31 protein-coding genes, 1 tRNA gene and 1 other RNA gene (1 of these 33 running past the window's edge) are annotated in these 42,652 nt (G+C 49.5%); 8 read left to right on the top strand and 25 right to left on the bottom strand.

Features of this window, described 5'->3' with window-relative positions; all coding sequences use genetic code 11:
- Nucleotides 1–451: 451 nt before the first annotated feature.
- The 7 genes from C7382_RS04845 to scpA all read left to right on the top strand — a co-directional run bounded on the left by C7382_RS04845 (nucleotide 452) and on the right by scpA (nucleotide 12,715).
- The gene (locus C7382_RS04845) at nucleotides 452–1,267 is read left to right on the top strand and encodes a glycogen/starch synthase (protein WP_116679182.1); all 816 of its coding nucleotides are present in this window, start codon (nucleotides 452–454) and stop codon (nucleotides 1,265–1,267) included.
- Nucleotides 1,268–1,362: 95 nt separating this feature from the next.
- Nucleotides 1,363–2,730: a DUF4270 domain-containing protein gene (locus C7382_RS04840; protein ID WP_116679181.1), complete on the top strand. Its 1,368-nt coding sequence runs from the start codon at nucleotides 1,363–1,365 to the stop codon at nucleotides 2,728–2,730.
- A 453-nt stretch (nucleotides 2,731–3,183) separates the two neighbouring features.
- Nucleotides 3,184–3,591: a transfer-messenger RNA gene (gene ssrA / locus C7382_RS04835) on the top strand.
- A 312-nt stretch (nucleotides 3,592–3,903) separates the two neighbouring features.
- On the top strand, nucleotides 3,904–6,195 hold the full coding sequence (locus C7382_RS04830; RefSeq protein ID WP_116679180.1) for a RelA/SpoT family protein: 2,292 nt from the start codon (nucleotides 3,904–3,906) through the stop codon (nucleotides 6,193–6,195).
- A gap of 23 nt (nucleotides 6,196–6,218) precedes the next feature.
- Nucleotides 6,219–8,123, top strand: coding sequence for a mechanosensitive ion channel family protein (locus tag C7382_RS04825; protein WP_116679179.1), 1,905 nt, complete (start codon nucleotides 6,219–6,221; stop codon nucleotides 8,121–8,123).
- 558 nt (nucleotides 8,124–8,681) lie between these two features.
- On the top strand, nucleotides 8,682–10,538 hold the full coding sequence (gene mutA, locus C7382_RS04815; RefSeq protein WP_116679177.1) for a methylmalonyl-CoA mutase small subunit: 1,857 nt from the start codon (nucleotides 8,682–8,684) through the stop codon (nucleotides 10,536–10,538).
- A gap of 29 nt (nucleotides 10,539–10,567) precedes the next feature.
- Nucleotides 10,568–12,715 carry a methylmalonyl-CoA mutase gene (scpA, locus tag C7382_RS04810; RefSeq protein WP_116679176.1) on the top strand — a complete coding sequence of 716 codons (2,148 nt, stop codon included), beginning with the start codon at nucleotides 10,568–10,570 and terminating at the stop codon, nucleotides 12,713–12,715.
- 326 nt (nucleotides 12,716–13,041) lie between these two features.
- On the opposite strand, the gene rplT is transcribed toward scpA, so the two are convergent.
- From rplT to C7382_RS04735, 15 genes are all read right to left on the bottom strand, one after another.
- Nucleotides 13,042–13,389, bottom strand: a complete 348-nt coding sequence (rplT, locus tag C7382_RS04805) for a 50S ribosomal protein L20 (RefSeq protein WP_012457918.1) — start codon at nucleotides 13,387–13,389, stop codon at nucleotides 13,042–13,044.
- Nucleotides 13,390–13,498: 109 nt separating this feature from the next.
- Nucleotides 13,499–13,696 carry a 50S ribosomal protein L35 gene (rpmI, locus tag C7382_RS04800; protein WP_116679175.1) on the bottom strand — a complete coding sequence of 66 codons (198 nt, stop codon included), beginning with the start codon at nucleotides 13,694–13,696 and terminating at the stop codon, nucleotides 13,499–13,501.
- A 96-nt stretch (nucleotides 13,697–13,792) separates the two neighbouring features.
- The gene (gene infC / locus C7382_RS04795) at nucleotides 13,793–14,398 is read right to left on the bottom strand and encodes a translation initiation factor IF-3 (protein ID WP_116679174.1); all 606 of its coding nucleotides are present in this window, start codon (nucleotides 14,396–14,398) and stop codon (nucleotides 13,793–13,795) included.
- A gap of 122 nt (nucleotides 14,399–14,520) precedes the next feature.
- Entirely contained in the window at nucleotides 14,521–16,482 is a 1,962-nt protein-coding gene (thrS, locus tag C7382_RS04790; RefSeq protein ID WP_116679173.1) for a threonine--tRNA ligase, read from the bottom strand.
- Between the two features lie 430 nt (nucleotides 16,483–16,912).
- Entirely contained in the window at nucleotides 16,913–17,248 is a 336-nt protein-coding gene (locus C7382_RS04785) for a flotillin family protein (RefSeq protein WP_116679191.1), read from the bottom strand.
- A gap of 102 nt (nucleotides 17,249–17,350) precedes the next feature.
- Nucleotides 17,351–17,785 (bottom strand): ribose 5-phosphate isomerase B, encoded by a 435-nt coding sequence (rpiB, locus tag C7382_RS04780; RefSeq protein ID WP_116679172.1) that lies wholly within the window; start codon nucleotides 17,783–17,785, stop codon nucleotides 17,351–17,353.
- Nucleotides 17,786–17,892: 107 nt separating this feature from the next.
- A complete protein-coding gene (locus C7382_RS04775) occupies nucleotides 17,893–19,920 on the bottom strand; it encodes a transketolase family protein (protein ID WP_116679171.1) in 2,028 nt (675 codons plus the stop codon).
- A gap of 415 nt (nucleotides 19,921–20,335) precedes the next feature.
- Nucleotides 20,336–20,407 (bottom strand) — tRNA-Arg (locus C7382_RS04770).
- Nucleotides 20,408–20,487: 80 nt separating this feature from the next.
- Nucleotides 20,488–22,146 (bottom strand): dipeptidase, encoded by a 1,659-nt coding sequence (locus C7382_RS04765; protein WP_116679170.1) that lies wholly within the window; start codon nucleotides 22,144–22,146, stop codon nucleotides 20,488–20,490.
- Nucleotides 22,147–22,279: 133 nt separating this feature from the next.
- Nucleotides 22,280–23,362: a chorismate synthase gene (gene aroC / locus C7382_RS04760; protein WP_116679169.1), complete on the bottom strand. Its 1,083-nt coding sequence runs from the start codon at nucleotides 23,360–23,362 to the stop codon at nucleotides 22,280–22,282.
- Between the two features lie 136 nt (nucleotides 23,363–23,498).
- Nucleotides 23,499–24,077, bottom strand: coding sequence for an FKBP-type peptidyl-prolyl cis-trans isomerase (locus tag C7382_RS04755; RefSeq protein WP_116679168.1), 579 nt, complete (start codon nucleotides 24,075–24,077; stop codon nucleotides 23,499–23,501).
- A 53-nt stretch (nucleotides 24,078–24,130) separates the two neighbouring features.
- Complete coding sequence (locus tag C7382_RS04750; protein WP_116679167.1) at nucleotides 24,131–24,598, bottom strand: hypothetical protein; 468 nt, start codon at nucleotides 24,596–24,598, stop codon at nucleotides 24,131–24,133.
- Nucleotides 24,599–24,634: 36 nt separating this feature from the next.
- The gene (locus tag C7382_RS04745; RefSeq protein WP_116679166.1) at nucleotides 24,635–25,045 is read right to left on the bottom strand and encodes a hypothetical protein; all 411 of its coding nucleotides are present in this window, start codon (nucleotides 25,043–25,045) and stop codon (nucleotides 24,635–24,637) included.
- Between the two features lie 47 nt (nucleotides 25,046–25,092).
- On the bottom strand, nucleotides 25,093–25,659 hold the full coding sequence (locus C7382_RS04740; RefSeq protein ID WP_116679190.1) for an RNA polymerase sigma factor: 567 nt from the start codon (nucleotides 25,657–25,659) through the stop codon (nucleotides 25,093–25,095).
- A gap of 466 nt (nucleotides 25,660–26,125) precedes the next feature.
- Nucleotides 26,126–28,861, bottom strand: a complete 2,736-nt coding sequence (locus tag C7382_RS04735) for a choice-of-anchor J domain-containing protein (RefSeq protein ID WP_116679165.1) — start codon at nucleotides 28,859–28,861, stop codon at nucleotides 26,126–26,128.
- 410 nt (nucleotides 28,862–29,271) lie between these two features.
- Here C7382_RS04735 and C7382_RS04730 point away from each other — a divergent pair, with 410 nt between their 5' ends.
- Complete coding sequence (locus tag C7382_RS04730; protein ID WP_116679164.1) at nucleotides 29,272–31,749, top strand: TonB-dependent receptor; 2,478 nt, start codon at nucleotides 29,272–29,274, stop codon at nucleotides 31,747–31,749.
- A gap of 157 nt (nucleotides 31,750–31,906) precedes the next feature.
- On the opposite strand, the gene C7382_RS04725 is transcribed toward C7382_RS04730, so the two are convergent.
- The 10 genes in view from C7382_RS04725 to C7382_RS04680 are tightly spaced (at most 45 nt apart) and all read right to left on the bottom strand, a layout consistent with a single transcriptional unit that may run on beyond the window.
- Nucleotides 31,907–32,356: a GatB/YqeY domain-containing protein gene (locus C7382_RS04725; RefSeq protein WP_116679163.1), complete on the bottom strand. Its 450-nt coding sequence runs from the start codon at nucleotides 32,354–32,356 to the stop codon at nucleotides 31,907–31,909.
- Between the two features lie 10 nt (nucleotides 32,357–32,366).
- A complete protein-coding gene (gene ftsZ / locus C7382_RS04720) occupies nucleotides 32,367–33,737 on the bottom strand; it encodes a cell division protein FtsZ (protein WP_116679162.1) in 1,371 nt (456 codons plus the stop codon).
- Between the two features lie 2 nt (nucleotides 33,738–33,739).
- The gene (locus C7382_RS04715; RefSeq protein ID WP_207772703.1) at nucleotides 33,740–35,185 is read right to left on the bottom strand and encodes a cell division protein FtsA; all 1,446 of its coding nucleotides are present in this window, start codon (nucleotides 35,183–35,185) and stop codon (nucleotides 33,740–33,742) included.
- Between the two features lie 45 nt (nucleotides 35,186–35,230).
- The gene (locus C7382_RS04710; RefSeq protein ID WP_116679161.1) at nucleotides 35,231–36,007 is read right to left on the bottom strand and encodes a cell division protein FtsQ; all 777 of its coding nucleotides are present in this window, start codon (nucleotides 36,005–36,007) and stop codon (nucleotides 35,231–35,233) included.
- Nucleotides 36,001–37,371 carry a UDP-N-acetylmuramate--L-alanine ligase gene (murC, locus tag C7382_RS04705; RefSeq protein WP_116679160.1) on the bottom strand — a complete coding sequence of 457 codons (1,371 nt, stop codon included), beginning with the start codon at nucleotides 37,369–37,371 and terminating at the stop codon, nucleotides 36,001–36,003. Before murC ends, C7382_RS04710 begins: the two co-directional genes overlap by 7 nt.
- A 4-nt stretch (nucleotides 37,372–37,375) precedes the next feature.
- Nucleotides 37,376–38,515, bottom strand: coding sequence for an undecaprenyldiphospho-muramoylpentapeptide beta-N-acetylglucosaminyltransferase (gene murG / locus C7382_RS04700; protein ID WP_116679159.1), 1,140 nt, complete (start codon nucleotides 38,513–38,515; stop codon nucleotides 37,376–37,378).
- Nucleotides 38,512–39,759 (bottom strand): FtsW/RodA/SpoVE family cell cycle protein, encoded by a 1,248-nt coding sequence (locus tag C7382_RS04695; RefSeq protein ID WP_116679158.1) that lies wholly within the window; start codon nucleotides 39,757–39,759, stop codon nucleotides 38,512–38,514. The genes murG and C7382_RS04695 overlap by 4 nt, the downstream gene beginning before the upstream one ends.
- Nucleotides 39,760–39,772: 13 nt before the next feature.
- Nucleotides 39,773–41,125 (bottom strand): UDP-N-acetylmuramoyl-L-alanine--D-glutamate ligase, encoded by a 1,353-nt coding sequence (murD, locus tag C7382_RS04690; RefSeq protein ID WP_116679157.1) that lies wholly within the window; start codon nucleotides 41,123–41,125, stop codon nucleotides 39,773–39,775.
- Nucleotides 41,126–41,149: 24 nt separating this feature from the next.
- The gene (gene mraY, locus C7382_RS04685; RefSeq protein ID WP_116679156.1) at nucleotides 41,150–42,409 is read right to left on the bottom strand and encodes a phospho-N-acetylmuramoyl-pentapeptide-transferase; all 1,260 of its coding nucleotides are present in this window, start codon (nucleotides 42,407–42,409) and stop codon (nucleotides 41,150–41,152) included.
- A gap of 15 nt (nucleotides 42,410–42,424) precedes the next feature.
- Nucleotides 42,425–42,652 carry the 3' portion of a UDP-N-acetylmuramoyl-L-alanyl-D-glutamate--2,6-diaminopimelate ligase gene (locus C7382_RS04680; protein WP_116679155.1) on the bottom strand. It continues 1,236 nt past the right edge of the window, so only the last 228 of its 1,464 coding nucleotides appear in the window; the start codon falls outside the window, past its right edge — the gene reads right to left on this strand; it ends in the stop codon at nucleotides 42,425–42,427.

Here is a 42,652-nt window from a genome sequence, read left to right as displayed (position 1 = left end):
ATGCAAAGTCGCGCCAAAGGGAAAAGAAAACGGCGCATCAATCATGGAGAAATGGCGCCAAAACGAAACACAAATCGCCCGACTTTTTGCTCAATCCCGAGGCGTAATTTTACTGATTTGTCGCCTGTTTTCCAGAGAATAGCTCTGATTATGTACTTTCAAAGCTCCAAAAGGACATCTGGTTTTAGACCTTGTTCTTGGAGATCCCCTTTCTGAAGATTCTTGTTTGAGAAATATCTTTTGGCTGTTTTTACCTATTAATTTTACTTGGTGAGGAGTGTTTGTTCATTAATAAGTAGGGGAATGGAGCCGAATTTGTGTAAAATATCGTCCTTGTATCTGTAATGTGGAGGTGTTTTTTGTGCAGAAAATGAGAGAGATATGAGGTGATTAAACTTATGGGGTGTATATTTTTCGTATCTTTGCATGAAACGTAGATGACAGAAAGAGAATGGATTCCAAAAAAATTCTTTACATATCTCAAGAGATTTTCCCCTATCTGCCGGAAACGGATATTTCGGTCTTGTCGCGCAACCTGCCTCAGTACATTCAGGAGCGTGGCAACGAGGTGCGCATATTTATGCCACGTTATGGTATCATCAATGAGCGTCGCAATCAGTTGCACGAAGTGATACGCCTTTCGGGGATCAATATGATCATTAACGATAATGATCATCCGCTTATCATCAAGGTGGCATCCATTCAATCGGCTCGTATGCAGGTTTATTTTATTGATAATGATGACTTTTTCAAGCGGAAGACCATGTATGATATCAAACCTAAGCAAGAGAATGACAATGACGAACGTGCCATTTTCTTTGTTCGCGGGGCTTTGGAGGCTATTAAGAAGCTACGGTGGATACCGGATGTGATCCATTGTCACGGATGGTTTACCACTTTGGCAGCATTGTATTTGAAGAAAATGTATGCTGATGACCCGTGTTTCCAGAAGGCTAAGGTGGTTTATTCCGTTTATAACGATGCCGGACAAGGAACTATGCCCGAAACGCTTTTTAGCAAACTTGAGTTTGATAAGATAAGTGGAGAAGATATAGCCGTAATGGGCAATGCTGTTGATTATCTGGCACTCAATCGTTTGGCAATTCATTATTCGGATGGAGTGGTTCAAGGTTCGGAGACTATAGCGCCGGAGCTCACCGAATGTATCTCATCTCTCAAGGACAAGCCTTTCCTGCCATACCAAGGTACAGAAAACTACGATGAAGCTTTCGATAACTTCTACAACACCCTCTTGGAAGCCCATTGAATTCAGGTGCCTACAATTCCTTCTTATAGAACAATAGGGAAGCCTGCATCTGCGTTAATAACCACATCGTAAAGCAAATCCAACGATACAACAATATGAAGAGATTGTTTCTTCTCATCCTTGCATTTACAGCCCTCTTCATGGTGGGCTGTAATGATGATTTGTCTCCGATCGGAGAAAGTATTCAGCCCGGTTCGGATCCTGTGTCAGCCAAGGTCGATACGCTAGAGTTTTCGGTCAAAACTATCGAAATGGGCGACATATATAACCGTACTAACTTCACCTTGTTGGGTGATATTACGGATCCCGAATATGGCGATCTGAAGGCAGACTATATCATGCAGCTCAAGAGCCCTCGGAACTTCAAGTTCAAATACCAACCGATCAACGGCCGTATAGATTCTGTTAAGTTGAGCATCAATTATGATGCATGGGTTGGCGATTCTACGGCTCTCATGAAAGTTTCGGTATACAAGATCAATAAGGCTATTCCCGAGTCTCATTATACGACACAGGAGCTTGCTTCACTTTTGGACGAGACACAGATCATTGCCTCTCAAGCATTTCGAGCCGGTAATGACTCCGCCTTCCATCGTGTTCGAGTCCCGTTGCCCAAAGATATCGGGCAGAAGATATACGATCTTTCTGTAAACAACCCGAGTGTGTTTGATACACAGGAGAGTTTTTACAATAATGTGTTCGGAGGTTTATACATCACCACCACAACGGGTACGGGAGTTGTCCTCAACGTATATAACACGCAGATGGCTGTTTATTATACCTATCGGGTGACGGCAGACTCTACTCAGACCGCAACTGAGACTTTTGTAAATACGAGTGAATCCTATCAGGTGAATCATGTCAAGAATTCGCAGATCGCACATCTTCTTGTGCCAAATGATTCGCTTGCTTGTGTGAAGAGTCCAGCCGGTGTGATGACGCAACTGACTATTAGCAAGGAGCAATTTACAGACGCCTATACATCCACTCTTTCTTCCAATTTGGCTTGGCAGATTGGTGAGGCTCAGTTCAATGTCACAGCAGAAAAACCTGCTGAGGGGCTTGTCCTCAGTCCTCCTCCCTATCTTTTGCTTTTGCCGCAAGACTCGGTGAAGAGCTTTTTTGAAGAAGAACAAACAGAGCTATCTCAGCCCAAGACAGCATTCTTGTCTTCAACTTATAACATTAGCTCGCGAGAGTATAAGTTTAGTAATATTAGTCGTCTGCTGATGGAGCACATTAAGAACAATACAGAGAAGGATGCTAATGGAAAGCCTTATATCAGCAAAGACCTTGTTTTGGTTCTTCTCCCTGTAAAGCGCCAGTTGGGAGGTTCTGGTAGTACGGCCTATACGATTCGGTTAAACAACTTCCTTTTCCCAGCAGGTGTGAAACTTAAGCTTGGTACCAAGGACAAGACGGCGCGGATCGGGGTTTATAGTATGACGTACACGGACAACTAAGTTGTAGCAACAAACAATAAAGAGGCCATATCGGAATGAAGGTTCCGGTATGGCCTCTTTATTGTTTCGGACAGGAGCTGAAAGATGGAGAGAGGCAGTGGACGGGTGCGATGGGTTGTTTTGCGAAACAATGAGCCAATAAAGGCGAAAATATGGAGCCAAAAACATATAGAAGATCGCGCCAAAAGTTTTCCGATTTGGCGCATAAATTTTTCTGAAATGGCGCCAAAAAGATTTTGAAATGGCGTGAGTTTTTTCGGCAACTACGCACGAGAAAGGTCTTAATACGTATGTGAGCTTTTTTATGCTAGCGTATTAGTCTCTTGAGATGGCGGGGACATGCTCGTTTTTTCGACAGATTGAGCAATGTTAATAGTACGTCGGGGAGGGAGACGAAGTGTAATATGTCCGCAATTTCTACTATTTTTGTCGCGGATACCGATCCACACAATCGGGGCTGACCGGCTTTGACAGCGTGATGAAGCGGTATGTAAGCATGTAGTGCGTAGGTGGCTTGCACTATAATCTCAGACATCAAAATTTTAATTGGCGAAAATAATTACGCTCTCGCTGCGTGATCGAAGTATAGTAGATCAACGCTTCATCGCCGCCAAAGTGGCAGCGACGAGACATCGCCCGAGTAGCTCTTGTTCCGAAGCAGCTCGATAGTGCGGTGCTAATAAATCGGGAATCGCCGCGGGATAGCTTCCTGTCTGCGGTTAAATCAAGCGGAAGATAAGGAGTGGGCATCGGGTCGTTTCAGCCTTCGCTCGCTCTCGAAAACCTTAAGTGAAACTAAACATGTAGAAAGCATATTGATTCCATGTTTGGACGAGGGTTCAATTCCCTCCAGCTCCACTGCGAAGGGTGCAAATCAAGTAAGTATTGGTTTGCACCTTTCTTCTATACTTGTGGGTGCTCTTTATTGAGTTGTCCGTAGCCATCCGATGAAGTGGAACCTCCGCACGCATACGATCCTTGTCATCGAAGGACGAACGGCTTTTTATCCTCGCGAGAGAGGATGCAGAATAGGCGATGGAGAGACTGAGTCCGTGACATGAACAACCTTTTCGCGGGGCCTGCGATAGTCCTTTGTCCGAGCCGAATGGCGTAGGGAGGAGAGCACATCTTACTTTTCTATATATTTGTATTTACAGACGATAATGAATAGAAATGAATACAAAAGAAGATCCCCATACAATTGCGCTTTCCGTTACACCTCAGGATCATACACCCTTAGATGATGAGGCGCTCATACAGCATGAGTACTCACTCCTGATACAAGACTATCTGAACTCCAACCACCGACGCAAGGTGGAGCGCATCGACAAGGCTTTCCGCCTTGCCAAGGATGCCCATGCCGGAGCCAAGCGTCGTAGCGGCGAGCCGTACATCATGCATCCTATTGCGGTGGCACGCATTGTGTGCTCAGAGATGGGACTTGGGTCCACATCCATTTGTTGCGCACTGCTCCATGATGTGGTGGAGGATACCGAGTATACAGTTGAGGATCTGCGCGATATGTTCGGCGACAAGGTCGCACAGATTGTTGACGGTCTGACAAAAATCTCGGGCGAAGTCTTCAGTACGGCTTCTGCTCAGGCGGAGAATTTCCGCAAGCTCATCCTCACGATGAACGACGATATACGCGTCATTCTCATCAAGATTGCCGACCGCCTGCACAATATGCGCACACTTGGCTCTATGCTTCCTGCCAAGCAGCTGAAGATAACCGGTGAGACACAGTACGTCTATGCCCCGTTGGCTCACCGTCTGGGGCTATTTGCCATCAAGACGGAGTTAGAGGACCTCAGTTTCAAGTACGAGCATCCGCAAGAATATGAGTCCATCAAGGAGAAAATACGCATTACCGAACAGCACAGACAGGAGCTATTCGATCACTTTACAGCTCCCCTTCGGGAGCGATTCGTGCCGATGGGGCTCTTGTACGAGATGAAGGCACGGGTGAAGTCTGTGTACTCTATTTGGAAAAAGATGGAGAAGAAGGGGGTTCCCTTCGAGGAAATATACGACCTCTTCGCCGTCCGCATTATTTTCGAATCCTCTCCCGAAGTGGCGGATAAGAATCGTTGTTGGGAGATATACTCGGCTATTACTGATATTTATCGCAATCGTCCCGACCGCATCCGCGACTGGGTGAGCAATCCCAAGAGCAACGGTTACCAAGCACTCCACTTGACAGTTATGGGGCCTGACGGAGAGTGGGTGGAGGTGCAGATACGCAGCAGGCGCATGGACGACATTGCCGAGAAAGGATTTGCCGCGCATTGGAAGTACAAGGGCGATACGGTGGAGGAGGATTCGGAGTTGGACAAGTGGCTCAGCACCATCCAAGAGATTTTGGAGAACCCCAATCCCAACGCGCTTGATTTCTTGGATATGATCAAGCTCAACCTCTTCTCCAATGAAGTGATGGTATTCACGCCCAAAGGGGAGATCAAGCGCTTGCCTCAAGGAGCCACAGCACTCGACTTTGCTTACTCGCTTCACTCGGATCTTGGCGACCGATGCATCGGAGCCAAGGTAAATCACAAGCTTGTTCCCCTGAGTTATGTGCTAGCCAGTGGCGATCAGGTGGAAGTGTTGTCGAGTAAAAATCAACAACCTGCCGAGGAGTGGCTACGTTACGTTACTACCGCCAAGGCTAAGTCCAAGATCGATTCATTCTTGCGTCGCAAGCGTCGCGAGCTGATCACCCAGGGAGAAGAACGAGTCCTAAGTATTATTCGCACATCCGAACCGATGGTCTCTGCGGAGCTTCTTGACAGGATAGCTGCCTACTTTGGCTTCCTTAATCGCGAATCTTTCTTCTATGCTGTGGGAACAGGTGCCGTCACGCTGCCCGAAAACTTCCGCAAACTCGTGCAAGGGGAGCACAGCGGTAACTTTTTGATGCGAGCCTTGCGATCTGCTTTGCGTCCGGGACGTAATAATAAAGCACCTGTGCAGCCGACCAAGATGCCCGGGGAGGGTGAAAAACGTACCTTCGATCTCAAGCAAACCTATGTGTTGGAAGAGAATGAACACTCCCGTAACTACCAGATAGCCGAGTGTTGCCAGCCTATTCCGGGGGACGATGCCTTCGGCTTTATCAACGATGATAACACGGTCGTGGTGCACAAGCGTTCGTGTCCCATTGCGATGCGTCTGAAGAGTAGCTTCGGTAATCGTATCCTTTCGACCAAATGGGGACATCACGGCAACACCTCATTCGAAGCCAAGTTGGCTCTCAAAGGGATTGATTCCACCGGTATTCTCACGGCTGTTTCCCAAGTGATAACGGAGGACTTCAACGTGGGTATCAAGCACATTCAGCTCACGGCCAAGGACGGTATATTCGACGGGCAAATTCATTTGCTCGTACACAATGCAGACGACCTGCTGAAGATCTGTCACCGACTGCGCCAGAACAAACATATCCAAAGCGTTGGTCGTATCTCCTAACAGCTCAAAAAAGCCCAAATCCTATGTCTCTTGTTAGAATTTTCCCGTTACTCCTTCTTGCCTTCTTTCTCTCGACGTCAAGCTACGCCCAGAAAGAAGCTGCATCGCAGCAGGAGATCGCAGCAGAAGAGGTCGCTATCAAACAAGATTCTGTCAACAGACAACTCCTCGCAGACTTCCAGCGTCGTCTCCACGAGACGGACTCTGTGCGGCGGGCCGATTCGATCAACCGCGAGGCTCTCATGCAGCAGTTGGCAACGCTCAAGACCACAGACAATCTAAAGAAGGAGGACATTCTTCGAGAGATCGAAGCTCTCAAACAAAAGGAGGAGCAGCGCAACCTCAAGCGTAAAGCCGAGATCGAATCCATGCGGAGCAAGGCAGTGGGTTGGCCAGTGCTGGGTGCCCTACAAGATACGGTCATGGTGATATACACTCGGATCGGTTCTTATATGCCTCGTGAACGAGCTGAGGCTGTGTCCGAACGGATTGCTAAGTTGTATGAGGATGATTTCATGAATCCTGACTCGTTGTCCGTCTATCATCATGACACTTTCTCGGACATCATGTATGGCGATTTCGTTGTCATGAGCATACGTGAGGACGATGCGCTGTGGGATAATACCTCCGTGCAAAAGCTTGCCGAAGACTATAGAGGTCGCATAGCTGAGTCGATACGTCATGCCCGTCAGGAAAATAGCTTCTCTCGTATGCTCTTACGCATCGGCCTGATGATATTGGTTATCGTAGTTATCTCATTCATGATTTTCGGCATCAGGCGACTGTTCCGTCGCATATCCACGCATATCAATGAGAAGAAACAACATTGGTTCCGGAGCTTCCACTACAAAGACTATACCTTCATCAATGCCGAACAGGCCGGTATGCTCTTGGTCCGTGCGCTCAACATCCTGCGGTGGCTCATGATTATCCTCCTGCTTTTCCTCGTGGTTCCCATCATCTTCAGCATCTTTCCTTTCACTCGTGGTTGGTCAGAAGCCATTTTCGACCTGTTCCTTACTCCGCTCAAAAAGATCTCCAGTTCATTCTGGCAATACCTGCCCAAGTTGGCAACGGTCATCGTCATTTGCCTTGTGATACGTTACCTCTTGCGCGCTATTCGATACATTTTCACGGAAATTGAACAGGGAAAATTGAAGATCAACGGCTTTCATGCCGACTGGGCACACCCGACTTTCGCTATTCTGCGGACGCTGATCTATGCTTTCGGTCTGATCATTATCTTTCCCTATCTGCCAGGATCGGAGTCGGAGGTGTTCAAGGGAGTCTCAGTTTTCCTCGGTATTCTCGTTTCCTTCGGCTCGTCTTCTGCGATCTCTAATATCGTTGCCGGATTGGTGATCACCTACATGCGCCCATTTAAGATAGGTGATCGGATCAAGATCGGGGATATTTCGGGCGACGTCATCGAAAAAACTCTCCTCGTGACACGTCTTAAAACCGTGACGAACGAAGAAATTACTATTCCCAATTCGTCCATACTCTCTAACAATACGGTGAACTACAGCACCTTCTCACACGATCCCGGACTTATCCTGACCCTGCCCGTGACCATCGGTTACGATGTGCCTTGGCAGAAAGTGGAGGCGGCTCTCATCGAGGCTGCCCAACGCAGCAGTCGGGTACAGCAGACTCCCAAGCCATTCGTTTGGCAGAAGTCGCTGGGAGACTTCTCCGTGGAGTATCACCTTTGCGTTTACACCCATGAGGCCAATGCCCAAGCCGGCGTTTACTCCGAGGTGTATGCCAATATGCAGGATGTGTGTAGCGCTCACGGTATAGAGATCATGTCTCCCCACTACTTTGCTCATCGCGACGGTAACCATGTGACGCTTCACCCCGAAGATATCCCTGCAGGCTATCGTCCCGAGGGCATCAAGGTGGAGCGCACCACGCCCGAATCATAGCCATCAGCTCTTACGCTCCTGACATTACTGCCTCGTCGAAGATATGCTTCGGCGGGGCAGTGTCTTTTATCCGTCCGAATAGTCTGACCGCTCCATTGTGTCTCTGACTGCTCTGACCTCCCCTCTCACTTTATTTCTTGCGCTGAAAGCGAAGAAGCTATGGCGCCAAATCTTATCCCAAACTCGCACCAAAAATTTTTCGATTTGGCGCATAAATTTTTCTGAAATGACGCCAAAACGAAATGAAAATGGCGCGAGTTTTCACTTGAATACGGGGCATATTTCTGCCGGTTTGTGGCGCGTTTCCGGAAGAAAAGACAGCCATCTTTCCCTTTGTGCAAGCTCCTTGTGCCAAACTCCCACCGCGGTACTTTTGGGGGATGAGGGTGATGTCACATGAATAAAAATAGGAGTTTATCCAAGCAATGTCCTGCACTCGAAAGTGGAATCTGTGCCATTGTTTGTACAACATACAGGTAAAATAGCTTACTTTTGTTAGTTACGACAAGGAAGACAGTCGGTACAAAATAGAATCACAATATTCACTCTTTCAAAATTATGGCAAAAGAAAAACAAAAGCTCTTCTCGGAGTTTCCGCCCATATCGGCAGAAGCCTGGGTAGAAAAGATCACGGCCGACCTCAAAGGCGCCTCATTCGAGAAGCGGCTTATTTGGCGAACGAACGAAGGTTTCGACGTCAATCCGTTCTATCGCAGAGAGGACATTCAGGAGCTGAAGACGACTACGTCTCTGCCCAACGAATATCCTTATGTGCGTTCGACCCGAATGAACAATGAGTGGCTTGTGCGCCAAGACATTGTAGTCGGTGAGAACGTGGCAGAAGCCAACGAAAAAGCTCTTGACCTGCTCAACAAGGGTGTTGATTCGTTGGGTTTCTCTTTGAAGAAAATTCACATCAACGCTGAGGCTTTGGCTGCTCTGCTCAAGGGGATAGAGCCTACGGCTGTGGAACTGAACTTTAGCTGCTGCATCACACGAGCAGCCGAATTGCTCCCTCTCATCGCCGCTTATTTCAATAGTGTGGGTGCCGATGTGACCAAGTGTCGAGGCTCTGTGAGCTACGACCCCTTCAAGAAGCAGCTCGTGCGCGGTGTGTCCCACCCTGACTGGGTGAAGATGGCTGCTGAGGTTATGGAAGCTGCCAAAGGATTGCCGGCTTTCCGTGTGCTCAATGTCAATGCTTGTAATCTCTCCGACGCGGGAGCATTCATCACGCAGGAGCTGGGTTATGCCCTCGCCTGGGGTGCTGAATTCCTTGACAAGATGACCGATGCAGGTTATAAGCCGGAAGAAATCGCCTCGCGTATCAAATTCAACTTTGGCATCGGCTCCAACTATTTCATGGAGATTGCCAAATTCCGTGCTGCCCGCTGGCTGTGGGCTGAGATTGTAGGCTCCTATGGAGACCAATACAAGAACGAAACGGCCAAGATTCACCAGCATGCTACGACTTCTTTCTGGAACAAGTCCATATTCGATGCTCACGTGAACCTGCTTCGTACACAGACCGAAGCTATGTCTGCTGCCATCGGTGGCGTGGACTCTATCACGGTGCAGCCCTTCGATGTTACTTACCAACATAGCGATGACTTCTCGGAGCGTATCGCCCGCAATCAGCAGCTTCTCCTCAAAGAAGAATGCCACTTCGACAAGGTTATCGACCCCTCTGCGGGTTCTTACTACATCGAGACGCTGACTGACTCCATCGCCGCCGAAGCATGGAAGCTCTTCCTCTCTGTCGAAGAGGCCGGAGGCTTCACACAGGCTGCCGAAGCCGGTATGGTTCAGGCTGCCGTCAATGCGAGCAACAAGAAGCGTCACCAGTCTGTGGCTACACGTCGCGAGATTTTCCTCGGCACCAATCAGTTCCCCAACTTTACGGAAGTGGCCGGCAGCAAGATCACGCTCGACGGCGGCGAACATGAATGTGGTTGCGTCAAGTCCATTGAGCCGCTCGACTTCAGTCGCGGTGCATCGGAATTTGAGGCATTGCGTCTCTCCACAGAGAAGAGTGGCAAGACGCCTGTAGTCTTCATGCTCACCATCGGCAATCTGGCCATGCGCCTGGCTCGCTCACAGTTCTCCTGCAATTTCTTTGCCTGCGCAGGATATAAACTCATTGACAACTTGGGCTTCAAGACCGTAGAGGAAGGCGTGGACGCGGCCCTTGCTGCCAAAGCCGACATCGTGGTGCTCTGCTCCAGCGACGACGAGTATGCCGAGTATGCTCCTGCAGCATTCGAGTATCTCGCTGGTCGCGCTGAGTTTGTGGTGGCAGGTGCTCCCGCTTGTACACCGGAGCTCGAAGCCAAGGGTATCAAGAACTACATACACGTGAAATCGAACGTGCTGGAAACTCTCCGCGCGTTCAATGATAAGTTTGGCATCCGCTAATATCCATCCACAAGCAACAGAATCAAAAGATGAAACCTAATTATAAAGACATCAATATCAAGTCTGCCGGTTTTGTGGCTCAGGATGCCACAAGCTGGGCAGCAGAGCAAGGCATTGCAGCCGATTGGCGTACACCGGAGCAAATCATGGTGAAACCCGTCTATACCAAGGATGACCTCGAAGGTATGGAGCACCTCGACTATGTGTCCGGTTTGCCTCCTTTCCTCAGAGGACCCTATAGCGGTATGTATCCCATGCGTCCGTGGACTATCCGTCAGTATGCCGGGTTTTCTACGGCCGAAGAGTCCAATGCTTTCTACCGTCGCAACTTGGCTTCCGGCCAAAAGGGTCTGTCGGTAGCTTTCGACTTGGCTACTCACCGCGGCTACGATGCCGACCACTCTCGTGTGGTGGGCGACGTGGGTAAGGCCGGCGTATCCATCTGCTCATTGGAGGACATGAAGGTTCTCTTCGACGGTATTCCTCTGAACAAAATGTCCGTGTCCATGACGATGAACGGTGCCGTTCTTCCCGTATTGGCTTTCTACATCAATGCAGGTTTGGAGCAAGGTGCCAAGCTCGAAGAGATGGCAGGGACCATCCAGAACGACATCCTCAAGGAGTTCATGGTACGTAACACTTATATCTATCCGCCCGAATTCTCCATGCGGATTATTGCCGACATCTTCGAGTACACCTCGCAGAATATGCCCAAGTTCAACTCGATATCTATCTCCGGCTACCATATGCAGGAGGCAGGTGCTACCGCCGACATCGAGATGGCTTACACGTTGGCGGACGGTATGCAGTACCTCAAGGCCGGTATCGATGCTGGCATTGACGTAGATGCATTCGCCCCCCGTCTTTCTTTCTTCTGGGCTATCGGCGTGAACCACTTCATGGAGATTGCCAAGATGCGTGCTGCACGTCTCCTTTGGGCCAAAATCGTCAAGAGCTTCGGCGCGAAGAATCCCAAGTCGTTGGCTCTGCGTACGCACTGCCAGACCTCTGGTTGGTCGTTGACAGAGCAAGATCCGTTCAACAACGTGGGACGTACCTGTATCGAAGCTATGGCCGCTGCATTGGGACATACGCAGTCTCTGCACACCAATGCTTTGGACGAAGCTATTGCTTTGCCCACCGACTTCTCGGCTCGTATTGCTCGTAATACGCAGATTTATATCCAGGAAGAGACGCTCGTGTGCAAGGAGATCGATCCTTGGGGAGGCTCATACTATGTAGAAAGCTTGACCAACGAACTCGTGCACAAGGCTTGGACGCTGATCCAAGAAGTTCAGGAGATGGGTGGAATGGCTAAGGCCATTGAGACCGGTCTTCCCAAACTGCGTATCGAAGAAGCTGCAGCACGTACGCAGGCTCGTATCGACTCGCATCAGCAGGTTATCGTAGGTGTGAACAAGTATCGTTTGCCGAAGGAAGATCCCATTGATATTTTAGAGATTGACAATACAGCCGTGCGCAATCAGCAGATCGAGCGTCTCGGAGAACTGCGTGCTCACCGCGACGAATCTGCCGTGAAGGAAGCGTTGGCAGCTATCACCAAGTGTGTGGAGACAGGAGAGGGTAACCTCCTTGACCTCGCCGTGAAAGCGGCCGGACTACGTGCATCATTGGGAGAAATCTCCGATGCGTGCGAAACGATTGTAGGAAGATATAAAGCAGTAATCAGAACTATTTCAGGCGTGTACTCATCAGAATCAGGAGAAGACAAAGACTTCACTCATGCCAAGGAATTGGCCGAACAGTTTGCGAAGAAAGAAGGTCGTCAGCCACGTATCATGATAGCCAAAATGGGTCAGGACGGACATGATCGCGGAGCCAAGGTGGTAGCTACAGGCTATGCCGACTGTGGCTTCGATGTGGATATGGGTCCTTTGTTCCAGACTCCGGAAGAGGCAGCTCGCCAAGCTGTCGAAAACGACGTGCATGTCATGGGCGTTTCCTCTCTGGCGGCAGGTCATAAGACCTTGATTCCTCAGGTTATTGCTGAACTAGAAAAGCTCGGCCGCCCCGACATCCTCGTGACAGCCGGTGGCGTTATCCCTGCGCAGGACTACGAGTTCCTCTATAATGCAGGTGTAGCAGCCATCTTTGGTCCTGGTACTCCGGTCGCTTATTCGGCAGCCAAGGTGCTGGAAATCCTCTTGGAAGAATAGTCTATTCCCTTATTCGGAACCCTCTTTGCAATGGTCGCTCATACGATTCCCCTCCGTGGGATAGTATGAGCGGCCATTTTTTGTCTGCAAACAAGTAATGCCCCTGTGTCCAATCTCAAAAATGGATGTGGAGTTTAACGCGAATGGCACTCCTTCTCGTAGTCCAATTCGTCCAGACCTTTGTCTAACCAGACCAGTCCTTCACGTCAAATCCTCCTGTTCCCCTCGATCAGTATATCAGATATAAAAGGAGGCCGCACCATAATTCTCATACGGCGCGGCCTCCTTATCGTTAGTTATCCTGATTTCGGATAACGAGAAGAGTCTTAGTTCTTTACTTTAGCTACTATAGCTCTGAAAGCTTCGGGATGGTTCATCGCTAAGTCAGCGAGAACTTTGCGGTTGATTTCGATACCGTTTGCATGGAGTGCTCCCATCAGACGAGAGTAAGACATTCCTTCCAGACGAGCAGCAGCGTTGATACGCTGAATCCATAGGGCGCGGAAGTTGCGTTTTTTGTTCTTACGGTCGCGGTAGGCATAGGTCAAACCTTTCTCCCACGTATTCTTAGCAACCGTCCATACATTCTTACGAGCACCAAAATACCCGCGTGTGAGCTTCAGAATTCTTTTGCGTTTAGCTCGTGAAGCAACGTGATTGACTGATCTTGGCATAATACTAATTGTTTTTTTGATTGGCAGCGGCTTCGGCTTTGTGGCGTCAGCACTTGACTATGAGCGTGCCTCTCTGTAAAAAAAATCGTTGTTAGTTCGCTTTGAGTTCTTATCTGAGACAAAGGAGTTGCTTTACGGCGTTTTCATCTACCTTGTTCACCGTAGTGAAGTTGGTGAGGTTACGCTTTTGTTTCTTCGTTTTCTTTGTCAAGATGTGGCTCTTGAAAGCGTGCTTACGCTTGATTTTACCTGTTCCGGTAAGGGCGAACCTCTTTTTGGCACCGGAGTTAGTCTTCAATTTAGGCATTTTCCAACACTGTTATTATTAAACACTTTGATTATACACCCATCTCTATGGCCATACACATACTGCATGGCTCGGAGGCCGGTGATTCTTTTTTTATTATTCTGCTTCGTTATCTTCTTCCGCGACTGCAGCCTTGGGAGCTTCAGCCTGCGATTTGGGAGGAGTCTGTCCTTTTTTTGTCGTCGATTTGGGGGCGAGCATGATAGTCATGCGCTTGCCTTCCAAAATGGGCATCTGTTCTACTCGTGCGTAGTCCTCCAAATCGTTGGCAAAACGGAGGAGCAATACCTCGCCTTGTTCTTTGAAAAGGATGGAGCGACCACGGAAGAATACATAGGACTTCACCTTGGATCCTTCTTGCAAGAACTCCTTGGCGTGCTTCAGCTTGAAGTTGTAGTCGTGATCGTCTGTTTGAGGGCCGAACCGGATCTCCTTAACAACGATCTTAACTGACTTGGCCTTCTGTTCTTTGGCCTTTTTCTTCAGCTGATAAACAAACTTCTGATAGTCGGTAACGCGACATACGGGAGGATCAGCATTAGGGGAAATCTCTACCAGGTCTAAGCCTTGGTTCTCTGCAATGCGTCGCGCTTCCTGTATGTTGTACACTCCCTGCTCCACATTATCCCCTACGAGGCGTACCTCTTTCACTCGGATCGCTTCGTTGATCCTGTGTTGATTCTTCGTTTTGTCAATTGCCATTCAAGATGTCTCAATGGGGGAGGAGCCGTATCCTTTTATAATAGGTCTCCCCCTCTTTATGCTTGTTTGAATCGTTTATTACCTTGTTTCTTACAGAAGTTGTTAGCTTATTGAGGAGAGCTTTAGTTTTGATAGTCTTTGCGCCAAGCATTGACCATATCGCCCACTTCTTTCTCTATAAGCTCGGCAAAGGTAGTAATTTTCATAATACCCATATCTCCTTCACCTTGTTTGCGCACTGATACTTCTTCTTTTGCGCTTTCGTTCTCGCCCACGATCAGCATATAGGGGATACGCTTCAGTTCGTTGTCACGTATTTTCCTGCCTACCTTCTCGTTGCGGTCATCCACTTGTACGCGAATGTCGCGACGGTTCAGTTCCTTGGCCACACGGTGAGCATACTCATTGTAGCGTTCACTTACAGGTAATACTACTACTTGGTCGGGAGTAAGCCAAAGCGGGAATTTGCCGGCAGTGTGCTCGATGAGTACGGCCACGAATCGTTCCATAGAGCCGAACGGTGCACGGTGGATCATAACCGGACGATGCTTCTTATTGTCCTCACCGGTGTATTCGAGGTCGAATCGTTCGGGCAGGTTGTAGTCCACCTGAATGGTACCCAACTGCCAACGGCGTCCGAGAGCATCTTTCACCATGAAGTCGAGCTTGGGGCCATAGAATGCAGCTTCGCCATATTCGATGACCGCGGGCAGACCCTTCTCTTCGCAGGCTTCGATGATGGCACGTTCGGCACGCTCCCAATTCTCCTCGCTACCGATATACTTCTCGCGGTTCTCCTTGTCACGGAGAGAGATCTGAGCTTCGAAGTTGGCAAAGTCCAGCGCTTTGAAAATGATGAAGATGATATCCATCACCTTGCAAAACTCTTCTTTGAGCTGATCGGGACGGCAGAACAGATGGGCATCGTCCTGCGTGAAACCTCTGACGCGAGTCAGTCCGTGGAGCTCGCCACTCTGTTCGTAGCGGTACACCGTGCCGAATTCGGCCAAGCGTACTGGCAAGTCACGGTAAGAGTGAGGTGTCACCTTGAATATCTCGCAGTGGTGTGGGCAGTTCATCGGCTTAAGCATAAACTCCTCGCCTTCCTGTGGCGTAGTGATGGGGCGGAAAGAGTCTTGCCCGTACTTCGCATAGTGCCCTGAAGTGATGTAGAGGTTCTTATTGCCAATATGCGGTGTGATTACTTGCTGATAGCCGAAGTGCTTTTGGATCTGCTTCAGGAAGTCTTCCAGTCGCAGTCTCAACTGCGTGCCACGGGGCAGCCACAGGGGGAGACCGGCGCCTACATTCTGAGAGAAAGCGAAGAGTTCCAACTCCTTGCCTATCTTACGGTGGTCGCGCTTCTTGGCCTCTTCCAGCAACTCCAGATACTCGTCGAGCATCTTCTTCTTCGGGAAAGTGATACCATATATACGAGTCAGCTGTTTTCTCTTTTCGTCACCGCGCCAGTAGGCTCCTGCCACGCTCAGCAGCTTGACGGCTTTGATGTAGCCCGTGTTGGGGAGGTGAGGGCCGCGACAGAGGTCGGTGAAGTTGCCCTGCGTATAGGTTGTGATGGTACCATCGGCCAATTCGCTGATGAGTTCCACCTTGTATTGGTCATTCTTGTCGCCGAACATGCGAAGTGCATCATCCTTGGTGATGTCACGGCGAACGATCGTCTCTTTGCGAGCGATCAATTCCTGCATCTTTTTCTCTATCGTCGGCAGGTCGGCATCTTTGATGGAGACACCTTCTCCCGGATCTACGTCGTAGTAGAATCCGTTCTCAATGGCTGGTCCGATACCGAACTTGATGCCCGGATACAGCTCTTCCAAAGCTTCTGCCATCAAGTGAGCACTGGAATGCCAATAGGCATGCTTGCCTTCGGAATCGTCCCATTTGTATAGCTTCACTTCTGCATCTTCATGGATGGGACGATGCAAATCCCACGTTTGTCCGTTTACGCCGGCTGCCAAAACGTCTTGTTGGAGACGAGAACTGATGCTACCGGCAATGTCCCAACCGGTAACTCCCGCTTCGTATTCGCGGATACTGCCGTCGGGAAAGGTAATCTTGATCATATCGCTATTTGTCTATTTTCTCTACTTGCAAGAGGATACAATCATCCTCTATGTATATGTATAGCTGCAAAAGTACTATAATATCTCCATACGATTGTGCATTATTCAGTGTTGCACATTCCACCAGTAAATGCATCCTAAGCAATCGTCTCGTATTAAATCTAACGCCCGTTCTTCTTTCGCGCAGGAATTGAATAAATGGTGGCGCTAAATTCCATTACAAAGTCGCGCCAAAAGTTTTTTGAAATGGCGCATAAATCTTTTCAAAATGGTGCCAAAACAGAATGAAAATGGGGCGAGTTTTTACTCAATTACGGGGCGCCTTTTGCCGGCGTTGAGTATAGCACAGAGGAGGTCTGGTGTATGTATATAAAAGAGGCGGCACAACCATGAGGATGCGCCGCCCGAGGGGTCTGAAAAACCAGAACAGTTAGTATAGAGGGGCTTTGTTGCCGATGCGACCTGCTTCCAACAGGGGGAGATTGGTCTCCGTAGGTACGTAGATTACTGTCTTATCGTTCAGATTGTTCTGCTGACGCACCCAGAGGTACTGGATGTAGGTGGGAGTGATACTGTTGTTCTCGATGCGGATGGCTTCGGCAGCGCCCTTGGCTCTTTCTATTTCAGCTTGGGCGTTGAGCTTTTCGGCTTCGAGATTGGCTTTGGCTTCTTCGATTTTGATTCTTCTGTTTTGTTCGGCCTTGGAAAACTCGGCCTTACCGGCCTGCTCGGCACGCCATACATTGTACTTGGGCAGGCCGAACATGAGTCCTACGATAGCAATTAGAATCACGATTACGGCTGTCACTACGGCTTTGCCGGAGATAGTGGTGCTATTCTGTGTCATGTTTTTTGTCGTTGGGGATGATTAACGGATGGGGATTTTGTCGATGCGAGTCTGATGGCGACCTCCTTCAAAGGGGGTATCCAAATAGGCTGCGAGAATGGCCTGTGCCTGCTCTTCGGTGAGGAAGCGAGCAGGGAGGGAGAGGACGTTGGCATTGTTGTGCTGACGAGCCAGCTGTGCAATCTCGACGTTCCAGCAGAGGGCTGCACGAACGGCCGGATATTTGTTCATCACCATAGATATGCCATTGCCGGAGCCACAGATGGAGATACCGCGGCTCAGTTGGCCACTTTGGATGGCTGTCCCTAGCGGGTGAGCATAGTCCGGATAGTCCACGCTGTCGGTGGAGTGGCAGCCGAAGTCTTCCACTGCGATACCACGTTCTGCGAGCCAGCCTTTGACTTGCTCTTTGAGGCCGAAGCCGGCGTGGTCGCAGCAAATGCCGATTGTTTCCATTATTGTTGGGTCGATGTGTGAGTGGATATAGAATCGTTGCCCGACAAGAAGACTTTCGCCACAGGAAGGGAAAGGTTTCTTTGTGGGCAACGAGTGTTTATTGTGGTTTAGTGGAGTATGCTCAGTACTTGCTCATACACGTTCTCTGCGGTGAATCCGAGTTTCTCGTCAAGGACTTTATAGGGAGCCGAGAAGCCAAAGGAGTTCAGTCCCCATACGGCACCGCTTTCTCCTACGAGGCCTTCCAGATTGACAGGCAGTCCGGCTGTGAGACCGAAACGTCTGATGCCCGTGGGCAATACTTCTTCCTGATATTCGGCGCTCTGTGAACGGAAGAGACCTTCGGACGGAACGGATACGATGCGCAACTTGACACCTCGCTGGCGCAAGAGAGCGGCTCCTTCGACCAATGTGGATACTTCAGAACCACTGGCCAAGAGAACTACTTCAATATTCTCATCTGTATTGACTATGTAGGCTCCTTTTTCTGCTTGCATGGCTTCTTGGTATCGGCTGTGAGCAGCGGGCAGATCCGTGATGTTCTGACGAGAGAGAATAAGGGCAGTAGGCGTGTGGGTATTCTCCATAGCCATCTTCCATGCGACCGTAGTCTCTTGTACATCGGCGGGACGGAGTACGAGCATGGAGCGTCGGCCGTTGTGGTTGTGCACTTTTTCCATCAGGCGTATTTGTGCTTCCTGCTCTACGGGCTCGTGTGTGGGACCGTCTTCGCCCACGCGGAATGCATCGTGTGTCCAGATGAATTTGACGGGTAGTTCCATCAGGGCAGCCATGCGGACAGCGGGCTTCATATAATCGGAGAATACAAAGAAGGTGCCACAAGCCGGTATCACTCCTCCGTGGAGGGCCATTCCGATACAGAGGCAGGCCATCGTGAGTTCCGATACTCCCACCTGGAGGAAGGCTCCGCTGAAGTCGCCTTTCTTCATGGCATGGGTTTTCTTGAGGAAGCCGTCGGTTTTGTCTGAGTTGGAGAGGTCGGCGGAGGTGACGATCATATTCTCAACCTCACCGGCCAACTTGCCCAGAATAGTGGCCGATGCGGAGCGGGTGGCTTGGTTGGGCTTCTGTTCGATGCTGCTCCAGTCGATGGAAGGGATTTCACCTGCGAACCATGCGTGATATTTGCTAGCCAGATCGGGATGGCTTTTGAACCATTTCTCTTCTTCTTCGTGACGCTCGGCAGTGATCTGCTCCAATGCAGCCAGACGGGCGGCGTACATCTCTTGGACATCGGGGTAGATGGCAAATGGTTCTTCGGGGTTGCCTCCCAAATGCTTCACTGTCTCTGCGAACGATGCTCCTGCGGCAGAAAGGGGTTGGCCATGTGTGCTTACCTTATTCTCATACGAGCTGCCGTCGGCACCTATTGCTCCTTTGCCCATGAGGGTATGCCCGATGATGAGGGTGGGGCGTTCGGCTTCGGCTTTAGCTTCTGAGAGGGCTTGGCGTATTTGGTCGGCGTCGTTGCCGTCTATCTCGATTACTTTCCATCCCCAAGCCTTGTATTTCATGGCCACGTCTTCGCTGGCTACTTCGCGGACTGTGGTAGAGAGTTGGACGTCGTTCGAGTCATAGAACATGATCAGATTGTTTAGTCCCAAATGACCGGCGATGCGTCCTGCTCCTTGTGAAATCTCTTCTTGAATGCCACCATCGGATATGTAGGCATAAATGGTCTGGCTCATCATCCATCCGAAACGGTGTGCCAAGAACTTGGCTGCAATGGCTGCTCCGACAGCGTAGGTGTGTCCTTGCCCGAGGGGGCCGGATGTGTTCTCTACTCCGTGCAGAACATCAACTTCGGGGTGGCCGGGTGTGATGCTGCCCCATTGGCGAAATGCACGGAGGTCGTCCATCGTGTATTTGTCCACCATGGCGAGCTGTGCATACAGCATCGGGGACATGTGTCCGGGATCCAAGAAGAAGCGGTCGCGTCCTGCCCATTGCGGGTTCTTGGGGTCGAAGATGAGGTATTCGGAATAGAGTACATTTACGAAGTCTGCTCCGCCCATGGCTCCGCCAGGGTGACCACTTTTGGCTTTTTCCACCATCGCAGCGGCCAATACTCGTATATTGTCCGCAGCCCTGTTCATCAGCTTTTTGTCGTTCATTCCTTCTTAAATATGTTGAGATGTTAATATGCCTTTTTTCGGCGTTTCGGAGCCTCGGGCTCGACGTCTTTCCCTGCAAAGGTAAGAAGTTCTGTCGGAGCGCGTTGGCTGAGTACGACTGTATCGTCCCGATTGTCGTGAGCAAAGATAGGAATAAGCACCATCTTGGCGCCTCTTCGGTGCTCATGTCTGTCGGATATAATAGGGTGTATTATGGCTTGTTGTAGAAGTGCCTGCCGATACAAGTATTAGATCTTGACTAAACTAATACTAGTTTAGTTAGTTTCTACTAGTGGAATCTGCAAGAAGCACTAGTGATTTCTTTTCGGACTAATGGTAGATGCGACAGGAAAGTGCGGGCTGACAAGAAAAAAGCCCAAGCACGCAGATCGCGCACTTGGGCATTCGTTCGGAGTAGCTCCGTCGGGAATCGAACCCGAATCTATGGTTTAGGAAACCACTATTCTATCCGTTGAACTACAGAGCCTCTTTTGGTTAGAGAGGAGCGTGTCCGGCTTGTGGCCTGCACGCCCTCTCTGTTTTGCGCTGCAAAGATAGGGAATAAACTTAGTGTTGTTCCTTCTCCTTCTTTTCCAATCGCTCGGCTGCTTCCGAAGTGGCTATCTGACGATAGTATTCTTGGCTGTAGCCTGGGAAGTCGGGCATGGCGCTGAAGCCGTAACCATTGGTCTTGAATCGGCGGTTTTCTTCCTTCTTGCGGTTACCGTCCATGTACTTCACCATCAGATATTCGCCGAGGCGTTTCCAGCGAGCTGTTGCTTGTTCGGCCGTTTCGTTGCTGAAGTTGGACAGGAAAGCAATGGCTTTGGCCGGATCTTGGGCATACAAGGCTTGTGCTTCCTTGTCAATGATGGCGACCATGCGTTCTGCATTGCCTTCCAGCTCGCGCTGCACGGGGCGGATGTCGGCTATCATCTGGTCGTAGCGATGGTAGGCCATGTTGGCTACCCAGTTATGAATCCAGAATGCCGAAGTCCACGAGAAGTTCATCATGTCTCCATTGCCCTGACGGAAGCACTCGGGGACGTAGGTTGTGGAGCAATAAATGGGACTCATCACTGACATGTCGGCATCGTCCACGCCGAACCAGTTGATGCCGCCGATGGCATCGGGCAGCCAGCTGCGCAATTGTGCCACAAAGACGAATCCTGTCTGCTGAGTGGCGATGGCACGTTCGTTTACATACTCCTTGCCGTCCACCTCAAAGCTCATCGGACGCCAGCGGTAAGGCACTTTGTAAGGACCTGCACCCGGGTCGTTGGTCATGCAGAGCGATGTGCCTTCGTAGTGGTCGCGCATCATGTCGCGTACGTCGGCCACTGAGAGCTTGCGATCGGGGATGATGTAGAGAGGCATCTTGTCCTTGCTCTGATTGCGGATGAAGGCTTCGTACTTGCCCATCTGCGAATTGAACTTGTTGAAGAACGCCCACACACGTGCTTCACAGCCGCGCAATCCGCCTTCGGTGTACGGGTTATAAGCTTCTTGGAAGCTGAAGTCCTTGTCGGCTCCATTGAAGTAACCCATCTCTCGGGCAAACGAAATAACATCGGGGGCATAGAGATAATCCTTGCTCTTGAAGTCGATCTGTTGGATACGAGCTTGATTGGCATGTGCACTGATGGCATTGTCGGGGATGCGCACAGCTACCCATACGGCTCCTTTGCGACCTTTTCCCTTGCCGATCATTTCCAAGATCCACACCTCGTTCTTGTCGGCGATGCTGAAGCTCTCGCCACTGCTGTGGTAGCCATACTCCTTTACCAAGTTGGTCATCACGTCGATGGCTTCGCGAGCCGTCTTTGAACGCTGCAGCGCTACATAGATCAGACTGCCATAGTCCATGATGCCGTCGCTTTCGGCCAGTTCAGAGCGTCCGCCCCAGGTCGTCTCGGCAATGGCTACTTGGTGTTCGTTCACATTGCCTACTACATTATATGTATGTGCTACTTCGGGGATGTGGCCCAATGGTTTGTTCGTGTCCCATTCGATGATGGGGCGCATCGTGCCTGCAGCCCAGTCGCGAGCAGCCCAGTGATAGAGTTCGCCATAGAGCGTGTGAGAGTCTGCCGAATAGCTGACGATGACAGAGCCATCGGTTGAGGCCCCTTTGGCTACGATCAGATTGGTGCACGCCTCAGCTTTGGGCATAGCGATGACCGCTCCCAGGAGTGCTGCCAAGAAAATACCGAGTTTTCTTTTCATAAGGATTACTATTAGTTTTATTGTGATTATTGATTGTCTTGTCGGACTCGATGCTGCTTTCTGCTCTTTCCGATGATAACTCTATTTCGGAGAAACCTTCCAAAAGTAAGACTTTCGGGCGAAATGCCGACTGCTATTCGATACGGTCAGTGCGTGAAGCCAGAAAGGCATCAGCCAATGTGAGCCAAGCCATGGCTTCGACTACGGGAACGGCACGCGGGACTACGCATGGGTCGTGTCTGCCTTTCGCAGCGAGCAGCACTACTTCTCCGTTCTCATTGATCGTCTGTTGTTCCTGTCCGATGGTCGGTGTAGGCTTGAAAGCTATGCGCAGATGTATGTCCTGCCCCGTGCTGATGCCCCCGCTTATCCCACCTGCATGGTTGGAGCAGAAGGTGATATTGTCGGCATCGTCTGTCGTCATCTGGTCGTTGGCTTCGGACCCGCGCATGGATGCCAAAGCAAATCCCTCGCCGATCTCTACTCCTTTGGCCGCATTGATACTCAGCATGGCCGCGCCGAGAGCTGCATGGAGTTTGTCATAGATCGGTTCTCCCCAGCCGGCAGGTACACCGCCGATGTGGCAATTGATGATCCCTCCCACGCTGTCACAGGCGCTTTGTGCGGCAGCTATCTCGGCCTCCATTTGTGCCGAAATGCTCGGGTCGGGACAGCGCACCGGAGAGGCTTCCACCATCTCTCTGCTATATCGTGCCGAGAGATCCTTGGGCAGTTGTACGCATCCTATCTGCGAAGTATATGCCCGACAGTCAATGCCCAGAGGAGCGAGTAATTGTTTGGCCACTGCTCCTCCCACGACGCGGACCGCCGTCTCCCGAGCGGAGGAGCGTCCTCCGCCACGGGGATCGCGAAAGCCATATTTGCAGAAGTACGTATAGTCAGCATGTCCGGGTCTGAACACCCTGCTCAGATGGTCGTAGTCCTCCGAGTGCACATCTCTATTTTCTATGATAAAGGCGATAGGAGCCCCTGTAGTCACCCCCTGAAACAGACCAGAGAGGAAGCGTACGCTATCCTTCTCGTTCCGTGGTGAGGTATAAGTGGATTGGCCCGGACGGCGACGTTGCACGTCGTGCTCTACAGCTTCCATATCAATGCTGAGGCCGGCGGGACAACCATCTATCACACCTCCGACAGCCTCGCCATGCGATTCTCCGAAGGTCGTCAGCCGGAATAGTCTTCCTGTTGTATTCATACACCTATTATATATTACTGCCGAGATGAGTAAAAAACAAAACGGATAGCAAGCAGCTTGAGTCAGTCTGCACGCTATCCGTCGTCATGCTATGGAGCAATCCTATGCGAAAGTAGGATCTCTGTCTAATACAAGATTAACAGCTACAACCGCTGCCGCAGCCACAGCCGCCACCTTCACCCTCGCTACCGCAGCCACAATCGCTACCACAGCCACAGCCGGACTGACCGCCGAAGAACTGCTCGATCTCCTCTGCCGTCGCTTCGTGCTCGTCAATGATCGTGCCTTCAAAGTGGAGAGTCTCTCCAGCCAAAGGATGGTTGAAGTCCATGACTACAACATCTTCGCGCACCTCCAGTACTGAGCCGTGGAGGGTGTTGCCTTCTGTATCGCGCATGGGCACGGTATTGCCTTCATAAACGATGGAGGAGTCGAACACTCCCTCTTCGTTCTTGAATATGTCTTTGGGCAATTCCAATACGGCATCGTCCTGACGCTGACCGTAGGCTTGCTCGCTGGTGAGTACGAAGTCGAACTTGTCTCCGATCGCAAGACCGTAGAGATTCTTCTCGAACTCGGGCAACATCATGCCCATACCATGTATATAACGAAGAGGAGTCTCGGCCGTAGCCTGCTCCATCAGTTCTCTTTCATCTTCTGAGCCTACGTATAGGTCGTAGCTGCAGGTTACAAACTTATTTGCTGAAATACTCATTGCTAAAAATTATTGTGTCGAAAAACCTACCAAAGGTAGTGTAAAAAGGCGGATCAGTCGTAACTACTCTTGATGAATAGTCGTGCGAACTTCCTTTCCGCAGCTCTCAGTGCCATCACTTTTTGCATCGGCAGCACCTTCTTGAACTTATAGTAGTATTCTTTCTCCAGTCTGGCTTCGGCTATCTTATTGTCCAAGCTCTTGTTGATGATCATCTCCATGTCGCTGTCTGTCAGTTCGGCCTTACGTTCCAAAAGAGCTCGTTTGTGTCGGATGTCCCGCCATAGTTCGAAGCGCTTGGTGTCCAACTCGTTGTATAGCGGGAGGAAAGCCTTGGCTTCGTCTTGTGTCAGTTCCAGCTCCATCACGAAGAAAGTGTTACGTTGATTTCTGATTTCTGACCTTCTGTTCTGCTGTTCAGGGGCTTGATAACTCACCTCGGCAGCCAAAGGAGGTATTGCAGCAGTGGCGATGGTAGGCATCGTGACTGCCAGTATGATGAGAAAGAGAATTTGCTTCATGCCGTTAGGAAGGGTTGTATCGTGTGTGTAGCCCGATTATTCGCTAAAGTTCGTTAGCACCAATTCGTCCGCAGCAGTCTCCACGCTGTTCTCGTGGAGGAAGTCGCTGTAGTCGCTGTCCTCGCTCCATCTGCTGTCGCCGTAGTCCGAAGCCACAAGTGAGGCGGAGGTCGGAAGTGCTATATTGTTATCAGCTCCGGTGTCAAAGAGATTGAAAGCTTGGTACACCCCCAGCATCAACAGGAACGATGCTGCTACATAGAGCACCGGACGCAGTCTGTGCCATAGCGGTCTCCTCAAGGGAGCCTGCTCCTCTTGCACCTCCTCGGTGGGGATCTGTGCCATGAGCTTGTCCGTGAAGGATGCGAAGTAGTCGTCCGGCACAGAGTAGTGTCGGGAGCTGTCTTCTTTAGTGCGGATGTTCATATCGGAGTCGAGCTGTTTCATGCAAGTTTTGTTAGTTACGATTATAGAGATCGGTTGTCATTAGAAGTTTAATCATCGGGCGACAAAAAGCGTTCGAGTTTCTTGACGGCATGGTGATAGGATGCTTTCAGTGCTCCCTCAGAGGTGCCGGTGAGCTCGGCCATCTGCTCGTAGGGCATTTCGTCGTAGTAACGCAGGTTGAAGACGAGTCGTTGCTTGTCGGGCAGCTCCAGAATGGCCTTCTGGAAAGCAGTCTCGGCTTCGTCCCCATCGAAATAGGGGTCGCCCATGAGATTGTCGAGCAGGTAGGAATTCTCGTCCGTGATAGAAATGTGCAGATCATCCTCGGCTTTTTTCTTTTTGAGGAAGTTGAGCGATTCGTACATGGCTATCCTGTAGAGCCAAGTCGATAGCTTGGCTTCTCCGCGGAATCCGTCCAATGCGGTCCATGCCTTCATGAAGGTGTTCTGGAGCAGGTCGTCCGTATCGTCGTGGCTGAGCACCATGCGGCGTATTTGCCAGTATAGCTTACGGTTGTAGAGGCGTACTACCTTCTCAAAGGCCGCACGCCGCCGTGCCGGATCTCGCAATTCTTCCAGCAGCTCTTCTTCCGTAATCAATAGCTTATTAGCCATAACGATGCGGTAAAGATAGTAAAAGAGTGCGTAGCCCGCTCCCTGTACCGTTGTTTTTCGGCCTTCGGCGGCCCTCTTTTTGTCGTGCGTGTTGCACCTGAGCAATTACTCTTTGGGGAGCTTCTCACCTGCTCTCTTCTTTTTTCGCGCCGAAAAAGAAGAGATTATTGACGCCAAATTCAGATGCAAAGTCGCGCCAAATCTTTTTTGAAATGGCGCATATTTATTTTATAAATGGCACCAAAATAAAATGAAAAAGGCGCGATTTTTCACTTGATTCTGGTGCATATTTTTCGTGATTTTAGGCACGTATTGGCGAAGATTCAGTTCCATATACCCATTATAGAAGAGACTGCGTCGCAAGCATTATCGCGACGCAGTCTCAACAAACGAGAGTGAAGGAAGCAAATGCTAATGGACTTATGCTCCTTCTCTAAGGTATATCTTGACTATCAAAGGATGAGGCCTATTTGATCAATACTTTCTCCACATAGACTTGCCCATCCACGACGATGCGGACTGCATAGAAGCCCGTTTGTGCTGTGTAGGCCGTCATGCCGTTTTCAACCTTCAGACGACGACCTTTTATATCGAAGAACGATACTTCACCTTGGCAGTTCACTGCGATCGTGTTGCCGTTTACAGTCATGGTATAGGGCTTCTCTGCCGTTATATCGGCTAAGCCGGTTATAATTAAGTCGGTAGTTACGATGGGAGATTCTCCATCGGGATAAACCACTTTTACGCCGAAGGTATAGCTCCCGATGCTCAGATCTTTATCGCGGTAAGTCGTGCTTGATAGGCCCGATGCGATTTGTTCTCCGTTGCGATAGACCGTGTATGTATAGGTGGTGAGACCTTCGGCTGCCATGTCCGAGGCCGGAGATACAGTCTGAGGAGCAACGGGAGCAGTCCAGTTCAGCACGGCATCCATGCTGCCATCGGCTTGTGTCGCTGTCAAATTCTCAACAGGAGCATACGTAGCCGTCTCATTGACGACAGCCTCCTTGCACACCTTGGGCGAGACGCCGGTGGGGTATTTGACTTCTACACAATAATTATATGTGCCGTTAGGTCTTTCTTCCTCGAAAGTTGTGGAGGTGAGTCCTTCGGCTATCAGTGCGTTGTCACGATAGACATTGTATGTGATCTCGGGTCCCACAGTTACGTCATCGAGGTAAAGGCGGAAGATACCAGAGCTTTCGTAGTGACGGAAAGCAAGATAAACCTCCTGTCCGACATAGGCACTTAGGTCTATTGTCCGCTGTTTCCACTCTGCAGGAGGGCGATGTCCTGCCACTTTTTGATCTATGGGAGATTTGGAGGGTTTGTTTCCGCCCAATGTCTCGTCGAAGAGTTTGGTGGTGAAGTCTGTGGTTTCGCTACCCGTGGTAGAGAGAAATACGCCGTAGTGTTCATTCTGCCACTGGTCTTGAGAGGAGATCCAGTACACCAGCGCTCCACCCTCTGGTACTGTGAACTGAGGAGTGATGAGGTAGTTGTCGGGATGGAGGTCGGGTTTGGCTTGACCAACCCATGAGCGGCTAAACATGGCTCCTTTGCCCGAGTGTGTACCTGTATTGTGTACATCGATGGTCGACTCCCAAGCGAAGCCGTCGTTATCTCCGTCGATCAGCTTCCATCCCGCCGGCAATGTCTCTGTGTCAAAGCTCTCATGCAGAACCAAAGACGCAGGTGCCTCCCACGAGAGACTCACTTTCTTCTTGTCTATGGAGACTGTCAGATTCTGTACGGGGGCTAATGGATTGTCAGAGATTTCGACCTCCTTACATACTTTTGGAGAGGTTCCGTTCGTATACTTCACCTCCACACAGTAGTTGTGTGAGCCGGTCTCCACCCCTTCGTCCACATAGGTGGTTTCGGATAGGGCTTCCTTGATCACCGTGTTGTCACGATAGATTGTATATGTATAGCTCTGTGTCGTTTCTTCGCCTGATACGACCACGTCGTCCAAATACATGCGGAAGAGGTCTGTGCAATCAAAGTGACGGAAAGCCAGATAGACCTCTTGTCCGGCGTAGGCCGAGAGATCTACTTCCCTTAGCTGCCAAGACGTATTGGGGCGTCCTGCAATTTCCTCTTTGGACATGTTCGAGTCGGTCTCTTCCTCACTGCCGAGCGTCTCCTCGAATAGCTTGGTCGTGAAGTCGCTTTCCTCATTTCCAGTCGATGAAAGGAATACTCCGTAGTGCTCGGCAGGATGGGTGTCTTGTGATGACACCCAATAGCTGAGTTTTGCGTTGGTCGGTATTGTGATGTGGGGTGTTACAAGATAATTGTTTGGCTCCAGAGCAGGCTTGCCTGACCAGCCCGAAATCCACGAATCACTACAGAAAGCACCTTCTCCGCTATGGTAGTGAACCATGAAAATGTCCTTGGCCGAACGCCAATTGTGTCCGTCTCCATCGGCATCAATCAGCTTCCATCCATCGGGGAGTTCTGCTGATTCGAAGCTTTCATTCAGCACCTCTACTGCCTTTTTCTGTGCAGGAGCTTCCCATGAGAGCGTTACGTTATGTCCTTGGGCCAGCGTAGTCAGATTCTGTATGGGGTTTAGATTGATGGGGGACATACCGTTCGAGAATTCTATATCATCCAATTGGAAGAAGTTCTGATCCGTACAGTTGTAGTGGCGGATGGCTACATACTTGGTGTCGCTCGGTAGGTTTATGGTACGCTCCACCCAAGGCCCTTGTGGGCGCATCCCATCTTTCGGACTGATGCCGTCGTAGCGTAAGCCTTGTCCGTAGGCAGAGCCTCTGGCTGTCTCCTCAAAGACGACAGAGAAGTCCTCCATATCCATCCCTGTGGAGGAGGCCATGATAGCGTAGTGCTCGCCCGGGTGGGTAACATTGACGGTGTAGAAGTACCGCACTTGTGTGGCTCCGGATACATCGGGAGATATGAGCCAATTGTCTGGCTCCAACGGCCATCCGCCGAAAAAAGAATAGGATATTAACATGCCATTACCTGAATGTGATTCCCAACCCGGAGATGATTTGAAGAATCCCCACTTTTCTCCATCTCCATCTTTGTCGAGGACTGTCCAAGTGTCGGGGACATTTTCGTCGAAGCTCTCCAAATAGGGGAGCGATACCCGCGCTTGTGCTGAGGTCTTGTGCGCTGAACCGAAGAGTGCGAGCACAATGGTTAGCGAGCATAAAAGGTTAGATTTTCTCATGTTTTTGTTTTTAGAAAAGAATTACGGTTAGAGTTTTGTCGATAGCAATTTCGCTATCGGCGGCAAAGGTACTCCCTTAGAGACTTTGCAAAGGCCGATTTTAGGTGGGTAAAGGGGCACAAGACTTGAAAATACCTAAAGCAGGCGATCTTTCATGCGCTCGGAATCGGCTGCTTGAATCCGTACAGTCACGATCTAAAATGGTGAGTAGAAAGGAGTTCGGAGGGGAATTACCTGTGTGTGGAATTCAAAATCGGAAAACGCTAAAATACCGAACTTAACCACCAAAAATGCGAACCACGGTTTTAGAAATGAGGGATCGGCATTATCTTTGTTCCATATTGGGGTGAGATTTGCCTGTACACATGATACAGACAAACGAATCGGACTCCTTCATACGTTATCATATAATGATGCAAGTATTTCTCTGTAAGAATATGATGCCGAGCGTACTATACCGATGCTCTCTCATCCTATTCCTCATGCTCTTGTGCTCTGCTGCGATGGTGGCTCAGACTGTGAGGATATCGGGCTATGTGCTCGATCGTGAGGACAAGCCCATCCCCTTTGCAGGGGTTAAAGTCCGTGGAACTGGGACAGGAGCGACGACCAATCTGAAAGGATACTACGAATTTCGGATGCAGTCCACGACGGACAGTGTTACCATCGAGTTTAGCTCGATGGGCTATACGGGGGTGAGTCGCAGCATGCCTTCCCTTACTCAAGATGTGCGCCTCAATGTGCGTCTCGCCGATGCCGATATAGAGCTGGAGAGCGTGACGGTGCAGGCATCTCGCCGCAGGCTCAATACGATGGAGCGTGTGAGCACGAAGGACATTCGCGTCAATGCAGGACCTACGGGCGGTGTGGAGTCGCTCATCAGCACCTATGCGGGCGTAACGCAGAACAATGAGCTCAGTAGCCAGTACTCGGTGCGCGGGGGGAGCTACGATGAGAATATGGTCTATGTGAACGGTATAGAGGTGTATCGTCCGTTGCTTGTACGCTCGGCACAGCAGGAGGGATTGAGCTTTGTGAATCCCGACCTCACCCAGTCGGTACAGTTCTCGGCAGGAGGTTTCACGGCGGACTATGGGGACAAGATGTCGTCGGTGCTGGACATTCGCTACAAACAGCCTCAAGAGAAAGAGGGAGCCATCCTTCTCGGTATGCTGCAGTCGAGCTTGTACTACGGGAGCAGTGCAGGACGCTTCAGCCAGATCACGGGGTTGCGTTACAAGAGCGCCAAGTCTCTGCTCGGTTCTACCGATACGGAGGCGGAGTACGACCCTGTGTATGTAGACGGCCAAACTTTCATGACCTACAGCTTTAGTCCCAACTTCTCGGTGAACTTCCTTGGCAATATCTCCCGCACACGCTATACATTTATTCCCCAGACGAGAGAGACAAGCTTTGGGACGCTGAGTGATACGAAAAAGCTGAAGATCTACTTCGACGGACAGGAGCAAGACCTCTTCCTGACTACCTTCGGTGCATTGAGCCTGAACCTCGTGCCGGACGAGAAGCAACGGCATTCGCTTACCCTCTCGGCCTTCAATAGCAACGAGCGTGAGACCTATGACATCCGCGGCGAGTACTTCCTTAACGACGTACAATTGGATGCCGGTGGCAGCAGCTCGTCGTCTTCATCCTCCGACTCCCCCAATGCACTGGGCATAGGGCGCAATCATGAGCACGCTCGCAACCGCCTGAACTACCGCGTGGTGAACGTGGGCTATAGGGGCGAGCTCAAGCTCAACGACAAGCACCGCTTGCAGGCGGGACTCTCTGCCCAGATGGAGAAGATAACCGACCACATAAGCGAATGGGAACGGAGGGACTCCGTGGGTTACAACCTGCCGCATTCGGAGGCTGTGCTCCTGATGTACAGCAACCTCTTTGCCGATACCGAGATGACAGGTACACGAGTGTCGGCATTCGTGCAGGACAGGTTCAATTTCAGCACAGGGGGCGGCACCTTCTCGCTCATCCCGGGTATCAGAGCTTCGTGGTGGAGTTTCAACCAGGAATTGCTCATCAGTCCACGCATCAGCATGAGGTATTCGCCGGAGAACCGTCCCAATCTGGTGATCCGTGCCGCTGCCGGTCTCTACTATCAAGCTCCTTTCTATAAGGAGTTGCGGCAGACGCATCAGGATGCCGACGGCAATAATATCGTAGTTCTCAACGACAAGATTCGTTCGCAGGGTGCTTTCCATCTCTTGGGAGGGCTGGACTATACCTTCGAAATGGGCGGTCGCAATTATAAATTCACGGCAGAGGCTTATTACAAGAGCCTCTTCAATATCAATCCGTACATTATTGAGAATGTGAAGATCCGCTACTTGGGAGAAAACATCGGTACAGGATATGCCACGGGTATAGATTTGAAGCTCTTCGGCGAACTAGTGCCGGGTGTGGACTCGTGGATCACGGCCTCGATCATGAAGTCTCGACAGAATTTGGACGGATACGGTTCGTTGCCGCTGATGAACGCACCGACTTATAACTTCTCCTTCTTCTTGCAGGAATATGTGCCGGGCAATAAACGCATCACCGCCACGCTTCGCGCTGCACTGAGCGGCGGTTTGCCTCAGCTCAATCCGAGCAAGGGCTTGAGCCAGCCGGCTTTCTCCTCTACGGCGTATAAGCGTGTGGACTTGGGTATGATGTACAAATGGCTGGATGCCGACGATGCCTTTGTGCGACGGAGCAAACTATTTTCTCAGATGAAGGCTGCCTATATCGGTGCAGACCTCTTCAATCTTTTCGATATGACCAACGTCAATTCCTATTACTGGGTGTCGGATGCCTATCAACAGCAGTATGCCGTGCCGAACTATCTGACGCGTCGTCAATTCAATCTCCGTCTCTTGGTGGAGTTTTGAGGACACCTATATAACAGGTATGCTCCTGTAATGGGATCAGTACGATCACACTTACTCATTTTCGCAGAGTACAAAAAAACAGACAGCAGCGTAATAGAGGATTACGCTGCTGTCTGCTTTTTATTCTTGTTGTCGCGTGTTGCTTGTGACTTTTATCCTATCCGAGTAGGTCCTTTACCACTGCGCTGATGACTCCGCCCTCGGCACGACCCGCAAGTTCTTTGGAGGCTACGCCCATTACCTTACCCATCATCTTGGCATCGGTTACGCCCAAGCGTTCGATGATTTCTTTGAGAATGGGGATGAGTTCTTCGCGTGAAAGTTGCTTAGGCAGATAGTTTTCTATTACAGTTGCCTCTGCCAGTTCCGGCTCGGCGAGCTCGGGTCTCCCGTTTTCGACGAATATGGCTGCGCTTTCGCGGCGTTGCTTGACCATCTTTTGCATAATTCGCTGCGCAGTCTCGGCTGTGAGCTGTCCGTCACTTCCCTTGGCTGTCTTGGCTTCGAGGAACTCTTTCTTCACTCCGCGCAGCGCTTCGAGACGAACTTTGTCACGAGCAAGCATGGCGGCCTTGATATCGTTGCTGATAATTTCTAAGTAATCCATGTGAGTTGCTTTAGTTAAAAGAAATAGTCGTTGTCCCCGGTCTGTCGTTTTCCGGTTCGGGGTGTTCTGCCTCTGCGGGCTGAGGAGCTTCTCTCCTAAGTCGGCCTGCTGCCTCGGCTATGCGCATACGGATGTTGTCTATGCGCGAAAGAAGGGCACCCGTGCGGTTGTAGGCCGGCTTTTCTTCGAGAGCCATGATCAGTTCGTCGTTGTCCAATTCGTCCAGATTGAGAATGACGGGTTTGAAATCTACGACCTTCACCTTCTCCAACTCATCCGGACGATAATAACGATTGATGAGATCGTTGTCTCGTTCGTTCTGTGTCTCTATTTCACGCGAGGATATGGGGTCGGTGATGCCTCCGCTGAGATTGTCTCCCAGACGGATGCTCTCGCGGGTAGTGTCCAAGTCGAATCCGGACGCAAGGATCGTGATTTTGACCTTCTTGCCGAGCTCCGGATCGGTGGTGTAACCCCAGATGGTGTCGAAACCTGTCTCTATCTTGGCCGTAAGCTCGTTGATAGCTGAGAGTTCGTCCGTGCCCAGAGGATCTTCGGCTCCTTGATAGATATTGAAGAGTACACGTCGAGCCTTGAAAATATCGTTGTTGTTGAGCAACGGCGAGGTGAGGGCCTCATTGATGGCTTGCTGCATACGATCCGGCCCTTCACCGTAGCCCGTGCTGATAATGGCGATACCACCGTCCTTGAGTGTCGTGTGCACATCGGCAAAGTCGAGGTTGATGGTTCCCTCTTTCATAATCATCTCGGCAATACCATTAGCGGCATTGGTGAGCGTCTCGTCTGCCTTGGCAAAAGCATTGTCCAGTTTTAGATCTTTATAGATGATACGGAGGCGTTCGTTATTGACAACAAGGAGGGCATCAACATTCTTACGCATTTCTTCCACACCCTCGAGAGCTTGGATAATCTTCCGCTTACCTTCGAAGACAAAAGGAATGGTTACGATACCGACTGTGAGTATGTTCAATTCGCGTGCAATGCGTCCGATGACAGGTGCTGCACCCGTACCCGTACCACCTCCCATACCGGCAGTGACAAAGACCATGCGTGTGTGGCCGTCATCTAACAGCTTGCGAATGTCGGCTTCACTGGCTTCGGCTGCACGGCGTGCCACCTCGGGGCGGCTGCCGGCTCCTAATCCGTTGGTCACTTCACGCCCGAGGACGAGACGATCCGGCACCTCACTTCTGTCGAGCGCCTGTAGGTCGGTATTACAGAGCAGGAAAGAAACGTCACGTACACGGCCGTGGTACATATTCTTGACAGCATTGCCGCCGCCGCCACCTACTCCGATTACTTTGATAATGACAGGTAGGCCGGAATCTGTATAGTTGAAAGTGAGCAGTTCGTCTTCCATATCTATCTATTTTCATTATCGGGGTTAGTATCTTCGTCGAATAGGTTGCCAACCCTTGTGAACAAAGATTGAAAACGATCCTTGAAAGAGGGACCGGTCTTTTCCTTCTTTCTGGGTTCTGTTTTTAGCTCCGACGAGGGAGAAGGAGTACTTGACCGGAATGAGGTGGTGTCGCCTCTTTCCATCTGTATGTTGTCCTGTGGGAATAATTCGCTCTGATGTTTGTGCTCGGTCGGTTCCGTATTTTCTTCCACGTTGTCTATGAGTTCATCAAGATTGGTGGTAATGTAGTCCGTGCTTGGCTGTGTAGCTCTATAGACCAGGCCGATGGTAGAAGTGTGGCTTTCGTCAAAAGAGATGGCATTGTCAGTGTCAACACGATCCATACGGATGCGCGCTGTGGCTACATCGCCGAGGATGGATTTTATTGCAGTCGTGTAATTGTGGATCTTTGCTCCGCCACCGTTAAGGACTATTCCGGCTCCGAGGTCTTCCAACAGACCGGAGAGACGAATGATGTTGAGATAATTGGCTGTAATCTCGTCCATACGGGCTTTCGCCAATCGATTGACTTCGGACGAACGAAACTCTCTTTCGGAGTATTTGTCGGGGAATGTCATCCGGAATGATCCGTTGGATGCAGTGTCGTTCGCCATAGAAACATGGTTGAGCTTCATATTTTCGGCTTCCGGTTCAGTGAGTCGGAGACTGGTGAGGTCGCGAGTAACATTGTATCCACCCATGGGAAGGACACGCAACATAGCAAGCAAGCGATTCTTATAGATAGATACAGAAGTGCAGCCGGCACCAATATTAACGTAGCAACATCCAAGTGTGAGTTCGTCATCGGATAGCAACACTTGTGCTTCGCACAGCGGAGTTACCAGCACGCCTGCAAGACGGAGTCCGAGTCGTTCCTCTACTGCTATGCGTATGTTCTGTTTCACGGATCTACGGGCTGTAATCAGTTGGAATCGTGCTTCTAGTTCGCGACAGAATACGCCCTTGGCTTGGATTTCCTGCTTGCCATCCACATAATATAATGGCTCGGTCACATCCAGAACTTCCTTGTCGGGGAAGGAGGCTCCACGCATTTCTGCCCAAAGAGACTCAATGTGCTCAGCACGTACCACTTCACCTTCGGGGGCCATTATTTTGCGTACAATGAACTCTTGCGAAGCGACCGACTGGCCTCCAACACCTACGTATAGCGACGTAATATGAGTATTGTCTTCGACAGATTCATTGAGTTGGCTGACGAGCCGTCTGATGATGGCTGCGGCATCGTCTATATTGTGTACGCACCCATGACGTATGCAATTATTGGCAGGCTCTTCGTGAAAAGCGATAGGTGAGACACGCCCATCCTCTAACTTGCGAGCTACCATACCTCGGATAGTCCAACTACCAAGATCGATGACAGCAAAGGTTTTATTCATATTGCTCATTATAAATAATGTTGAGACCTGTCCACTAGTATCGTCTTTTCCAGACTACTGCATCGGCACAAGTGCTGCAGCAGGATATAGAGGAGAAGATGTAAAAGGTGTGGCAATGACCTGGTCTTTGAACTCCAAATTTAATGTTTTAAATGTGTCCCATCCATATTTTGGAATAGCTTTATCCATAAAAAGACGAAGGTTGGATAATTTTTCTTCCCAATTGGGGGTGCTTCCGATGATTATCTCAGTTTTTCCTACGCGTGGCACCAATATGATCTGACCATTGTCCGGAACATATACTTGGGCAAAAAAATTAGTCCAAAAAGGGTCATCACTGATCAGTGTGATAAGGTCGAAGAGTGAACCCGTGGCCAGTGATAGGGGAATTTGTCCCGAAGCCAATAGTACTGGAGCTGCATACTGTAGATTGGGAATGATGACACTTCTGTCAGAGGAGACATAGAAAGATGTGTCGGAGCGTATAACCATAAAGAGCGGATCCTTCTGCTCAACAGTCAGATACAAACGTCCTGATGGTGATACATAGAGCTCTGCTCCGCGAAAAAGAGTGTTGGCGCGCAGTTTATTTTCCATTTGATGGAGATTGACAGAGTCTAATGGCTTGCCATTTGGTGTGAAACCCAAACGTTTGAGGTCACGCTCCACGTCGGACTGCTGCATGAAAGCATGTTTAGTTTTTCCTGCCACACGTACTTCCAATCCGGAACAACGTACGCCATCGCTGTAATCAGAGAAGTGGATGACAGTTGCGACGAGGTAACTCAAGACGAGAAAGAAACCGAGTATGTAGAGGACCTTCTTCAGCATAGAGATTGGAAAAATTGTTTGACTGGAGAGACTAAACGATCAATGTCGCCTGCACCCAGAATAAGAACTACGTCCGGAATCGTATGATGTTGTAGGTAGGGTAAGAGCTCCTCCTTCGTTACCAAGGCTTTCTGGGAATGCTCAATCAAGTCCAGAATGATGCGACTCGTAATCCCGGGTATGGGAAGTTCCCTTGCCGGATAAATATCTAATAGAATCACATCGTCCAACAACGAGAGACTACGAGCAAAGTCTTGGTAGAAATCGGCCGTTCTACTATACAGGTGTGGTTGGAAAACTCCCATGATACGCTTGCCTGCATACAACTCTCTCACGGAGTTGATAGCAGCATCCAGCTCCACAGGATGATGTGCATAGTCGTCAATGAGGGTAACACGCTCTGTCTCTAAAACCTTTTCAAACCGACGATGCGATCCTCTGAAAGAAGCTATTCCTACGCGTAGCTCATTAAGAGTGATTCCATTGAGGTGTGCAATGGCCATAGCTGCAACGGCATTCTCTACGTTGATGCGAACAGGCACACCGAGTTCTACATCCCTGAGACAACCTTCAGGATAGTGCCATGAGAAAAACATACGTCCTTCTCGAATACTAATGTCCGATGCATAATAGTCTGCCCGTATATCGTCGCAAGAATATGTAAACAGACGTACTCCTTCTGCTAGTCGTGGAGCTACTGGTGCTCCGGCTTTGAGCAATAGTACTCCATTAGGTTGTATGAGTGAAGTGAAGTGTTCGAAGCTTTCGCGATAGTTTGCTGCGGTTCCATATATGTCTAAGTGATCAGGATCTGCAGAAGTAATGATGGCCATGTAAGGCGTTAGTTTGTGAAAAGATCGGTCGAATTCATCAGCTTCTACAACGGCCAAATCACTCTTGTCTGACAGCAAAAGATTGGAGTGGTAGTTGTTGGATATTCCTCCGAGGAAAGCATTGCAATCGACATGGCTCTGTCGAAGTAAATGTGCTAGCAGAGTAGATGTTGTGGTTTTGCCATGTGTACCTGCGACACATAGGGCTCTCTCCATCCGAGTTATCTCTCCGAGTATCTCGGCTCGCTTGATGACGCGATAGCCGTTGGCTACAAAGAAGGATAACTCTATATGCTCGGCAGGTATGGCTGGTGTGTAGACTATCAGCGTATCAGCAGGAGAAAAGAACTCCTGGGGTATCTTATTCAGATCTTCAGAGAAGTGTACGTCAATACCTTCCTTGATTAGTTGATCCGTTATAGGGCTTGGAGTCAGATCATATCCGCATACTCCGAACCCTTTTGCATCGAAATAGCGTGCGACAGCACTCATCCCAATACCTCCAATGCCGATGAAATAGACCCGTTTCATGCTCCTATGCTTTTCGCTTTTGAACTAATTTCACAATCTCATCTACAATGCGATCAGCTGCCTGTGGCTTGGCAAGTGTTCGTATCTGCTCGCTGAGCGATCTCAATTCTTCGGGGTTGCGCACTAATGACAATGCCGTATTAACCAACAGTTCACCTGCTTTTGCATCAGGTATCATTACAGCAGCATCACGAGTGGATAGGGCTAATGCGTTCTTCGTTTGGTGATCTTCTGCCACATTGGGAGAGGGAACAAGGATAGTTGGTTTGCCCAAAAGACAAAGCTCAGATATGGAACATGCACCGGCTCGCGAAACAACCAAATCTGCAGCGCTGTATGCATAGTCCATTCTGGTAATGAAGTCATTGACATAACACTTGAGGCTTGGATACTTTTCGACAGCTTTTTTTGCAGTCTCAATGTAGTTCTTGCCCGTTTGCCAGATGAGGCGTACTCCACTTTCGGCCCATTTGCCCAGTTTGTCTGTAATACTATTGTTGATGGTCAAAGCCCCCAAACTTCCTCCAACGACCAAAACGACAGGATGTTCGTTTTGGTCAAACCCGAAGTGTCGTAATGCTTCTGCTCGCTCTGGTCTCCCAAATTCTATTTCAGGTCGGATGGGGTTTCCTGTAAAGACTAACTTTTCGGCGGGGAAGAAGCGCTCCATTTCAGGATATGCAACACAAATCTTCTCTGTGCCACGGCTTAGTAATTTATTTGTTACGCCGGCATAGCTGTTTTGTTCTTGCACGAGTGTTGGTATTCCAAACGAATGAGCTTTGCTTAAGATCGGTCCACTGGCATAGCCTCCAACACCAATTACAACATCCGGACGGAAATTCCTAATGGTTTTATTAGCTAACCTCATGCTACGGAATAGAGCAATGCCCACTTTGTAATTCGATAGTAGATTCTTTCTGTCGATCCCTCTGACAGGTAAGCCTACAATTTCATAACCGGCACGAGGCACACGCTCCATCTCCATTCGTCCTTCTGCTCCGACAAAGAGTATCTCACACTGCGGATATCGACGACGAAGAGCATCGGCAATTGATACGGCGGGGAAAATATGTCCGCCTGTTCCTCCTCCACTTATGATAAAACGAGGTTGGATGTTTAGTTTTGATAGTTCATCCTTCATACACCTTCGATATTCGGTTCTTGTTCGTTTAGTTCAGTAGCTTCCGCCTCAATTATCATTGGTTCGTCTGCATCTTTCTCGTTCTCTTGTGATATCCTACGTGATATACTCATCAAGATTCCAAAGGCCAAGCTAGTGATCAGATAGGAAGTTCCCCCTTTACTGATAAGCGGGAGTGTCTGTCCTGTCACGATGATGCCTGATGCCACGATGAAGTTAAACATCGCTTGTAACAGGTATAGTAGACCAAAGCCCATCAATAACATCCCTTCATAACGGCTATTGACTCGTTGTGCTAATTGAGCAAGCCTAAAAAAAAGGATGAAGTAGGCCAGAGGGATAAGTACTCCCCCGAAAATAAATCCCATCTCTTCGATGATGATCGCATAGATATAGTCAGAGAATGCTTGTGGCAGGATATCTCTTTCTATACTGTTTCCTGGTAGTACCCCGAAGAGGCCTCCGCGAGCGATAGCTATTTTTGCATGTGACTCTTGGAAATTGTCATCAGTGATCACGTACATCATGGAGTCCCGTTGCGCTGGAGTCATCTCTTTGAGAGCGGGGTCACTGACTATTCTGTTTTTCCATGTCGGTGCACGATTCGAGATTTTGCTTAGGGTTTCTCCCGGTAGTGTAAGCAACAAGAGATAAGCAAGGAGAGCTGTACCCAAGCCGACTACACAGAGCCAAAAGAGGTACTTGCTTGGAGCGGATCCTATCCATGAGATAAAGAAGAAGAAAACGGCAATGAGAATGGCTGTCGATAGATTGTCCTTCGCGATTATTAGTAAAGGGACCGCAGTTAGAACCAGAAACCATGCAAAGCGTTTTTTTGCAGATACATGCCCTAATAGCGTATATACGAAAGCCGCAACCATAACTAAAGCAATCTTCATCACTTCAGATGGCTGGAATGTAAGCCCGAAAGGCAATGGAATCCATCGAGAGGCTCCATTGATACTTGTTCCACTGAATGCAGCGATGATTAGCAAGCCCAAGGATATAAAGTATAATCCCCCTCCCATGTATTTCAGTGTAACAGCATTGAAACGTGAGACAACAATGATAGTTCCAATGGATAGAATGACAAATGCCGTATGCTTCAGAATAGGGGTCATCATCCTTCCCTGATAGGCCAAAGTGCTTGAAGCACTATAGACCTCGACTAGCGAAATGACGACAAGAAAGAAGAATATTACCCAGAGGGTTTTATCTCCTTGAAACAGTTTTTTCCAAATCATATCCCAATGGGTGTCATAGATTCAACACTTCATGACGGAATTGATCGCCTCTATCCTCATAGTTGCGGAATAAATCGAAGCTAGCGCAAGCTGGGGATAGAAGCACAGTATCTCCTTTAGATGCCATTTTATAAGCCAATGAGACAGCTTCTTGCATGGATCGAGCGTCAGCAATGCGAGCAATCTTCCCGTCGAAGAACTTATGTAGTTTGGTATTGTCTACTCCGAGGAAGATAAGTCCATCTACTTTGGACAGTACCAAGCTTTCAATATCTGTGTAGTCATTCCCTTTGTCTGTTCCTCCCAAAATGAGGATAACCTTGGTTTTCACACTTTCCAAAGCATACCAAGTGGAATTGACATTCGTGGCTTTAGAATCATTGATGTAATCCACACCTTTTACTCGTGCGATTTTCTCCAATCGATGAGGTACGTTTTTGAAGTCTTGCAATGCTTCACGGATAACCTCATTCTTGATATTCATAGCCTTAGCGGCAATTGACGTAGCCATTGCATTGTGTCGGTTATGCATGCCGGAAAGCACCAATAGTTCCTCTTCCATAGCAAAAGGAGAATTAAGATTCGTAACTACTAATTCGTTCTTGTTATTGATCCATGCAGTCGTCTGATTGGACTGTTGTTTCATCGCAAAAGGTAGGCAACAGGCTGTTGCACCATGCTCTTTCAGCCACTTACTTATGAAAGGATCTTCCTCCCAGTAGATGAAGAAGTCTTCAGAACGTTGATTCTGTGTTATCCTCATTTTAGCTTCGGCATATAGCTCGAACTGGTGGTCGTACCGATCCAAATGATCTGGCGTTATATTCAGCAGGATCGCCACATTCGCTCTGAAATCATACATATTGTCCAGCTGAAAACTACTGAGCTCTATGACATAATAGGCGTGAGGGTCGTAAGCCACTTGTCGAGCCAAACTATAACCAACATTGCCGGCGAGCCCTACGTCCAATCCTGCTTTCCGAAGCGTGTGGTATAGCCACATCGTGGTTGTTGTCTTTCCATTACTTCCTGTTATACATACCATGTAAGCATCTGTATAACGTCCTGCAAATTCTATTTCAGACACGATGCTCGTTCCTTGTGCGCATAGCTTGCAGACGATTGGAGCTGTGTTAGGAATACCCGGACTCTTGATTATCTCTCCGGCTTGTAGGATCACTCCTTCGCTATGCTGTCCTTCCTCGTAGCGGATAGCATGCCGATCAAGTTCTTCGCGATAGTTTGGTGCTATGCGACCATAGTCCGAGACGAAGACACTCAGCCCCATAGCTTGTGCAAGCAATGCAGCTCCCACACCACTCTCTCCGGCACCAAGCACAACTATATCATATCTTGATTCTATCATTTCTTTAGGCTCTTTTTAGGTTGTCTATCGCATCTTCAGCGTAGCTATTGTTATGGCAGCCATGATGATACCTACCAACCAGAAGCGAACTGTAATCTTAGATTCCGGCATGGCTCGTAATGGTTTCTGCAACCATGCATCTATCCCTGCATTGCCTTGTTTTTGGAAATGGTGATGCAGCGGGGTCATCTTAAAAATGCGATGTCCTTTGCCAGTCCTCATTTTCGTCAGCTTGAAGTAGGCTACTTGTATCATGACGGAAAGTCCCTCTATTATAAACACGAAACAAAGGATCGGAAGCAACATCTCTTTGCGGATGATCAGTGCAAAGACAGCAATGATGCCTCCCAGCGTCAGGCTGCCTGTATCTCCCATAAATACTTGTGCCGGATAGGCATTGTACCATAGAAATCCAATTGTTGCACCCACGAATGCCGAGGCAAAGATGGTTAGCTCCTCGGCTCCGGGGATGAACATGATGTTTAGGTATGTGGCCATCTCAATGTGTGAGGAGACATAAGCAAAAATGGCTAATACCACTCCGATAATCGCGGATGAGCCTGTAGCCAATCCGTCTAATCCGTCTGTCAGATTGGCACAGTTTGAGATAAAAGTGACGACAAATACCGCTACGCAGACGAAGAGAATCCATCCAAACACAATCTTCGTCTTACCTTTAAAAGGAAGGAGATCGGCGTAGTCGAAATTGTTGTTCTTGACGAAGGGAATTGTTGTTTTAGTTGATTTCACTTCTTCTTTGCTGAAGTGTACGTGCTGGACTTGTCCGTCTCTAAGCACCTCGGTGTTCTCTTTGATTACCACAGCCGGATTCATATAGAGAACGAGACCAATGATAAAGCCGAGCGCCACCTGTCCGATGATCTTGTAGCGCCCGTGCAACCCTTCTTTATTCTTGCGAAAAACTTTGATGTAGTCGTCTAAAAAACCCAATGCACCCAATAGCACTGTCGTTACGAGCATGAGTAGGATGTACACGTTGTCAAGCCGCGCGAGCAGGAGCGTCGGGACCAGAATGGAAATGATGATGATCAAGCCTCCCATAGTGGGGGTTCCTTTCTTGCTGAGCTGTCCTTCCAATCCGAGATCACGGATGGTTTCTCCAATCTGTGCTTTGCGCAGACGTTCGATAATGCGATTGCCGATAACAGTGGCCAAGAGCAAAGCCAAAATAATAGCCACTGCCGATCGAAACGACACATAGTGAAGCAGACGCGCCCCCGGGACGTGTAGCTCGTTCAGAATATCGAATAAATAGTACAACATAACTCCTATAATGCTTTATTGAAGAGTGGTTTCTCCGGACATAGCGTTGCACACTACTTCCCTGTCATCAAAGTGGTGCTTGACACCACGTACCTCTTGATAGGTCTCATGCCCTTTTCCTGCAATCAAAATGAAGTCACCTTTCTCTGCCAACATACAAGCCGTGCGTATGGCTTCGGCTCTGTCTGTGATGAGCAAGGTCTTTTTTCTGTCTTCGACTGACAGACCCACAGCCATCTCTCT

This window comes from Porphyromonas loveana, assembly GCF_003096695.1.
Taxonomy (GTDB): Bacteria; Bacteroidota; Bacteroidia; order Bacteroidales; family Porphyromonadaceae; genus Porphyromonas; species Porphyromonas loveana.
This window is presented reverse-complemented; position numbering and strand designations above follow the sequence as displayed.

Excerpts from the sequence above, each read along its gene's own strand:
- C7382_RS04725 (WP_116679163.1), bottom strand. The coding sequence starts at position 32,356 with ATGGATTACTTAGAAATTATCAGCAACGATATCAAGGCCGCCATGCTT.
- thrS (WP_116679173.1), bottom strand. The coding sequence starts at position 16,482 with ATGATCAAGATTACCTTTCCCGACGGCAGTATCCGCGAATACGAAGCG.
- rplT (WP_012457918.1), bottom strand. The coding sequence starts at position 13,389 with ATGCCAAGATCAGTCAATCACGTTGCTTCACGAGCTAAACGCAAAAGA.
- C7382_RS04750 (WP_116679167.1), bottom strand. The coding sequence starts at position 24,598 with ATGAAGCAAATTCTCTTTCTCATCATACTGGCAGTCACGATGCCTACC.
- murG (WP_116679159.1), bottom strand. The coding sequence starts at position 38,515 with ATGAAGGATGAACTATCAAAACTAAACATCCAACCTCGTTTTATCATA.
- mutA (WP_116679177.1), top strand. The coding sequence starts at position 8,682 with ATGGCAAAAGAAAAACAAAAGCTCTTCTCGGAGTTTCCGCCCATATCG.
- C7382_RS04695 (WP_116679158.1), bottom strand. The coding sequence starts at position 39,759 with ATGATTTGGAAAAAACTGTTTCAAGGAGATAAAACCCTCTGGGTAATA.
- aroC (WP_116679169.1), bottom strand. The coding sequence starts at position 23,362 with ATGAATACAACAGGAAGACTATTCCGGCTGACGACCTTCGGAGAATCG.
- C7382_RS04715 (WP_207772703.1), bottom strand. The coding sequence starts at position 35,185 with ATGAGCAATATGAATAAAACCTTTGCTGTCATCGATCTTGGTAGTTGG.
- rpiB (WP_116679172.1), bottom strand. The coding sequence starts at position 17,785 with ATGGAAACAATCGGCATTTGCTGCGACCACGCCGGCTTCGGCCTCAAA.
- C7382_RS04740 (WP_116679190.1), bottom strand. The coding sequence starts at position 25,659 with ATGGCTAATAAGCTATTGATTACGGAAGAAGAGCTGCTGGAAGAATTG.
- C7382_RS04745 (WP_116679166.1), bottom strand. The coding sequence starts at position 25,045 with ATGAAACAGCTCGACTCCGATATGAACATCCGCACTAAAGAAGACAGC.
- C7382_RS04785 (WP_116679191.1), bottom strand. The coding sequence starts at position 17,248 with ATGTTCGGCCTGCCCAAGTACAATGTATGGCGTGCCGAGCAGGCCGGT.
- ftsZ (WP_116679162.1), bottom strand. The coding sequence starts at position 33,737 with ATGGAAGACGAACTGCTCACTTTCAACTATACAGATTCCGGCCTACCT.
- C7382_RS04825 (WP_116679179.1), top strand. The coding sequence starts at position 6,219 with ATGTCTCTTGTTAGAATTTTCCCGTTACTCCTTCTTGCCTTCTTTCTC.
- C7382_RS04840 (WP_116679181.1), top strand. The coding sequence starts at position 1,363 with ATGAAGAGATTGTTTCTTCTCATCCTTGCATTTACAGCCCTCTTCATG.
- C7382_RS04710 (WP_116679161.1), bottom strand. The coding sequence starts at position 36,007 with ATGCTGAAGAAGGTCCTCTACATACTCGGTTTCTTTCTCGTCTTGAGT.
- scpA (WP_116679176.1), top strand. The coding sequence starts at position 10,568 with ATGAAACCTAATTATAAAGACATCAATATCAAGTCTGCCGGTTTTGTG.
- murC (WP_116679160.1), bottom strand. The coding sequence starts at position 37,371 with ATGAAACGGGTCTATTTCATCGGCATTGGAGGTATTGGGATGAGTGCT.
- murD (WP_116679157.1), bottom strand. The coding sequence starts at position 41,125 with ATGATAGAATCAAGATATGATATAGTTGTGCTTGGTGCCGGAGAGAGT.
- C7382_RS04765 (WP_116679170.1), bottom strand. The coding sequence starts at position 22,146 with ATGAAAAGAAAACTCGGTATTTTCTTGGCAGCACTCCTGGGAGCGGTC.
- C7382_RS04830 (WP_116679180.1), top strand. The coding sequence starts at position 3,904 with ATGAATACAAAAGAAGATCCCCATACAATTGCGCTTTCCGTTACACCT.
- C7382_RS04735 (WP_116679165.1), bottom strand. The coding sequence starts at position 28,861 with ATGAGAAAATCTAACCTTTTATGCTCGCTAACCATTGTGCTCGCACTC.
- C7382_RS04755 (WP_116679168.1), bottom strand. The coding sequence starts at position 24,077 with ATGAGTATTTCAGCAAATAAGTTTGTAACCTGCAGCTACGACCTATAC.
- rpmI (WP_116679175.1), bottom strand. The coding sequence starts at position 13,696 with ATGCCTAAATTGAAGACTAACTCCGGTGCCAAAAAGAGGTTCGCCCTT.
- infC (WP_116679174.1), bottom strand. The coding sequence starts at position 14,398 with ATGGCAATTGACAAAACGAAGAATCAACACAGGATCAACGAAGCGATC.
- C7382_RS04845 (WP_116679182.1), top strand. The coding sequence starts at position 452 with ATGGATTCCAAAAAAATTCTTTACATATCTCAAGAGATTTTCCCCTAT.
- C7382_RS04730 (WP_116679164.1), top strand. The coding sequence starts at position 29,272 with ATGATGCAAGTATTTCTCTGTAAGAATATGATGCCGAGCGTACTATAC.
- mraY (WP_116679156.1), bottom strand. The coding sequence starts at position 42,409 with ATGTTGTACTATTTATTCGATATTCTGAACGAGCTACACGTCCCGGGG.
- C7382_RS04775 (WP_116679171.1), bottom strand. The coding sequence starts at position 19,920 with ATGAACGACAAAAAGCTGATGAACAGGGCTGCGGACAATATACGAGTA.